The 57671-nt window shown below is 70.7% G+C and carries 51 protein-coding genes and 1 riboswitch (1 of these 52 running past the window's edge); of the genes, 25 read left to right on the forward strand and 26 right to left on the reverse strand.

Translation table 11 applies throughout. From position 1 onward, the window contains the following. Window positions 1-382: 382 nt before the first annotated feature. On the reverse strand, window positions 383-967 hold the full coding sequence (locus tag A6A25_RS04240; RefSeq protein WP_073886435.1) for an NUDIX hydrolase: 585 nt from the start codon (window positions 965-967) through the stop codon (window positions 383-385). 5 nt (window positions 968-972) lie between these two features. Next, the gene (locus A6A25_RS04245) at window positions 973-2634 is read right to left on the reverse strand and encodes an AIPR family protein (protein ID WP_083667940.1); all 1662 of its coding nucleotides are present in this window, start codon (window positions 2632-2634) and stop codon (window positions 973-975) included. Between the two features lie 518 nt (window positions 2635-3152). On the opposite strand from A6A25_RS04245, the gene A6A25_RS04250 reads away from it, so the two are divergent. Genes A6A25_RS04250 through A6A25_RS04265 form a run of 4 tightly spaced genes read left to right on the forward strand, consistent with a single transcriptional unit; the run spans window position 3153 to window position 6242 of the window. Beyond that, a complete protein-coding gene (locus A6A25_RS04250; protein ID WP_073886437.1) occupies window positions 3153-4199 on the forward strand; it encodes a sigma-70 family RNA polymerase sigma factor in 1047 nt (348 codons plus the stop codon). 37 nt (window positions 4200-4236) lie between these two features. After that, on the forward strand, window positions 4237-5667 hold the full coding sequence (locus tag A6A25_RS04255) for an MFS transporter (protein WP_241828495.1): 1431 nt from the start codon (window positions 4237-4239) through the stop codon (window positions 5665-5667). A 10-nt stretch (window positions 5668-5677) separates the two neighbouring features. Next, on the forward strand, window positions 5678-5908 hold the full coding sequence (locus tag A6A25_RS04260; protein ID WP_073886438.1) for a ribbon-helix-helix domain-containing protein: 231 nt from the start codon (window positions 5678-5680) through the stop codon (window positions 5906-5908). Further along, a complete protein-coding gene (locus A6A25_RS04265) occupies window positions 5895-6242 on the forward strand; it encodes a type II toxin-antitoxin system PemK/MazF family toxin (protein ID WP_073886621.1) in 348 nt (115 codons plus the stop codon). Before A6A25_RS04260 ends, A6A25_RS04265 begins: the two co-directional genes overlap by 14 nt. A gap of 82 nt (window positions 6243-6324) precedes the next feature. Here A6A25_RS04265 and A6A25_RS04270 read toward each other — a convergent pair whose 3' ends face one another. Further along, complete coding sequence (locus tag A6A25_RS04270) at window positions 6325-6519, reverse strand: ferredoxin (RefSeq protein WP_073886439.1); 195 nt, start codon at window positions 6517-6519, stop codon at window positions 6325-6327. Beyond that, window positions 6516-7715 (reverse strand): cytochrome P450, encoded by a 1200-nt coding sequence (locus A6A25_RS04275; RefSeq protein ID WP_073886440.1) that lies wholly within the window; start codon window positions 7713-7715, stop codon window positions 6516-6518. Before A6A25_RS04275 ends, A6A25_RS04270 begins: the two co-directional genes overlap by 4 nt. Before the next feature lie 187 nt (window positions 7716-7902). Here A6A25_RS04275 and A6A25_RS04280 point away from each other — a divergent pair, with 187 nt between their 5' ends. Genes A6A25_RS04280 through A6A25_RS04290 form a run of 3 tightly spaced genes read left to right on the forward strand, consistent with a single transcriptional unit; the run spans window position 7903 to window position 9859 of the window. Beyond that, window positions 7903-8775 carry an ABC transporter ATP-binding protein gene (locus tag A6A25_RS04280; protein ID WP_083667972.1) on the forward strand — a complete coding sequence of 291 codons (873 nt, stop codon included), beginning with the start codon at window positions 7903-7905 and terminating at the stop codon, window positions 8773-8775. Then, window positions 8772-9623, forward strand: coding sequence for an ABC transporter permease (locus A6A25_RS04285; RefSeq protein ID WP_073886441.1), 852 nt, complete (start codon window positions 8772-8774; stop codon window positions 9621-9623). The genes A6A25_RS04280 and A6A25_RS04285 overlap by 4 nt, the downstream gene beginning before the upstream one ends. Then, window positions 9620-9859 (forward strand): helix-turn-helix transcriptional regulator, encoded by a 240-nt coding sequence (locus A6A25_RS04290; RefSeq protein WP_073886442.1) that lies wholly within the window; start codon window positions 9620-9622, stop codon window positions 9857-9859. The genes A6A25_RS04285 and A6A25_RS04290 overlap by 4 nt, the downstream gene beginning before the upstream one ends. A 42-nt stretch (window positions 9860-9901) precedes the next feature. Here the strand turns inward: A6A25_RS04290 and A6A25_RS04295 are convergent, their stop codons facing one another. Together A6A25_RS04295 and A6A25_RS04300 are read right to left on the reverse strand one after the other, a co-directional pair. After that, the gene (locus tag A6A25_RS04295) at window positions 9902-11062 is read right to left on the reverse strand and encodes a macrolide family glycosyltransferase (RefSeq protein ID WP_143192951.1); all 1161 of its coding nucleotides are present in this window, start codon (window positions 11060-11062) and stop codon (window positions 9902-9904) included. Window positions 11063-11190: 128 nt separating this feature from the next. Continuing rightward, a complete protein-coding gene (locus A6A25_RS04300) occupies window positions 11191-11775 on the reverse strand; it encodes a TetR/AcrR family transcriptional regulator (protein WP_073886444.1) in 585 nt (194 codons plus the stop codon). 62 nt (window positions 11776-11837) lie between these two features. Here A6A25_RS04300 and A6A25_RS04305 point away from each other — a divergent pair, with 62 nt between their 5' ends. From A6A25_RS04305 to A6A25_RS04325, 5 genes are all read left to right on the forward strand, one after another. Next, the gene (locus A6A25_RS04305) at window positions 11838-12938 is read left to right on the forward strand and encodes an FAD-dependent monooxygenase (protein ID WP_073886445.1); all 1101 of its coding nucleotides are present in this window, start codon (window positions 11838-11840) and stop codon (window positions 12936-12938) included. A 201-nt stretch (window positions 12939-13139) separates the two neighbouring features. Next, window positions 13140-14309, forward strand: coding sequence for a nitric oxide synthase oxygenase (locus A6A25_RS04310; protein ID WP_073886446.1), 1170 nt, complete (start codon window positions 13140-13142; stop codon window positions 14307-14309). 89 nt (window positions 14310-14398) lie between these two features. Then, window positions 14399-15490, forward strand: coding sequence for an NAD(P) transhydrogenase subunit alpha (locus A6A25_RS04315; RefSeq protein ID WP_338013196.1), 1092 nt, complete (start codon window positions 14399-14401; stop codon window positions 15488-15490). Next, entirely contained in the window at window positions 15487-15810 is a 324-nt protein-coding gene (locus A6A25_RS04320; protein ID WP_338013194.1) for an NAD(P) transhydrogenase subunit alpha, read from the forward strand. Before A6A25_RS04315 ends, A6A25_RS04320 begins: the two co-directional genes overlap by 4 nt. Continuing rightward, complete coding sequence (locus tag A6A25_RS04325; protein ID WP_073886449.1) at window positions 15807-17174, forward strand: NAD(P)(+) transhydrogenase (Re/Si-specific) subunit beta; 1368 nt, start codon at window positions 15807-15809, stop codon at window positions 17172-17174. Before A6A25_RS04320 ends, A6A25_RS04325 begins: the two co-directional genes overlap by 4 nt. 9 nt (window positions 17175-17183) lie before the next feature. Here A6A25_RS04325 and A6A25_RS04330 read toward each other — a convergent pair whose 3' ends face one another. The 3 genes from A6A25_RS04330 to A6A25_RS04340 are packed head-to-tail and all read right to left on the reverse strand — an operon-like array spanning window position 17184 to window position 21379. Further along, window positions 17184-19241, reverse strand: coding sequence for an EAL domain-containing protein (locus A6A25_RS04330; protein ID WP_241828496.1), 2058 nt, complete (start codon window positions 19239-19241; stop codon window positions 17184-17186). Further along, window positions 19238-20044, reverse strand: a complete 807-nt coding sequence (locus tag A6A25_RS04335; RefSeq protein ID WP_073886450.1) for an SAM-dependent methyltransferase — start codon at window positions 20042-20044, stop codon at window positions 19238-19240. Before A6A25_RS04335 ends, A6A25_RS04330 begins: the two co-directional genes overlap by 4 nt. Window positions 20045-20098: 54 nt before the next feature. Continuing rightward, window positions 20099-21379 carry an MFS transporter gene (locus tag A6A25_RS04340; protein WP_083667942.1) on the reverse strand — a complete coding sequence of 427 codons (1281 nt, stop codon included), beginning with the start codon at window positions 21377-21379 and terminating at the stop codon, window positions 20099-20101. Window positions 21380-21432: 53 nt separating this feature from the next. On the opposite strand from A6A25_RS04340, the gene A6A25_RS04345 reads away from it, so the two are divergent. Genes A6A25_RS04345 through crcB form a run of 3 tightly spaced genes read left to right on the forward strand, consistent with a single transcriptional unit; the run spans window position 21433 to window position 22548 of the window. Then, complete coding sequence (locus tag A6A25_RS04345; protein WP_073886451.1) at window positions 21433-21870, forward strand: MarR family winged helix-turn-helix transcriptional regulator; 438 nt, start codon at window positions 21433-21435, stop codon at window positions 21868-21870. Continuing rightward, entirely contained in the window at window positions 21860-22213 is a 354-nt protein-coding gene (locus A6A25_RS04350) for a fluoride efflux transporter FluC (protein ID WP_073886452.1), read from the forward strand. Before A6A25_RS04345 ends, A6A25_RS04350 begins: the two co-directional genes overlap by 11 nt. After that, window positions 22213-22548, forward strand: a complete 336-nt coding sequence (crcB, locus tag A6A25_RS04355; RefSeq protein WP_073886453.1) for a fluoride efflux transporter CrcB — start codon at window positions 22213-22215, stop codon at window positions 22546-22548. Before A6A25_RS04350 ends, crcB begins: the two co-directional genes overlap by 1 nt. On the opposite strand, the gene A6A25_RS04360 is transcribed toward crcB, so the two are convergent. Continuing rightward, complete coding sequence (locus A6A25_RS04360; RefSeq protein WP_073886454.1) at window positions 22538-24790, reverse strand: HelD family protein; 2253 nt, start codon at window positions 24788-24790, stop codon at window positions 22538-22540. The two genes, crcB and A6A25_RS04360, sit on opposite strands and share 11 nt — an antisense overlap. Before the next feature lie 227 nt (window positions 24791-25017). Next, complete coding sequence (locus A6A25_RS04365) at window positions 25018-25857, reverse strand: SGNH/GDSL hydrolase family protein (protein WP_083667944.1); 840 nt, start codon at window positions 25855-25857, stop codon at window positions 25018-25020. 160 nt (window positions 25858-26017) lie between these two features. Between A6A25_RS04365 and A6A25_RS04370 the strand changes: the two genes are divergently transcribed. From A6A25_RS04370 to A6A25_RS04385, 4 genes are all read left to right on the forward strand, one after another. Next, window positions 26018-26746, forward strand: a complete 729-nt coding sequence (locus A6A25_RS04370; RefSeq protein ID WP_073886455.1) for a hypothetical protein — start codon at window positions 26018-26020, stop codon at window positions 26744-26746. Between the two features lie 240 nt (window positions 26747-26986). Beyond that, a complete protein-coding gene (locus tag A6A25_RS04375; protein WP_241828497.1) occupies window positions 26987-27553 on the forward strand; it encodes a TetR/AcrR family transcriptional regulator in 567 nt (188 codons plus the stop codon). Between the two features lie 54 nt (window positions 27554-27607). Next, window positions 27608-28969, forward strand: coding sequence for a dihydrolipoyl dehydrogenase family protein (locus A6A25_RS04380; RefSeq protein ID WP_198932572.1), 1362 nt, complete (start codon window positions 27608-27610; stop codon window positions 28967-28969). Between the two features lie 118 nt (window positions 28970-29087). After that, entirely contained in the window at window positions 29088-29459 is a 372-nt protein-coding gene (locus A6A25_RS04385) for a hypothetical protein (protein ID WP_073886458.1), read from the forward strand. A gap of 30 nt (window positions 29460-29489) precedes the next feature. Here the strand turns inward: A6A25_RS04385 and A6A25_RS04390 are convergent, their stop codons facing one another. Beyond that, complete coding sequence (locus A6A25_RS04390) at window positions 29490-30734, reverse strand: hypothetical protein (RefSeq protein ID WP_073886459.1); 1245 nt, start codon at window positions 30732-30734, stop codon at window positions 29490-29492. Between the two features lie 174 nt (window positions 30735-30908). On the opposite strand from A6A25_RS04390, the gene A6A25_RS04395 reads away from it, so the two are divergent. Continuing rightward, the gene (locus A6A25_RS04395; protein WP_073886460.1) at window positions 30909-32360 is read left to right on the forward strand and encodes a S8 family peptidase; all 1452 of its coding nucleotides are present in this window, start codon (window positions 30909-30911) and stop codon (window positions 32358-32360) included. Window positions 32361-32655: 295 nt separating this feature from the next. Then, the gene (locus A6A25_RS04400) at window positions 32656-33159 is read left to right on the forward strand and encodes a DUF3145 domain-containing protein (protein ID WP_106614970.1); all 504 of its coding nucleotides are present in this window, start codon (window positions 32656-32658) and stop codon (window positions 33157-33159) included. Window positions 33160-33350: 191 nt separating this feature from the next. On the opposite strand, the gene A6A25_RS04405 is transcribed toward A6A25_RS04400, so the two are convergent. From A6A25_RS04405 to lanKC, 4 genes are all read right to left on the reverse strand, one after another. Then, window positions 33351-35129: an ABC transporter ATP-binding protein gene (locus tag A6A25_RS04405; RefSeq protein ID WP_083667948.1), complete on the reverse strand. Its 1779-nt coding sequence runs from the start codon at window positions 35127-35129 to the stop codon at window positions 33351-33353. Continuing rightward, window positions 35129-36721 (reverse strand): ABC transporter ATP-binding protein, encoded by a 1593-nt coding sequence (locus A6A25_RS04410; protein WP_073886462.1) that lies wholly within the window; start codon window positions 36719-36721, stop codon window positions 35129-35131. The genes A6A25_RS04405 and A6A25_RS04410 overlap by 1 nt, the downstream gene beginning before the upstream one ends. A 136-nt stretch (window positions 36722-36857) precedes the next feature. After that, window positions 36858-37022 carry a SapB/AmfS family lanthipeptide gene (locus tag A6A25_RS42770; RefSeq protein ID WP_106614967.1) on the reverse strand — a complete coding sequence of 55 codons (165 nt, stop codon included), beginning with the start codon at window positions 37020-37022 and terminating at the stop codon, window positions 36858-36860. 34 nt (window positions 37023-37056) lie between these two features. Then, a complete protein-coding gene (lanKC, locus tag A6A25_RS04415; protein WP_073886463.1) occupies window positions 37057-39585 on the reverse strand; it encodes a class III lanthionine synthetase LanKC in 2529 nt (842 codons plus the stop codon). Between the two features lie 498 nt (window positions 39586-40083). On the opposite strand from lanKC, the gene A6A25_RS04420 reads away from it, so the two are divergent. Further along, entirely contained in the window at window positions 40084-40662 is a 579-nt protein-coding gene (locus A6A25_RS04420) for a hypothetical protein (protein ID WP_083667950.1), read from the forward strand. A gap of 159 nt (window positions 40663-40821) precedes the next feature. Here the strand turns inward: A6A25_RS04420 and A6A25_RS04425 are convergent, their stop codons facing one another. From A6A25_RS04425 to A6A25_RS04450, 6 genes are all read right to left on the reverse strand, one after another. Beyond that, window positions 40822-42249 carry an acyl-CoA carboxylase subunit beta gene (locus A6A25_RS04425; RefSeq protein WP_073886464.1) on the reverse strand — a complete coding sequence of 476 codons (1428 nt, stop codon included), beginning with the start codon at window positions 42247-42249 and terminating at the stop codon, window positions 40822-40824. A gap of 37 nt (window positions 42250-42286) precedes the next feature. Continuing rightward, window positions 42287-43522 carry a beta-ketoacyl-[acyl-carrier-protein] synthase family protein gene (locus A6A25_RS04430; protein WP_073886465.1) on the reverse strand — a complete coding sequence of 412 codons (1236 nt, stop codon included), beginning with the start codon at window positions 43520-43522 and terminating at the stop codon, window positions 42287-42289. Continuing rightward, a complete protein-coding gene (locus A6A25_RS04435; RefSeq protein WP_053720023.1) occupies window positions 43519-43758 on the reverse strand; it encodes an acyl carrier protein in 240 nt (79 codons plus the stop codon). The genes A6A25_RS04430 and A6A25_RS04435 overlap by 4 nt, the downstream gene beginning before the upstream one ends. Window positions 43759-43819: 61 nt before the next feature. Beyond that, a complete protein-coding gene (locus A6A25_RS04440; protein WP_073886466.1) occupies window positions 43820-44797 on the reverse strand; it encodes a beta-ketoacyl-ACP synthase III in 978 nt (325 codons plus the stop codon). Continuing rightward, window positions 44794-45738, reverse strand: a complete 945-nt coding sequence (locus A6A25_RS04445) for an ACP S-malonyltransferase (protein ID WP_274534290.1) — start codon at window positions 45736-45738, stop codon at window positions 44794-44796. Before A6A25_RS04445 ends, A6A25_RS04440 begins: the two co-directional genes overlap by 4 nt. Window positions 45739-45911: 173 nt before the next feature. Further along, entirely contained in the window at window positions 45912-47087 is a 1176-nt protein-coding gene (locus A6A25_RS04450) for a PucR family transcriptional regulator (protein WP_073886467.1), read from the reverse strand. Between the two features lie 117 nt (window positions 47088-47204). Between A6A25_RS04450 and A6A25_RS04455 the strand changes: the two genes are divergently transcribed. Continuing rightward, window positions 47205-48716 (forward strand): alpha/beta fold hydrolase, encoded by a 1512-nt coding sequence (locus A6A25_RS04455; protein WP_241828498.1) that lies wholly within the window; start codon window positions 47205-47207, stop codon window positions 48714-48716. 208 nt (window positions 48717-48924) lie between these two features. Further along, window positions 48925-49743, forward strand: a complete 819-nt coding sequence (locus A6A25_RS04460; RefSeq protein WP_073886469.1) for a mechanosensitive ion channel family protein — start codon at window positions 48925-48927, stop codon at window positions 49741-49743. 87 nt (window positions 49744-49830) lie between these two features. On the opposite strand, the gene A6A25_RS04465 is transcribed toward A6A25_RS04460, so the two are convergent. Beyond that, window positions 49831-51078: a phytase gene (locus A6A25_RS04465; protein WP_083667952.1), complete on the reverse strand. Its 1248-nt coding sequence runs from the start codon at window positions 51076-51078 to the stop codon at window positions 49831-49833. Window positions 51079-51221: 143 nt separating this feature from the next. Then, window positions 51222-51345, forward strand: a riboswitch (FMN riboswitch). A gap of 49 nt (window positions 51346-51394) precedes the next feature. Here A6A25_RS04465 and pnuC point away from each other — a divergent pair. Further along, window positions 51395-52027, forward strand: a complete 633-nt coding sequence (gene pnuC / locus A6A25_RS04470) for a nicotinamide riboside transporter PnuC (protein WP_073886629.1) — start codon at window positions 51395-51397, stop codon at window positions 52025-52027. Here the strand turns inward: pnuC and A6A25_RS04475 are convergent. The 3 genes from A6A25_RS04475 to aceE form a co-directional block, all read right to left on the reverse strand. Next, entirely contained in the window at window positions 52024-53244 is a 1221-nt protein-coding gene (locus A6A25_RS04475) for an extracellular solute-binding protein (RefSeq protein WP_158073679.1), read from the reverse strand. The two genes, pnuC and A6A25_RS04475, sit on opposite strands and share 4 nt — an antisense overlap. Window positions 53245-53254: 10 nt before the next feature. Further along, on the reverse strand, window positions 53255-55264 hold the full coding sequence (locus tag A6A25_RS04480; RefSeq protein WP_073886471.1) for a substrate-binding domain-containing protein: 2010 nt from the start codon (window positions 55262-55264) through the stop codon (window positions 53255-53257). A gap of 160 nt (window positions 55265-55424) precedes the next feature. Continuing rightward, window positions 55425-57671, reverse strand: partial view of a pyruvate dehydrogenase (acetyl-transferring), homodimeric type gene (aceE, locus tag A6A25_RS04485; RefSeq protein ID WP_073886472.1) — the 3' portion only. 504 nt of this gene lie beyond the right edge of the window; the window shows 2247 of its 2751 coding nt (coding positions 505-2751); its start codon lies off the right edge, out of view; it ends in the stop codon at window positions 55425-55427.

The following is a 57671-nucleotide window of genomic DNA, read 5'->3' on the forward strand; positions in this document are numbered from 1 at the left end:
GCCGCACCGGGTCCTTCGCGGTCCTGGTGACCCGCTGAAGCTTCCGGCCTTCCTCCATCGACAACGGCCTGACGAACACGCTCGGACGACGAGCCACGACCACCTCCCGCACTCGACATGCGGGACCAGCCTGACCGATCAACCCAGCCGATCGATTACCGGGTCAACCCTCCGAGACGCACCACTAGAAGCGGCAGTGCGGGAACTGGAAACGTCCCCACACTCCGCCATCCGCGCCCAACTCCACATGTACGCCGACCTAGCCTTCGCCTACGCCACCGCAGGCGACAGCAAGGGAGCACTGAACTACGCGGCTAAGGCCCGCCAACTAGCCTCCCGCATCGGCTCCGACCGCCAACGCCAGCGACTGGCCAAGCTGCAACTACCCGAGATCGGCGGACCCGGCGTTGCGTGAAGCCAAGTAGAACAACAGCGGCACAATCGCCCCCGACCCAAGCACTTCACCGCGCTTGATCAGCTCCAACATCCGATCAATCGGAATCCACTCGATCCGCGCGGCTTCCTCGGCGTCGGTCGGCTCGCCTACCTTCTCAGCGTTCCGCCAGATGTAGGCATTCACCGGAGCGTCAACCATGCCGGGCAGCGGCTGAAAAGTAGCGATGTGCTCAGGCTCACCAATCGGCCGCCAGCCAGTCTCTTCCTCGGATTCCCTCGCAGCCGTAGCGGCCGGATCCTCGCCTTCCTCAACTAGTCCACCAATAAGTTCGTAACCCCACTGGTCAACAGCAAATCGATATCGCCACAGCGTCAGTACCTCTTCGCGCTCATTGAAAAGGAGCGCAACGGCCACATGATGCAGTTTGACCACATGATGCTCAAAACGGCTACCGTCCGGCGGTTCAACGTCAACGAGGTTGAGCTTCACCCACTGATTGTCGTACAAAGTCCGCTCGCCATGGACTGTCCACCTGAGGTGCTCTGGGTACTCTGTCACGTAGTCCACCATAGACGTTAGCTGCCGAGTTTCTTAAGTAGAAGATCGCCCAAAGTCCGACATTTCGTCTGATTCTTGAATAGCGGCTGAGGGTAGGAATCCGGGTACTGTTGGTTGACGATTTCCAGTAGATGTCCAACCGCATTATTTACTGCGACCTCGACATCTTTTTGCGAAATTGGCAGTGTAAAGGATTCGTTCTTTTCCATTTCGGCGAGTTTCAGGTGTCGCATGATAGCCCAGAGAATTATGCGGTTTCCGTGTACGGCAATCAGGCGGCTGCGTCCATCGTACTGCTCGCGCGCCTTTTCCAAAGCGCGATCGGTCCATCGCATCAATTCTACGGCCATCCAGACGTGGGATGCACTTACCGACGGGTTGAACAGTGCCTTGTAAGGTGCCTTGGAGGTGTCTTCCCAAAGCCTGCTGATTTCCCGCTTGCCAAGTACTGTCTCGTTGATCCCGTATGCACATGCAAGTGCGATAGTTGCATCTGTAAGATCGCACCCCTTGGCGGGGTCCGACACCGATTCTCCTGATCGATAAGCGTATCGGAGGCCCGATACGGAAAACTCCATACGTAGACGTTCCTGCTGTGGGTCAAGTGCGACGAACTCGCGCCCACCGACCCTGTTCTGGGTATTAGTTCGTCGAGTTACGAGTCTGGCGAACTCGCCGTCTGGGTCATCAACCGTTACGAATCTTACGAACACGTCAGCTGATTCAAGTAGTTCAGGGTGGTGAATAGCGGCCTGGGCAAGCGAGCTTACGGTCTGAGCACCGTTCACCACACTGGCTCGATTGAATGTGAAATTTGCTGACTTCTGATTCACGTAGGGCGTCTGCTCGAAAGCTTCGGCGGTGACGGTAATTCCATTGTTGAAGAACCAAAACCTTGATGGATCTTCCCTTGCGGTGGTTGTGATCGACTCGTTTACATCTGTTCCAACCAGTGCGCCTCGAATATTACGTGAGAAGATCAGATCCCCGTGGTCCTGGTACCACTTAACGACCTCCTGGGCTGAAGTGGTTCCGTAGTAAGCTACGCAGCCTGCTTCCTGATAACTTCCCCAATTTCGAAGGTTTACCGCAAGGTCGATCTGAGAGTTTCGTGACGCGGCGACGCTTGCATAAATCCGCTCTTGATTCAGGTGGATGTAGCTTGCGATCTCGGTGGTGTCATTCATGCTTTCGCAGAACTCGCTCAGCGCTGCTTTCTGTGGATCGGCGAGTTCATGTGTGCCGGTCGACGCAATAACCAATTCAAGCTTTGTGCCTGTTTGGAACAGGATATCCTCGATCTCGGTACGTCGTTCTTGAAGTGGGCCGCCAAACTCTGACCAGTTGTTACCAACTAGGAGCCTGACGCCGTTGATGAACTTGAGGACGTCACCTTGATCTATGCCGCTGTTGGCTTGGCCGGTCCACTTGCTTTGTACCAAGACAAGAGTTGCGCGGTCTGCGGCGTATGCAATGCCATCAATTCCGCCGTCTAGTGGATGATCTGTGACAGACTTTCCTGCGGTGCTTTCAGGGATCCCGGCACGAGCGGCAAGAGTAAGGGCGGCTACTGCGCGTGAAAGCTTGTGGTGCTCTTGGCTGGCACCGGTCAGGTCGATGTGACCAAGGTAGTTGTCTGTCAAGTGACGCTTGATCTGTGCCAGATGCAGTTCGCCCATGCACGGAGTGTAGTAGTCAGATCGCGCGTTCTCGCTGGGCACTCGACGGATGTCTACTCTTGGTAGTTAGCCAACGAGAGGGCTGGCGCTGGTCCGTTGTCGTTGGACCCTCCTCCTCGGGCGGAGGTGCCAACGTCCAATGTGGACGCTCTTGTCCACGAGCCTGTCCATGAACGGCGGACAGTAGTGTCGACAGTGCGGCAACGTGTGCGTGTCAAGTAGCAGATAGCCGCTGGTCACGGCCGTTTGCAGTGTGACCTTGGACACTCATAATCCGTCAGGTCGTGGGTTCGAACCCCACCCGCCCCACCGTGCTGGAGGGCCCGTGACCTGCGCATGTGCGGGTCGCGGGCCCTTGTGGTGCGGTCCCGGGGGTTTGGACTTAGGTGTGTCCGACCGTGCGTCAGGTGGATGTGCGGTGGCGGTGGACTGGTGGAGCGCTTGGGCTCGACCGACCCCTTTTCGGCTCCGGCGGTGTCTACCCATCTGAGAGCTCGTCTCCCAGGAAAGGAGCCACCATGCGAGGGATCCCGCCGGTAGGCGGAACCGAGGCCTTGGCCGAACGGCTGCTCGCGCAGGCGCGAGGCGGGGATGGGGAGGCGTTCCGGCGGCTCGTGGAGCCGTATCGGCGGGAGGTGCAGGTCCACTGCTATCGGATCCTCGGCTCGGTGCAGGACGCTGAAGACCTGGTGCAGGAGACGTTGTTGGCGGCGTGGCGGGGGATCGGCGGGTACGAGGGGCGGGCGTCGGTGCGGACGTGGCTGTATCGGATCGCGACCAACCGCTGCCTCAACGCGTTGCGGGCCGGTGGTCGTCGGACGAACGAATCCGTGGCCGTCCGGACGGGGGTCCCGTTGCCCGAACCATCCCACCGGCGGTCGGAGCCGAGTTGGCTGGAGCCCTACCCCGACGCGTTGCTGGACGAGGTCGCGGACCACCTGCCCGGGCCGGAGGCGCGGTACGAGGTGCGGGAGTCGGTGTCGCTGGCGTTCCTGGCCGCGTTGCAGGTCTTGCCGCCGAAGCAGCGGGCCGTGTTGGTGCTGCGGGACGTCTTGGGCTTCCGGGCGGCGGAGGTCGCGGACATTCTCGACACGTCCGAGGACGCGGTCACCAGTGCGCTGAAGCGGGCGCGGAGTGCGTTGGACCGCGAAATGCCCGGCCGGGACAGTGCGCCGTTGCCGAACTCGCCGCTGGAACGCCGGATCGTGGACGATTTCACCCGGGCGTTCCAGGCCGGTGACGTGGACGCGGTGGTAGCCCTGCTGGCCAACGACGTACGGCTCACCATGCCGCCGCTGCCGCTGGAATACCACGGGATCGCCGACAGCCGTCGTTTCCTGACCACGGTGGCGTTTCGAGAGGGCAGGCGGTACGTGCTGATCCCGACGCGCGCCAACGGCCAGCCGGCCTTCGGTGCCTACGTGCGGGACCCCCGCACACCGATCCTGCACGCGCACGGCCTGCTGGTGCTCACCCTGACCGGGAAGCGGATCAGCGGGGTGACCCGGTTCCACGACAACTCGTTCCTGCCGGCCTTCGGGCTGCCGCGCTCGCTCCGCGCCTGACCGCCTGTCCGACGCCGACAACTCGAGCTGACGGAGAATGGTGAACACCGAAACCGGACGGATGACGGCCACCCAGGCGTGGACCTTGGGCCTGGCCTCACTGGCGTCGTTCATGATGGCCCTGGACAGCCTGGTCGTGACCACCACGCTGACCACGATCCGCGCGGATCTCACCGCGTCGATCGAACAACTGGAATGGGTCGTCAACGCGTACAACCTGAGCTTCGCGGTACTGCTGCTGACCGGCGCGGCGCTGGGTGACCGATTCGGCCGCCGCAAGGTGTTCAACACCGGTCTGGTGCTGTTCACCGCCGCGTCCGCGGCCTGTGCGCTGGCCCCGGACATCGTCTTCCTGATCGTGTCCCGGGCGCTGCAGGGCGCGGGCGCCGCGATGGTGCTGCCCCTGTCGCTCACGCTGGTCACCGCGGTCTTCCCGCCGCGGACGCGCGGCAAGGCGATGGGGCTGTACCTGGGGCTCACCGGGTTGGCCACGTTCAGCGGACCGTTCATCGGCGGCGCGATCGCCGAGGGCCTCGCCTGGCAGTGGATCTTCTGGCTGAACCTGCCGGTAGGCGTGGTCGCGGTCCTGCTCGCGGCGCGGAAGGTCGACGAGAGCACCGGCCCGAACGACAGGCTGGACCCGGTCGGCCTGGCCCTGGTGACACCGGGCGCGTTCGGCGTCATCTGGGCGCTGGTGCGCGGCAACGCGGCGGGGTGGGGCAGCGTAGAGGTCGTCGCGTCGACCGTGCTCGGCATCGCGCTGGTGATCGCGTTCGTGGTCCACGAGAGGCGCACGCCGCGCCCGATGGTCCCGATGGGCTTGTTCCGGCTGCGGGCGTTCGCGGCGGCCAACCCGGCGAACTTCCTGGTGTTCGCCTCGCTGTACGGCACGATGTTCTTCCTCGCGCAGTACTTCCAGGTCGTCCGGGGTCACGGCCCGCTGGTGGCCGGCCTGATGCTGATGCCGTGGACCGGCACGCTGATGGTGTGCGCGCCGATCGCGGGCCGGTTGGTCGACCGGGTCGGCGAGCGGAGGTTCGTGGTCGGCGGGCTGTTCCTGCAGGCGGTCGGCACGGCGTGGCTGGCGGTGGTGATCGACACCGACACGGCCTACCTGGAGGTGCTGCCCCCGCTGGTGATCGGCTCGATCGGCATCTGCGCGGCGATGCCCGCCGCGCAGAAGGCGGTCGTGAGCGCGGTCCAGCCGCCGCAGATCGGCCAGGCGTCCGGCGTGTTCATGATGTTGCGCATGTTCGGTCGCGTGTTCGGCACGTCGGTGTCGGTCGCCGTGTTCGGCGCCGTCGGCGGCTACGCGACGGCGGAGGCGTTCAGCGACGGCTTCTCGGCCTCGATGGCCGCGGTCTCCGCGCTGGCGTTCATCGGCGTGCTCATCGGCCTCGCGATGCCGGTCAAGCGGCCCGTCCCGGCCGTCCGGGCGGAGGTTCCTACCGGGTACGACCGCAGGTAGCATCGGTGGTATGAAAATCAGTGTGAGCCTCCCCGAGGAGGACGTAGAGTTCGTTGATCGCTACCTGCGGCAACACCGGAGCGCCTCGCGCTCCTCGGTGATCCACCAGGCGATCACCCTGCTGCGCGAGGCGGGTCTGGAGAACGCCTACGCGAGCGCGTGGGAAGAATGGGAAGCCGGAGGAGACGCCGACATGTGGGACGTGACCGCGCCAGACGGTGTCCACGATGCGGCGAGGTGACATCTACTGGGTGGACCTGGAGCCGGCGCTGGGCGCCGAGGCCAACAAGATCCGCCCGGCCGTGGTCGTGAGCAACGACGCGGCGAACCGGGCCGCCGGACGGGGCGGCCGGGGTGTGGTGACCATCGTGCCGATCACCTCCAACACCGCGAAGGTGTACCCGTTCCAGGTGCTGCTGCCCGCCAAGGACTGCGGGCTCGGCGCGGACTCCAAGGCCCAGGCCGAGCAGGTGCGCACGGTCGCCGCGGCCAGGCTTCGCGCCCGCATCGGCGGCTTGCCGCCCGCGGTGCTCAAGCAGCTCGACGAGGCACTGCGCGTGCACTTGTCGCTCTGAGCCGCGGTTCACCCTCCGGCGTTCGCCTCACCTCGCGAGGAACGCCGCCGGGACCGCCCGTGGACGGCCCCGGCAGCCCTCGTCACTCCAGCACGCGGATGGCTCCGGCCGGGCACAGGTGCGCCGCTTCACGCGCCGCCCGCTCGTGCTCACCCGTCGGGGACGGCTGCAGCAGCACGACCGTCCCGTCCGACTCGTCCTGGTCGAACACCGCCGGGTCGGTCAACGCGCACATGCCCGACCCCGCGCACCGGTCCGGATCGACTTCGATCTTCACGAGAACTCCACTGGCAGCTCGTGCACCCCGTAGATCGCCATATCGGTGCGCATCTTGACATCCTCCGCGGGCACCGCGAGCCGCAGGTCCGGGAACTCCCGGAACAGCGCGGTGAACCCGACCCGCATCTCGATCCGCGCCAACTGCTGCCCCAGGCACTGGTGCACGCCGTGGCCGAACCCGAGGTGCCCGACCGCGGACCGGTGGATGTCGAACTCGTCCGGCCGCTCGAACCGCGCCGGGTCCCGGTTGGCCGCGGCCACGGAGATCGAGACCGTCTCGCCCTCCCGGACCACCACGCCACCGATCTCCACGTCCTCCAGCGCCGTGCGCGCGGTGCCGAACTGGATGATCGACAGGTAGCGCATCAGCTCCTCGACCGCGTTGTCCACCAACGACGGGTCCGCTCGCAGCGCCGCCAACTGGTCGGGGTGCTGCAACAGCAACAACGTGCCGATGCCCAGCATGTTCGCCGTGGTCTCGTGGCCGGCGACGAGCAGGAGCAGCCCCATGTTGGCGACTTCCTCGTCGGTCAGCTCACCGGTGGCGACCAGCCCGGTCAGCATGTCGTCGCCCGGCTCGACGTGCTTGCGCCTGGCCAGCTGGAGCACGAACTCCTCCAGCCGCTCGAACGCCGCCATGATCTCGTCGAACGAGGAGTCCAGGCTCAGCAGCTTGGCGGTGTCCTGCTGGAACGACTCGCGCTCGTCGTAAGGCACCCCCAGCAGCTCGCAGATCACCATCGACGGCACCGGCAGCGCGAAGTCCGCCACCAGGTCCGCCGGTTGTCCGGACGCGCGCATCGCGGCCAGGTGCTCGGCCACGATCTGCTCGATCCGCGGCATCAGCTGGTTCATCCGCCGCACGGTGAACTGCCCGGTCAGCAGCTTGCGGTACCGGGTGTGGTCGGGCGCGTCCATCCCGATGAACATGCCCGGCTTGGCCGGTGGCCGTTGCCGGACCGGTTCGCCCTTGACCCGGCGCGGTGAGTGCTGCAGCTCGGCCCGGCTGCTGAACCTGCGGTCGGCGTGGACCTCGCGGGCCAGCTCGTAGCTGGTCACGAGCCACCCCACGTGGCCGTCGGGGAACTTCATCCGGCTGATCGGTTCCCGTTCGCGGAGCAACCCCAACTCCGCGGGCGGGTCGAAGGCCGTGCTGCGTTGTGAAGGCAGCTCGGCGTACAGCGTTTCGGTCATCTCGCACACCTCCCAGTGCGTTCAGGGACCTACTTCGCAACATACAGAAGATTCACGAACCCGTGAAGTAAATAAGCCGTAAGGGAACGGTTGTAGTACGGCCGATAGCAGGTGTGCTACAAAATGACCGAGAACTCCGACGAGGGGGAGGTGAGGGTTCTTGGTCATCGAGGTGCGCGATCTGCGGATGCGCTACGGCACGACGGACGTGCTGCACGGGGTCGACTTCACCGCGGGCCCGGGTGAGGTGGTGGCCCTGCTCGGGCCCAACGGCGCGGGCAAGACCACGACGATCGAGATCCTGGAGGGCTTCCGGCTGCCCTCCGACGGCCACGTCCGGGTGCTGGGCGTCGACCCGGCCACCGGCGACGAGGCCTGGCGCGCACGGCTGGGCGTGGTGCTGCAGTCGTGGCGCGACCACGGCCGCTGGAGGGTGCGCGAACTGCTGCACCACCTCGGCCGCTACTACACGCCCTACAGCACGTCGCGGCAGTCCCGGCCGTTCGACACCGACGAGCTGATCGAGACCGTCGGCCTGTCCGAGCACGCCCACAAGAAGATCAGCAGCCTCTCCGGCGGCCAGCGGCGGCGGCTGGACGTGGCGATCGGCATCGTCGGCAAGCCCGACCTGCTGTTCCTGGACGAGCCGACGGCCGGGTTCGACCCGCACGCGCGGCGCGACTTCCACGACCTGGTGCACCGGCTGTCGGACCTGGAGGGCATGACGATCCTGCTCACCACGCACGACCTCGCCGAGGCGGAGAAGCTGGCCGACCGGATCCTGGTGCTGGCGGGTGGGCGGATCATCGCCGACGGCAGCCCCGAGCAGCTCAGCCGCCAGGTCGAGGGCAGGTCCGAGGTCCGCTGGACGCACGACGGCTCGCGGCACGTGCACACGGCCGACGACGCGACGGCGTTCGTGCGCGACCTGTTCCGGCAGCACGCGACGGGCATCTCCGAGCTGGAGGTGCGCCGCAGCACGTTGGAGGACACCTACCTGGCACTCGTGCAGCGGCACGAGAGCGGCCAGGCGAGCGAGGAGGAGGTGGCGCTCCGGTGAACGCCAAGACGCAGGCCATCCGGCTCGGCGTGGACCGCGGCGTGCGCGAGTTCCGCCACTCCATGGGTAGCTCGGACCAGTGGTACAACGTGTTCACCGGCCTCGCCGCGCTGACCGTGCTGTGGTTCCAGCGCGACTCGTCCATCGACGGCTCCGGCGTCTCGCTCGCCGCGCTCACCCTGCCCAGCATGCTCGGCATGGGGATGGTGTTCGGCGCCCTGGTCGGGCCCGCGGGCCAGCTCTCGACGAACCGCGAGGACGGCACCCTGCTGCGGGCCAAGGCGGTGCCCCACGGCATGGTCGGCTACCTGGTCGGCCGGGCCGTGCAGACCTCGCTGGACTCCCTGTCCGGTCTGCTGATCGTGCTGGTGCCCGGCCTGTTCCTGGTGAACGTGCTGGCGGACGCGGGTGTGGGTGGCCTGCTCGCCCTGCTCGCCGTGTTGGCGCTCGGCATGGCGTCGATGCTGCCCTGGGGCGCGGTCGCCGGGTCGATCACCAAGAGTCCCGGCGGCGCGATGGGCATCACCATGCTGCCGATGATGGGCCTGATCGCGATCTCGGGCATCTTCTACCCGATCACCGCGATGCCCGGCTGGCTGCAGGGCGTGGCGCAGGTGTTCCCGGTGTACTGGGCGGGCCACGGCGCGCGGGCGGCGCTGCTGCCGGACGCGGCGGCGGTCGCGGAACTCGGCGGGTCGTGGCGGATCCTGGAGATGGTGGGTGTGCTCGGGGTGTGGGCGGTGGTCGGCTTCCTGCTTGCGCCTACGATCCTGCGTCGGATGGCTCGCCGTGAGTCCGGAGCGGAGATGGAGCAGCGCCGTCAGGCGGCGTTGCAGAGGGTGCGATGAGCGAAAGCGTCTACAACCGGATCGCGATGCTGCGCGCGGAACGGGGAGTGTCACGCCGGCAGCTCTCCGAGGCGTTGGGCATCCACTACCAGACCGTGGGCTACCTGGAACGGGGCGAGTACAGCCCCAGCCTGTACCTGGCGCTGCGCATCGCGCAGTACTTCGAGGTACCGGTGGAGGTCGTGTTCTCGACCGACCCGTTCCCCCGGCTGGGCAGCAACGAGCGATCCGCGTAGACGGGGTGGGGGCGGCGCCGACGGCACCGCCCCCTTTTTTCGCTACCCGAGTTCCGCCTCGATCACGTCGGCCGCCGCGGTCGTGCCGCCCGCCGCCCGGATCTCGGCCTTGATCGCCGCGAGCCGCGCGGCCACGTCCGGGTCGTCGGCCAGTTCCAGCACGGCGGAGCGGAGGTCGGCCGCGGTGACCTCGTCCCGTTCCAGGTGCCTGCCGACACCCAGGTCGACCAGGCGCATCGCGTTCATGGCCTGCTCGCCCAGCACGGGCAGACCGACCATCGGCACGCCGTGGTAGAGCCCTTCCATCGTGCCGCCCATGCCGCAGTGCGTGATGAACACCTTGGCGTGCGACAGGATCTCCAGCTGCGGCACCCACCGGTGCAGCTGCACGTTCGACGGCGGCTCGCCGAGCGAGGCCGGGTCGACGTACTTGCCGATGTTGATCACCACGTGCCAGTCGAGGTCGCCGAACGCCTCGAAGCACCGCCGGTAGATCCCCGGCTCGTTGGTGTAGGCCGACCCGAACGACACCAGCAGCACCGGCCGGTCGCCCGCGGGGCGTTCCCACGTGCCCTGGAACGACGACCGGTCGCTCAGGCACGGTCCCACGAACGTGTACTTCGGGTGCACCGACTCGTGGTTGGGCTGGAACGACCGCGCGATGCTCACCACCGCCCGGTCCGGGTGGCCGACGTACGTGCGACCGGGGATCGGGCAGTCCTCGGCGGCCAGCCACTCGTCCAGGTCGGTGAAGAACGCCTCCACCTCAGGGGCGTCGTACAGGTGCGCCATCTCCTCCTCCCAGCCCTCGTACGTGACGAAGGTGGGGGAGAACTGGATCGCGGGCACGCCCCAGCGCCGGGCGAGCAGGCGCGCGGTCCACGCGCCGATGTCGTGCACGACGAGGTCCGGCCGGTCGTCGGCGTACGCGGCCTCCAGCACCGGCAGCACGGACTTGGCCTCGTCGAGGAACAGCCGCATCGCGGGCGCCATCTCGGTCGGCCACTCGCGGTCGTCGGTCGGCAGGCCGGTCGGGTACACGACCGGCTCGGCGCCGGCCTTGTCCACGATGGACGCGAAACCGGGGTCGACCGCGTAGGTGACCCGGTGGCCCCGGTTCACCAGCTCGGTGACGACGGGCAGCGTCGGGTTGACGTGGCCGTGGCCGGGGATGTTGAAGAAAGCGATGTGTGACACGGGAATCTCCGCTTGGTCAGGGTTGGCTCGATGACCCCGTCACGCGTGGCGCGTGGGGGTTGACGGCTGCCCTGAGCTCAGAGGTAGAAGACCCGGAATGCCCACATGCGAACCACGATAGCGGCGGCTGCCACTCATTTTCCGAGCACGCCGCGCAGCGCACCGCGGACCGCGGCGGCCAGTTCGGCACGGCTTTCCGGGGTGCCGGGCGCGGGTGCCCCGAGCGCGCCCGCGCCGACCAGCCGGTCGAACACCAGGCCGTCGATGAACGCCACCAGGTCCCGGCTCTGCCGCTCCGGGTCCTCCGCGCCCAACGCCGTCAGCAACTCCCGCGCCTGCGCCCGAGGCCGTTCGCCGTGGGCCAGGATGCCCCGCAGCTCGGGGTGGTGGGTGGCCTCCAGCAAGCACGCGTACCGGGCCAGGGTGCGCTCGCGGGCGGTGGTCATCCACCGGTCGAGTACGTGCGCGATGCCCTCGGCGAGCAGGTCGGGGTCGAGCGGGACGTTCACCCGCGCCTCGACCACCTCGGCGTTGTCGAGGTCGGCGAGCCGCTGCACGACGCCCTCCACGAGCGCCTTGCGGGTGCGGAAGTAGGCCGAGGTCGAGCCGGGTGGCACGCCTGCCTGCGCGTCCACGGCGCGGTGGGTCAGGCCTCGCATGCCCTTGGTGGCCACCACGTGGATCGCCGCGTCGGCGAGGGCGGCCATGCGCTCGGTCACTTGCCTCCTCCTTCTACGCCTGTAGAGTACGGGTTCTCTACAGGTGTAGAAGGGGTGGGACGATGAAGGCGGTCGTGGTGGGCGGTGGCCTCGGCGGTGTCACGGCGGCGGTGGCCTTGCGGCGCGTCGGGTGGGAGGTCGAGGTGCTCGAACGCGCGCCGGAGTTCGGCGAGGTCGGCGCGGGTGTCGGCGTGATGCCGAACGCCATGCGGGCGTTCGAGGCGCTGGGGCTGGCCGACGACGTGCGGCGGATCGGCACGCCCCGGGTGGCCGGGACGATCCGCGACCCGAAGGGGCGGACGCTGACCCGCGTGGACCCGGCGCAGGACCGCGTGGTCGCCGTGCACCGGGCGGACCTGCACCGGGTGCTGCGGTCGGCGTTGCCGGCGGAATGCCTGGTCACGGACGCCGAGGTGACGTCGGTGGACGACCTGGACGCGGACCTGGTGGTCGCCGCGGACGGCATCCGCAGCCGCGCCCGGCAGGCGCTGTTCCCGGGGATGCCCCAGCCGGTGTACGCGGGCACCACGGCGTGGCGGAGCGTGACGACGGCCCGGTTCCCGCGCGACCTCGGCATCAGCCAGACCCTCGGTCCCGGCACGGAGTTCGGCGTGCTCCCACTGGGTGACGGCCGGGTCTGCTGGTACGCGGCGACGGTCGCGCCCGCCGGTGGCCGTTCGGCCGACGAGTGGGGCGAGGTGCGCCGCCTCGTCGGCGACTGGCACGACCCCATCCCCAGCCTGCTCGACGCCACGCCGCCCGACACCGTGCTGCGGCACGACATCCACGAACTGGCCGTGCCGCTGCCGACCTACGTGCGCGGCCGGGTGGCGCTGCTCGGCGACGCGGCCCACGCGATGACGCCCTACCTGGGCCAAGGCGCGTGCATGGCGATCGAGGACGCCGTGGTGCTGGCCGCGGCGTGCGCCCGTGCCGACGACGTGCCGAGCGCGCTCGCGGCCTACGACCGGCAACGCCGTCCGCGCACGCAGTCGATGGCGAAGGCGTCACGACTGCTCGGGCGGGTGGGGCACAGGTTGCGCAACCCGCTGGCCGTGACGCTGCGCGACGCCGCGATGCGCTCCGTGCCGGCGTCGATCGGGACGGCGCGGGTGTCGAAGTTCCTCGCCTGGACGCCGCCGGCGCTATCACCCGATAGGTGAATATGCTGCTGTGATGTAAATCACAAGCAACCGCCGCGATTCGGCCGGATAACGATCGAATATCACTCGTTTCCGCAGGGTGCGTCACTCTTCTGCGCGATCAAGCACTTACCGTGCGACACCAAGGACGTGTTGCCGCACCCCCTCCGCACCCGGTACGGCGGTGCGGCGACGGCGAAAGGCCAACTACGGTGTCCCGCCATGGCCCCCGTCCCCTCGTGTCCGGCTGAAGCCATTCCCCTGCGCGACTCCGCCACCTCCCCCGACTCCACCGTCGACCTCGCCGAGGCCGAGAAGTTCCTCCGGCTCCACCACACCGAGCACCCCGAGCTCGGCCCCGTCGAACACCGCCTCGCCGAAGTGCACGCCGAGGTCGCCGCCACCGGCACGTACCGCCACACGCCCGACGAGCTGACGTTCGGCGCACGGGTGGCGTGGCGCAACAGCGCGCGCTGCATCGGCCGGCTGTACTGGCGCAGCCTGAAGGTCCGCGACCTGCGCGACCTGCGCGACCCCAAGGAGGTCGCGGACGAGTGCGTCGAGCACCTCAAGCTCGCCGCGAACGGCGGCAAGGTCCGGCCGGTGATCAGCGTGTTCGCGCCCGACGAGCCGGGCAGACCCGCGCCGCGCATCAGCAACGAGCAGCTGATCCGCTACGCGGGCTACGTCGGCTCGGACGGCGGCGTGCTGGGCGACCGGCGCAACGCCGAGCTGACCGAGAAGGCCGTCGACCTGGGCTGGCGACCGCCCGCCCGGCGCGGTCCGTTCGACGTGCTGCCGCTGATCGTGGAGCGGGAGGACGCCGAACCGGCGCTGGTCGAGCTGCCGCGCGACGCGGTGCTGGAGGTGTCGATCGGCCACCCCGAGCTGCCGTGGCTGGCCGAGCTCGGGCTGCGCTGGCACGCCGTGCCCGCGATCAGCAACATGCGGCTGCGCATCGGCGGCATCGACTACCCGGCCGCGCCGTTCAACGGCTGGTACATGGGCACGGAGATCGGCGCGCGCAACTTCGCCGACACCGACCGGTACGACCTGCTGCCGTACCTGGGCAAGCGGATGGGGCTGGACACCTCGTCGGTGCAGACGCTGTGGAAGGACCGCGTGCTGGTCGAGCTGAACCGCGCGGTGCTGCACTCGTTCACCGAGGCGGGCGTGACCATCACCGACCACCACACCGAGTCCGACCGGTTTCTCACGCACATCAAGAAGGAGGAGGCGGCGGGTCGCTCGTGCCCGGCGGACTGGACGTGGATCGTGCCGCCGATGTCCAGCGGCATCACCAGCGTCTTCCACCGGTACTACGACAAGCGCGAGCTGGTGCCCAACTTCTTCCCCGGCGACACCAAGGGCGTGTGCCCGGTGATCCACTGAAGGTCTCAGCAAGACGTATGTACGGTTAACGTTAAAGCTCACGTGTGGCGTAGATCACCTTCGCCGGTCTAGGGTGACTCTCCGTGAGAGTGGGCATACCCGTCGAGGCGCGGCCCGCTGAGCGCCGCGTAGCCGGTCTACCGGAAACGGTGACCACGCTGATCGGTGCCGGACTCACGGTGGACGTGCAAGCCGGAGCGGGCAGACACGCCCACGCCTCCGACGCCGCCTACCGCGCAGCCGGTGCGAACGTCATCGCCGACCACCCGGCCGGGGAGTCCGACGTGATCGTCTCCGTCCAACCACCGACACCCGAGCAGGCCGCCGCGCTGCGCGAGGGCGACATCACGATCAGCTTCCTGCAGCCGAACGGCGAGCGGGAGCTGATCGACGTGCTCCTGGCCAACAAGGTCACCGCGTTCAGCCTCGACCTGCTACCCAGGGTGACCAGGGCGCAGTCCGCGGACGCCCTGTCGTCGCAGGCCCTGGTGGCGGGCTACCGCGCGGTGATGGAGGCGGCGAGCCGGCTGCCGAAGTTCCTGCCCATGTTCACCACGGCGGCGGGCACGATCCCGCCGGCCAAGGTGCTCGTGCTCGGCGCGGGCGTGGCCGGGTTGCAGGCCATCGCCACGGCACGACGCCTCGGCGCCGTGGTCGAGGCCTACGACGTGCGCGCGGCGGCGAAGGAAGAGGTGAAGAGCCTCGGCGCGCGGTTCCTGGAACTGGACCTCGAAACCCAGCAGGGCGTCTACGCCGAGGCGCAGTCCGAGACGTTCCTGGAACGCCAGCGCGAGCTGATCGCGGAGCGCGTCGCCGCCTCCGACGTGGTGATCTCCACCGCGGCCATCCCGGGTCGCAAGGCGCCCGTGCTCGTCACCAACGACATGCTCAAGGCCATGGCGCCCGGCTCGGTGGTGGTCGACCTGGCCGCCGAGTCCGGCGGCAACGTCACCGCGAGCAGCCCCGGCGAGGAGACCTGGATCGGCGAGGTGCTGGTCTACGGCGCGAAGAACATGCCGAGCAGCATGCCCGTGCACGCCAGCAGGCTCTACGCGCGCAACGTGGCCAACCTCCTGATGATGATGACCGAGGACGGCCAGGTCGTCCCGGACCTCACCGACGAGGTGCTGGCCGGCTGCTGCCTCACGCACGCGGGCGAGCTGAGGAGGGAGCTGCCGTGATCGACCTGTTGACGATCTTCGTGCTGGCCGTGTTCGTCGGCTTCGAGGTCGTGTCGAAGGTGTCCACGATCCTGCACACGCCGCTGATGTCCGGTGCGAACGCGATCCACGGCGTGATCCTGGTCGGCGCCATCCTCATCACCGGCCGCGCCGAGCACGCGCTGGAGATCACGCTCGGCCTGCTCGCGGTCTTCCTGGCCACGGTCAACGTGGTCGGCGGCTTCGTGGTGACCGACCGGATGCTGGAGATGTTCAAGGGCCACAAATCCGCCAAGCCGGTCAAGAGCGCGGCCAACGGCCACAAGGAGGTGGGGGAGTGAGCCCCACCTGGGTCCAGCTCGCGTACCTGGTCGCCGCGCTGTGCTTCGTGCTGGCGCTCAAGGGCCTGAGCACGCCGAAGTACGCCCGCGCGGGCAACCTGCTCGGCGCGGCGGGCATGGCGCTGGCCGTGGTCACCGCCTACGTCCACGGCGCGGTCTACAACGGGCTGCTGATCCTGCTCGCCGTGGCGGCGGGCGTGGTGGTGGGCATCCCGGCGGCGCGGTCGGTGAAGATGACCGCCATCCCGCAGATGGTGGCGCTGTTCAACGGCGTGGGCGGCGCGGCGGCGGCGCTGGTGGCGTTGACCGAGTTCCTGGCCGTGCCGCACGGTTCGGTGTTGTTCCAGGTCTTCACCGTGCTCACCGTGCTGATCGGCTCGGTCAGCTTCTCCGGCAGCGTGGTCACGTTCCTCAAGCTCCAGGAGATCATGACCACCCGGCCGGTGCTGCTGCCCGCGGGTCAGCTGCTCGGCATCGGCGTGGCCGCGGTGAGCGCGTTGCTCGCGCTGTCGGTCGTGCTGACCGGGAGCGGTGTCCTGCTGGTGCTGCTGGCGTTGGCCGGTCTCGCGCTGGGCGTGCTGTTCGTGCTGCCGGTGGGCGGTGCGGACGTGCCGATCGCGATCTCGCTGCTCAACGCGTTCACCGGCCTGGCCGTCGCCGCGTCGGGCTACGTGCTGGCCAACACCCTGCTGATCGTCGCGGGCACGCTCGTCGGCGCGTCCGGCACGATCCTGACCAGGCTGATGGCCCAGGCCATGGGCCGTCCGCTGACCAACATCCTGTTCGGCGCGTTCAAGGCCACCGCGGCGACCGCCGCGACCGACGAGCAGCGCACCGTGCGCGCCGGCACGGTGGACGACGTGGCCATCATGCTCGGCTACGCCCACTCCGTGTTGGTGGTCCCCGGCTACGGCCTGGCCGTGGCGCAGGGCCAGCACGCGGCGCGGGAGCTCGCGCAGGTGCTGGAGCAGCGCGGCGTCACGGTGCACTACGGCATCCACCCGGTCGCGGGCCGGATGCCCGGCCACATGAACGTGCTGCTCGCCGAGGCGGACGTGCCGTACGAGCACCTCAAGGAACTCGACGACGTCAACCCGGGCATCGGCAGCGTCGACGTGGTGCTCGTGGTCGGTGCGAACGACGTCGTCAACCCCGGCGCGCGGGACGAGCCGAGCAGCCCGATCTACGGCATGCCGATCTTCGACGTGGACCGGGCGAAGGCCGTGGTGTTCATGAAGCGCTCGATGCGGCCCGGTTTCGCGGGCGTGGACAACAGCCTGCTCTACAACCCGAAGACCACCATGCTGTTCGGCGACGCCAAGGAGTCGCTGACCAAGCTGCTCGCGGCGGTGAAGCAGGTCTAGCGGGGTGGACTAGGTGCCGGGCAGCTCGTAGGACGGCACGGCGGGCGCGAGGTGGTCGCCGAACGCGGCGTCCACCTCGACCCGCGTCCACCACGCCGCGCGCTCCTCCGTGGACAGGTCGGGCACCAGCACCGAGCACCCGGACGACCGGATCAGGGCGACCATCCGGGTGATGGCGTCGCGCAGGAACGACTCGGGCCGCTCGGCGAGCCGGCGCACCACCGACGGGTCGAGCACCAGCGCGTCCACCGGCAGCTCGTCCAGCAGCGACAGCTCGGCCTGACCGCCGTTGAACCGGGTCAGCCCGGTGGCGATCCCGTTGTCCCGCAGCACCTGCGCGTTGTCCTCGCCCTGCCCGTCGAGCATCGCGCGGGTGTCCAGGAAGATCCGCAGCCGGGACGCGGGCAGCCCGGTCTCGTCCAACGTCCGCATGACCGTGCGGACCAGGTCCTCGTCGCGGGACTGCATGGGTGACAGCTCGAAGTACAGGTGCCCGAACGACTCAGCGCCGCCGGCATCGGCGGCGGCCTCGTGCAGCGCCCACTGGCCCAGCGCCAGCGACAACCCGATCTCCTCGGCCAGCTCCACGCACTCGTCGTGCCCGAGGTCGTCCCAGCGCAGCCGCGCCACGTGCCCGAGCACCAGCCCGCGGGCGAGGTCGACCACGGGCTGGTACTCGACCTCCAGTTCTCGATCGGCCACCGCGCCGGGCATCCGCGCGGCCCGCGCATGCCGGTCGCGCAACCGCTGGTCGGCGTGCTTGTCGTAGGGCAGCCACTGCCGCTTGCCGAACTGCTTGGCCCGGCGCAGGGTCGCGTCGCCCGCGCGCAGGATCTCCGCGACGCCCCACCCGGCGGGCGGGCGGTCGACCACGCCGATGGTCGCGGACAGCGCCACGCCGTTGTCCATCGGCCGCCGCAGCGCCTCGTTGATCCGGTCGACCATGTCCGGCACGGTCGGCGTGCTCGGCGAGTTGTCCACCACGATGCCGAACTCGTCGCCGCCCAGCCGGGCGACCAGCGCGACCTCGTCCTGCACCAGGACTTCCAGCCGGTGGCCGACCTCGATGAGCAGCCGGTCGCCGACGGCGTGGCCGAGACCGTTGTTGACCAGCGAGAACGCGTCCAGGCCGAGGTGGTAGAGCGTGATGCCGGCGTGGGACTTGCCGTGCAGCGCCTCCAGTCGGGTGGCGAAGCGCTGCCGGTTGGACAGGCCGGTGAGCGAGTCGTGCAGGAGCTGGAAGTCCAGGTTCTTCTGCAGCAGGTGCAGTTCGCTGACGTCCTCGACCATGGTCACGTGGTACGCGGGCTCGCCGTCCGCGTCACGCAGCAACGACACCGCCAGGTACACCCACACCGGCTCGCCGTCCTCGCGCAGCAGCCGCCGCTGCTCGCGGATCCGCGCCACCCGACCGGAGCCGACCGCGCGGTACGTGGTGGCGAGCGCGTCGGTGTCCGCCGGGTCGAACAGCTCGACCAGCCGCCGCCCGGTCAGCTCGCCGCGCTCGCGGCCGATCATCTCGGCCAGCGCCTCGTTCGCCTCGACGCACCGGCCGTCCAGGTCGGTGATCGCGATGCCGAACGCGGAGGAGTCGAACACCTCGCGGAACCTGGCCTCGCTGACCTTGAGCACGCGCTCGGCCCGCAGCTTGGCCGTGAGCAGGGCGCGCTTGACCTCTTCCTGCTGGTCGAACGCGTCCAGCCGCATCGCGGTGGCGAAACCGGTGCTCACGCTGCCCAGGATCGCGACGACCTTCTCCGCCAGCTGCGGCACGTCCCGCAGCTCGGGGCTGAACAGCAGGGCGTGCCCGAGCACGCCCACGGTGCGCTGCAACGTCTCCGGGCCGGTGAAGTGCGCCCGCACCAGCCGGTGGCCGACCACGTCGACCGGTTCGACGGCGAACGGCTCGGCCTGCACCGCGTCGGCGATCACGTCCACCAGTCCGAGCAGGAACAGCTCGATCTCGACCGGCGACATCGGTACGTAGGCGGTCGGGTAGACCGCGCGCATCCACTCGCGCGCGATGTCCTGCCGCCGGGTCCTGCCGGGTGGCGACACGTCGGTCACTTCTTGCGACCCATCCCCCCGAAAATGCCCGCGCGCTCGGCGTCGTCCTCGATGGCGCCCTCCTCCGGCCGCCACCGCGGCAGCGGTACGACGCCCGGCTCGACCAGCTCGAAGCCGTCGAACAGCGCGGTGATCTCGGCGTGGGTGCGGGGGAACATCGGGTTCGCGCTGTCGCGCATCACCTCCACCACCCGGGCCATCTCCTCGGGTTGCAGGTCGGAGGTGAACTGCGACAGGGCCAGGTGGCTGCCCGGCGGCACGGCGTCGCGGTACGCGGCCACCACGCCCGCCGGGTCGCGCTCGGGCGGCACGAAGTGGAACACCCCCACGGCGAGCACGCCGACCGGCTCGGTGAAGTCGATCAGGCCGGTGTCCCGGACGCCCGCGAGCACCGCGTCCGGGTCGGTCAGGTCCTCTTGCAGGATGGTCGACTGGTCGTCCTCGGCGAGGATCATCCGGCTGTGCGCGACCGCGACGTCCTCGAAGTCCACGTAGACGACGCGTGACCCGGGCGCCGCCTTCTGCGCGATCTCGTGCACGTTGCCCACGGTCGGGATGCCCGAGCCGAGGTCGACGAACTGCCGCACGCCGGTGTCGACCAGGTGCAGCACGGTCCGGCGCAGGAACGCGCGGTTGAGGCGGGCGATGGTGCGGGCGTTGGGCTGGGCGAGGAGGAACCGCTCGGCGAGTTCGCGGTCGGCCGCGAAGTTGTGCCCGCCACCGAGCAGGTAGTCGTAGAGCCGCGCGGCGCTGGGCAGCCCGGTGTCGACGTCGTCGGGGACCCAGCCCAACCGATCCGCCACTGATCCTCACCCGTGTGTGTGCCATCGGCGAGGCTTCGCCCCGCCGGGGCGAGATTACTGATTTGCCTCCGGTCGGGGCAGGGGACGGGGGCGCTTGTCCCCGATCGGCGTACAGACGAGCAACAAAGTGATCACGGTCAGTACGCCGAATGCGACGCTGGGTCCCCACCGCTCGTGGACGAACAGCGGTACCGCCACGCCCAACGCGGTGCCGAGCGCCCGCGCGAGGTTCACCAGCCCGCCACCCGATCCGGCGTCACCGCGGGGGAGCGCGCCGAGCACGGCCGCGTTGTTGGCCGGGGTGAAGAGGCCGAGCCCAAGGCCCAGCGCGACCAGCGCGACCGGGTGAACCTGCCAGGCGAGCACGCCACAGGCCACTGTGGACAGTGCCGCCCCGGTCCGGGGCACCTGCCACGGCAACGCCGCGCCGAGCGCGAACCCGGCGGGCAGCGCGGTGAGCAGCAACCCCGTCGCGAACGGGCCGAGGTCGGAGGTGAACGGCACCAGGACCAGCGGCCCGAACAGCACCAGGTACCCGCCCGTCGCGCCGAGCAGCCCGCCCTTGACCCGGCGCACCAGCGGTTCGCGCCACACGTACCCGGCGCCCGCGGGCAGGGCGAGCAGCAGCAGGAACGGACTCGCGCCGGACAGCACCAGCAGCGACGCGGTGGTGGCCGTGGCCAGCAGCACCACGGCGGGACCGTCGACCGGCCCGGCACCGCGCTCGTGCGTGCGCGGCAACAGGAAGTGGCCCGCGACCAGGGCGAGGACGCCGACCGGCACGTTGACCAGGAACACCCACTGCCACCCGAACGCCTCGACCAGCAGACCGCCGACCGTGGGCCCGAGCGCCAGCCCCAACGCCTGCGCGGTGGCCTGCACGCCCAACGCCCGGCGCGCCCGGTCCCGCGGCACGGCCGCCACGACCAGTGCCACGCTGTTGGCCTGCAACATCGCCGCGCCCAACGCCTGCACCACCCGGAACGCGATCAGCACGTCCAGGTCCCGGGCCAGCGCGCACCCCACCGAAGCGCCGGTGAACACCACGAACCCGTACAGGTACACCAGTTTCCGGCCGCGCCGGTCCGACCACTTGCCGATCGGCGCGACGAACGCGGCCAGCGTCAACAGGTAGGCCAGCGACACCCACTCGGGTGAAGCGCCGAAATCGTCCCGCAATGCGGGCAGCGCGAGTGTGACGACGCTCGCGTCGAACTGGCCGAGGAACGCACCGAGGCACACCGTCGCCACGGCCAGCCATGGCGCGCCCGCCCAGGTCGCGATCCGCCGCGGCCGGGGCGACTCCACGACGAACCAGCGCAGTGAGCGATTCATCGTCCCCAGAGTATCTCGGTCTCCGACATAACGCGACCCAGTACCATTCCCGCATGTCAGACGAGGCACGCTCGCTCACCGACGTGGTCACGAGGCTCCGCCGGGCACTGCGCACGAGCATCCGGTCGGAATGGCCGTGGGACTCGCTGCCGATGGCGCAGGTCGAGTTGCTCCAGACGCTCGCCGAGCGGCCGCCGATGCGCGTGGGCGAACTCGCGGCCGAGCTGCGGCTGGCGCCGAACACGGTCAGCGGGCTCGTCGGCCAGCTGATCGAGAACGGCTTGGTCGAACGGGGCGGTGACCCCAGCGACCGCCGTGTGGCCCGGCTCTCCGTGACGCCGCAGGGGCACGAGCAGCTGGCCGTCTGGCAAGCGGCGCACGAGAAGCGCATCGGGTCGGCGCTGGACAAGCTCGACCCCGCCGAGCGCGCCGACGTGGTCCGCGCCCTGGCCGCCCTGGACCACCTGGTCGACCACCTGCGTGCGCACTGAGGCCCGGACCGTCGCGGCCGTCGCCCTCGGTGGCGGCATCGGCGGCGTCGCGCGGTACGGCTTGTCGGCGTTGGTGCCCGGTGCCTGGGGCACGCTGGTGGTCAACGTCGTGGGCTGTGCGCTGATCGGCGTGCTGATGGTCCTCGTACCGCGCCTGCACCCGTTGGCCGGGCCGTTCCTCGGCGTCGGCGTGCTGGGCGGCTTCACCACGTTCTCGGGTTACGCCCTGGACGCGGTGCGGCTGGGCGGTGTCACGGCGTTCGCGTACCTGTTCGGCACGCTGGTCCTGGCGCTGGGCGCGACCTTCGCCGCGATGGCCGTGACCCGCCGGGTGGCGCCGTGATGGTGGCCCTGGTCTTCGTCGGCGCGGCGGTGGGCGCGGTGCTGCGCTACCTGACCGCGCGGCTGGTCCGGCGGACGTTCCCGTTCCCCTGGGCCACCTTCGCGGTGAACGTCGTCGGCTCGTTCGTGCTCGGCTGCGTGGCCGGAGCGTCACCGGAGCTGCGCGCGCTGGTCGGCGCGGGCCTGTGCGGCGGCCTCACCACCTACAGCACGTTCAGCTTCGAGACGCTCCGGCTGACCGAGGTCGGCCGCTACGGGCAGGCGTTCGCCAACGTCGCCGCCAGCCTCACCGCCGGCCTGGCCGCCGCCGCCCTCGGTTACGCCCTCAGTCGTTAGCCGCCAACCTGCCCAGCACCTCGGGCAGGTCGCCGGGGTGCACGACGCCGAGCCGTTGCGTGGCCCGGGTCAGCGCCACGTACAGGTCGCTCGCCCCGCGCGGCGACTCGGCCAGGATGCCCGCCGGGTCGACCACCAGCACCGAGTCGAACTCCAGGCCCTTCGCGTCCGTCACGCCCAGCACCACCACCTGCGCGTCGAGGTCGTCGGAAGCACCCGGCACGGTGGCGCGCAGCGACGCGACCGACGCCGCGGGCACGATCACCGCCAGCTTGCCGTCCCCGATCGCCGAGACCTCCTTGTCCACCACGGAGGGCAGCGCCTCGGCCAGCGACGGCACCCGCAGGCTCCACGGCTCGAAACCGCTGTCCCGCACCGAGGTCGGCGGCACCAGGTCCGGGTCGACCGACGCCAACACGTCCGCCGCGACCGCCATGATCTCCGACGGAGTCCGGTAGTTGACCGTCAGCTCGGTGAGCTTCCAGCGGTCCATCACGTACGGCGACAGCACCTCGTGCCAGGACGACGCGCCCGCGATGTCGCCGGTCTGCGCGATGTCGCCGACCACGGTCATCGACTTCGACGGGCACCGGCGCATCAGCGTCCGCCACGCCATCGGCGACAGCTCCTGCGCCTCGTCCACGATCACGTGCCCGAACGTCCACGTCCGGTCCGCCGCCGCGCGCTCGGCCGCCGTCTCGTAGCGCTCCGCGCCGTGCCGCTCGGCCAGCCGGTAGGCGTCCACCAGGTCGGTCGCCATCAGGATGTCCGGGTCGGCGTCGTCCTCCAGGTCGAGGATGTCCAGCACGCCCTGGGCGTAGTCGATCGCCTGCCGCCGCTGCCGCTCGGCCCGCGCCTTGGCCTCGGTGTCGTCCTCGCCCAGCAGTTCCGCCGCCTCGTCCAGCAGCGGCACGTCGGCGGGCGTCCACTCGGTGCCGCGCGGACGGGCCAGCAGTTCACGTTCGGCGGGGGAGAACTTCGGCGTGGCCTTGGCGATCAGCTTCGGCGACGCGTACAGGTCCTCCAGCAGCCGCTGCGGCGACAGCGTCGGCCACAGCTTCTCGATCGCGGCCTGCACGGCGGGGTCCTCGCGCAGCTCGCGCCGGATGTCGTCGATGTCGGCCTGGTCCAGCAGGTGGCGGCCCAGGCGGGACACCGCCTGCGAGGCCAGCGTGGAGATGATCTCCCGCTGGAACGTCCGCCGCGCCTCGTTGTGCGGGCGCCTGGTGCGCCGCGCCCGGCCGCGGGCGTCGCTGATCGCGCGCCGGTCCAGCCGCAGCACGTCACCGTCGAACGGCACCTCGACCAGGCTCGGCGCCTCCTGCCGGTCCCGGATCGCGTGCGCCACCACGTCGGCCATCTCGATGCGGCCCTTGAGCGCGGCCACCTCGGCGGGTTCGCGGCCGACCGCGGTGAGACCGGGGAACAGCTCGCCCACGGTGGACAGCAGCACGCCCGTCTCGCCCAGCGACGGCAGCACCTGCCCGATGTAGCGCAGGAACGTGGCGTTCGGCCCGACCACCAGCACGCCGCGCTTGGCCAGCTGCCGCCGGTGCGTGTAGAGCAGGTAGGCGGCGCGGTGCAGCGCGACCGCCGTCTTGCCCGTGCCCGGACCGCCCTGCACGACGACCACGCCGTTCAGCTCGGTGCGGATGATCTTGTCCTGCTCGGCCTGGATGGTCGCGACGATGTCGCCCATCTGGCCGGTGCGGCTCGCGTTGACCGCGGCCAGCAGGGTCGCCTCACCGGTCAGGCCCTCGGACGGGCGGGCCGGGTCGACCGAGTTGATGTCCAGCACCTCGTCGTCGAAGCCGACGACCTTGCGCTGCTTGGTCCGCAGGTGCCTGCGCCGGCGCACGCCCTCCGGCGCGGCGGCGGTGGCCAGGTAGAACGGGCGGGCGGCGGGCGCGCGCCAGTCCATGAGCAGCGGCTCGTACTCCTTGTCCTCGTCGAACAAGCCGATCCGGCCGATGTAGAACCGGTCGTCGGTGTCGAAGTCGAGCCGGCCGAAGCACAGCCCGTTCTCCACCGCGCTGTACTGCGCCAACTGGTCGGAGTACATGGCCACCGAGGTGTCCCGCTCGGAGCGCATCTGGTGCGTTCCACCGGTTTGCCGCAGCGCCCCGGCCAGGCGCTTCGAGCTCTGTTCGCGGAGGTCGTCCAGCCTGCCGTACAGCATCGACACGTATTCCTGCTCCGACTCGGTTTCCGCGAGCCGGAGGTCATCGGAGGGGCTTGACAACGTGCCTCATTTCTGGATAGCGTGTTTTATCAGCCTGTGTCGCATTGCGGCTGACGGTTTCTAGCGGGCAGAGTTCTGCGCCCGTCCCGCGCAGAACGTCTAATCTACTACACGTACTCGGCCCCCGTGCGTGAACAATCGCCCCGCCCGCTGTCCCACCCCGTGACGTGCGAAGGCCGCCGCCGAGCGGGTGCTCGACGACGGCCTGGTCGGTCCGCGGTGCCCGGCTACAACCGGTCGGCGACGATGCCGCCGATCGCCTCCATGCCGTCCGCGTTCGGGTGCAGCGGCGCGGTCGGCCCCTTCGCCGACACGCCCTCGAACCACCTGGTCCGCGCCGACGCGCACGCGTCCCGGCCCACGCTCGGCGGCGCGATGTCCACGAACTCGGCGCCGTGCGCGGCCGCTTCCCGCTCGAACAGCGCGTTGAGCCGGTGGATGGTGCCTTGGAGGTAGTCGGCGTCCCGCGCCCAGATCGGCTGGTCGGGGTAGCAGCCGCCGGGCCGGATGTAGGTGCCGTAGCCGACGACCACGATCCGCGCCCCGGGCGCGCGGGCCGAGATCAGGTCGAGGGCGGCGGCGAACTCGGCGGCGTAGGCGTCGACGCGTTCGGCGAGCACGTCGCGGCCGTTGGCGGTGAGCCGGTCGCGGCACGACGTGCCCGCCGGTTCGGGCAGCAGGTTGACGCAGCTCAGGGCCGTGTCGACCAGGTCGATGTCGTTGCCGCCGAAGGTGAGCGTGACCAGGTCGGTCTCCGGGCTCAACGCGTCGGCCTGGGGCTCGTGCGCGTCCTTGATGGTCTCCTGGGGCGTGACCAGGTTCTCGGTGACCGCGCCGGAGCACGTCATGTCCACCAACCGCGCCCCGATCCGCTCGGCCAGCACGGACGGCCAGTTGCGCGTCGAGCGCAGGCAACCCGGGTCCTCCGGGTCCTGCTGCGGGATGAGCGGACCTGCGGCGGCGGAGTCGCCGAGCGCGACGTACTCCACGTCCGGCTCGGCGGTCGCCGCGCCGGTGGTCCAGGTGATCGACAACGCCGCCAGCAACGCCGGTAGCAGCCTGCGCACGAGCGCCTCCTCTACGTGATCGGTCGGGTTCGCTGGACATCATGTGGGCTGCGCCACCACGAAGTGCCGGTGAGCCGCGCAGATCACCCGGGAGAGTGGTCGGCACGCGGGGTGAGGACCCGACCACCCGATGAGCGGCTCTACGAAGGCACGCGGGTGAATGGGGATCACGGGGCCGGACCGCTCCGGCACGCTGGAAGCCGTGAAGGAGAAGCGCCGGGAGCTGGCGAGGCTGTGCCGCATCGCGGTGGACCGGCCGAAGTGGCAGCTCGGGTTCGCGGCGGTCGTCTCGACGTGGTCCCTGGCGTGGGTGGTCGGCCAGGCGTTCGGCGCGCCGAGCCCGCTGGACGTGCTGCCGGTGCGCTGGGCGGGCCTGCCGACGGGGTGGCTGGAGGCGACGGGCGCGTGGTTCGACGGGCGCACCGGCTTCCTCGCCGTCGCGGGCGGTCTGCTGTGGGCCATGACGAGCCCGGGTCGGCAAGCGTCGGCGTTGGTCGGGTGGCTCGCGGTGATGGCGGCGGCCGAGGACGTCGGCTACGTCGCGGTGCGGTGGGCGCTGCTCGCGCTCGCGGTGTTCCTCGCGGTGATGGGGCTGGTGTCGCTCATCGGGCGGCGGGCGTTCGTGGTGGACCGGGTCGCGGTCATCCCGCGGGACGTGGCCCGCGCGGGCGCGATGGCGGTGGCGTTGTCGGCGGTGGTGCCGCTGGTCGCGCCGGGGCTGGTGCTGGCCCGGCTGGTCGGCCCCTACGTGACTCGGCCACCGCGCCGCCGACCGGGGCCGCCGATCGTCGGGGCGACTTCCGCCGAACGGTCGTCGTCCGGGGGCGTGGTGAGCGGAACACCCGGTGAACTGCCGAAACCGGTCCCGGCGCAGCGCGGATCGCGTTGACGGGGTCGGATTTCGTGATCGGCGGGGTGTCGGCGGATCAGTGAGGGTAGCCAAATAGTTTTGCACCCCAACAATCCGAACACCGAAAGCTGAGCGGACCTCACATCACATTCCGGAATCGCCTGTTTGGGCTTACCGGTCCGTATCCATCAAGATGTGCCCGTGCCAGAAAATCCCGCCGAAAACCGCTTAGCCAAGGTGATGCGTCGTCAGCCCGTTCAGCAGCGCGGGGCCGCGACGGTGACCGCGATTGTCGACGCCTGTGCGACGCTGCTCAACGACTACGACTACGACGACATCACCACCGCCCGGATCGTCGAGCTCGCCGGCGTGCCAATTGGATCGTTCTACCAATACTTTCCGGACAAGCGTTCCGTCGTGCACGCGTTGGCGTTGCGCGGTATGGAGGAGTACCTGGGTCGAGTGGAAACGCTGTTCACCGAGGGTCGGCTCGCCGCCGACTGGCGGGAGGCGGTGCAGCAGGTCGTCGGCGTCTACCTGCGGATGCTGGTCGAGTTCCCGGGCTTCGGGCGGGTGCGGTTCAGCGACCTGCTCGACGGCCACCGACTCGACGCCTCCGTCGACCAGTACGAGCTGATGGCCGAACGGCTGCGCGACCTGTTCCTGGGTCGCTTCGCGGTGCGCGGCGACGCACCGGTCACGTTGACGTTCCGGATGGCCGCCCAGACCGCCGACGCGATGTTCAAACTGGCCGAACGGGTCGAGCCCGACGAGCGCCCGGTGGTACTCCGCACCGCCGACGGCGTGATCTTGAAGATGCTGGCCGGGGTGTTCGACCCCGCGTGACTTGCCGCGCCGGTCCGGGTGGTGTGGGGTGGACCGGTGAGCGACGACTTCGACGTGATCGTGATCGGCGGCGGCCCGGTGGGCGAGAACGCCGCCGCCCGGACCGCCGCCGGTGGGCTGCGGACGGTGTTGGTGGAAGCCGAACGCGTCGGCGGTGAGTGCTCGTACTGGGCGTGCATGCCGAGCAAGGCGTTGCTGCGCCCCGGCCACGCGCTCGCCGCCGCCCGTCGGGTGCCGGGCGTGCCGGTCGGGGCGCGCCTGGACCCGGTGGAGGTGTTGAAGCGCCGCAACAGCTTCACCTCCGACTGGGATGACGCGGGCCAGGTCGAGTGGGCCGAGGGCGCCGGGTTGACCGTGGTGCGCGGGCGTGGGCGGCTGGTGGGTGAACGCCGGGTCGACGTGGACGGGCGCGTGCTGACCGCGACCAAGGCGGTCGTGGTGTGCACGGGCAGCGTGCCGCGCATCCCTTCGTTGCCTGGCCTGTCGGACGTGCCGTACTGGACGTCCCGCGAGGCGACCTCCGCGCAGGAGGTGCCCGAGTCGCTGGTGGTGCTCGGCGGTGGCGTGGTCGGCGTCGAGATGGCGCAGGCGTGGGCCCGGTTGGGTTCGCGGGTCACGCTGGTCGTGTCGGGCGAGCGGCCGCTGCCGAAGTTCGAGGCGTTCGCGGGTGAGCTGGTCGCCGAGGGGTTGCGCGAGGACGGCGTCCGGTTGGTCACCGGCGCCAAGGCGGTCGGTGTGTCCACTTCGGATGGTGAGGTGTCGCTGACGCTGTCCGACGGCGGTGCGGTGTCGGGCAAGCACTTGCTGATCGCGACCGGTCGGCAGCCCGCGACGTTCGACCTCGGCGTGGAGCAGTTCGGCTTCACGGCGGGCAAGGCGCTGGAAGTGGACGACACCGGTCGGGTGTCCGGAGTGGACTGGCTGTACGCGGCGGGCGACGTCACGGGCCGCGCGTTGCTGACGCACCAGGGCAAGTACGCCGCGCGGGCGGTCGGCACGGCGATCGTCACCGGCGCCACCGACCCGGAGCCGTGGACCGCACCCGTCGCCACGGCCGACCACACGGCCGTGCCGCAGGTGGTGTTCACCGATCCCGAGGTGGCGTCGGTGGGGTGGACCGAGGCGCAGGCCCGCGAGGCGGGGCTGGAGATCCGGGTGGTCGACCTCGACATCGCGGTGGCCGGGTCGTCCCTGCACGCCGACGGGTACCGGGGCAAGGCGCGGATGATCGTGGACGAGCGCAAGCGCACGCTCGTCGGCGTCACGTTCGCGGGTCCCGATGTCGCCGAGCTGATCCACGCGGCCACGATCGCGATCGTGGGCGAGGTGACGGTGGACCGGTTGTGGCACGCCGTTCCGGCGTACCCCACCATCAGTGAGGTGTGGTTGAGGCTCCTTGAGGCCTATGGTCTCTGACGCTCCGTACACCGTGGGTCAGCACATCGTGCACACTTTCCGCCGACTGCCGTACCTACCGTGGGGCCAGAGGGACTCTTAACCTCAAAATGCGGCTTCAGCTCATTACACTGCGGATGTGACCAGGGGAACTGTGGCTCTCGCGATCGGCGCGGTGTTGTGGTGCGCCTTCGTCATCGCGTCCACGTTCCTGCCCGGAGGTCCTTCCTGGCCGCCGGTCGCGGTGTACCTGCCGGGGTTCCTGATCGTGCCGGTCGTGCTGCACACGTTGTTCCGCGCGCGTTCCAACGTGTTGCTGTGCTTGGCCCACGTGCCGAAATCGGTGTTGCTCACCGGATTCACGATCGCGGTCGGCGGGTGGCTGTTCTCGTTCGGCGCGATCGCGGGCAAACCCGGCACCGAGACGCTGTGCGCGGTGGCCGGGCTGGTGATCGTGCTGCACGTGGCGTTCGGGTTGATCGGTGTCGGCATGGTGCGCACCGGGCGTTGAGGTCCGCGGCTGTCGAGGCCGGTCTCGTCGCTACTGCGTGGCGGGTAGGCGCAGAGCCTGGTCGACCAGCTGCGCCAGCTTCGGGTCGGCCGGGTCCTGGTCGCCCTCGACCCACACCACCTGGGTGATGCGCAGCTGCGCGCCCTTGACCGACACCTTGCCGGCGGACCGGTCGAACGACGCCGGACCGCCCTCCCAGCCCCGGCCCTCCTTCACCAGCGGCGTCACGCCACCCGCGCCCGCCACCGACGCGATCGCCTGCAGCTCTCCCGCCCTGGTGGCGTCGGGCAGGCTCAGCTCGGCGATCGCGACGCCGGCCCGGCGGCCGTCCACTGTGGTCTCGTACTGGGCGCGCCGCAGCTGCATGCACACGTGCTCGGACAGCCACGCCTGGACGTCGCCGAACGCGTGCCCGGCGCAGTCGTCGGTCCGGTCGGCGCCGCGCGGCGAGAAGTTCCGGCCGTCGACCACGACGGTGGTGGGCTGCGGTGTCGGCGAGGAGGAGGTGGAGCTGTCCGCCCGGTCGCCCGCCGACAGCGAGATGATCAGCGCGACGACCAGCAGCACGGCGAGGAGCGCACCGCCCACGTAGGGCAGCACCTTGCGGCTGGTCGGCACGGGCGTGACCTTCGGCAGCAGCATCGTGCTCGCCGACGCCAGGTCTGCCGCCGTGTCGGAGAACCCCTCGGCGACCAGGTGCTGGCGGGTGGGCGGCACGCCGGTCGGCGCGAGCACGGCGACCAGCTTGGCCGCGTGCTCCGCGGAACAGGGCCGGTCGCTGGTGGCCAGCTCCCGTGCGGCGGCCAGCAGCGTGGTCGGCTTCGGGTGCAGGACGCGCACGCCCCGGTTGAGGTCCACGGTCGGTTGCACGACCTGGCCGACGTACGGGCCGACCGCCACGACGGTGGTCACCGGCAGCGGCTCGCCGCGCATGTCCTGGATCCGCCGGGCCACGGCGGTGGTGGCCTCCAGCGCCTCGGCGGCGGGGCTCATCGCGCCGTCCGGGCGGGTCAGCGGCCAGCCGTCGATCTTCCACGGCCCGTTCAGCGGCGCCTCCAGCCGCATGGCCGGGTCCGGCAGGTCGACGCCGACGACCACGAGCACGCCGCGCGGCAGCACGATCACCGCGTCCAGGTCGCGGGGGCTGTCCGGCGGTCGCACCCCGAGCAGCGCGATACCGCCGAGCACGGCGTCACCGTTGCCCCACGTGCTCAACGCGGCGCGCACGTCGGCGCCCACCGCGGAGGGCTCGGTCCCGAGTCGGATCAGCCGCACAAGATCACCACAAGGTCGCACCGTTCGGCGTTCCACACGGTCGGACACGGTAGCGCCGCCGGGGCCCGCTCCGCCGCGCGCATCGCGGGAGATGACGTTGCGTGACGACCATCACCTGAACGGGCGTGACTCGTTAGTCGGTTTGCTCATCCCTGCATTGGAGGTTTGTCCGTGATGCGCAAAGCCGCCCTGCTCGCGGCGGGCACGCTGGCACTGTCCGTAGCGGTTGCCCCGTCCGCCTCCGCCGGTTTGCTCGCACCCGTGTCGACCCTGTTGGCCAGTCAGTTGTCCGGTGGTGGTGGTCTGCTGTCCGGTGGTCAGGCCGGGACGGTGTTCGTCCACGGCGCTGACCTCGCTTCCGCCGAGCGGGCGGTGCGGGAGTCCGGGCTGAACCGGATCACCAGCTTCGACCGGATCGCGGTGGTGGCCGCGCGTGGCACGGCCGCGCAGATCACCGCGGTGCGGGCGGCGGCGGGGGTGACGTACGTGGAGGCGAACCGGCCGATCGAGTTCACCGGGGCCACCTCGCACACGGCGACCCGCGGCTACGCGGCGCGCCAGACCCTGACCGGCGCGAACGGGCTGGCGCTGGACGGCAGCGGCGTCAGCGTCGCGGTGATCGACTCGGGGGTGGACCCGACGCACCCGATGTTCAAGCAACCGAACGGCCAGACCAAGGTCGTGCGGAACCTGAAGAGCGTGTGCTTGGACGAGGCGAGCACGGGGACGGGCTGCATCCTGGACGTGCCGACCTCGGTGGACACCGACCTGCTGTCGGTCGGCGGGCACGGCACGCACGTCACGGGTATCGCGGTCGGCAGTGACACGACGTTGAGCGACGGCACGGTGGTGCGCGGCGCGGCACCGGGCGCGAAGGCCGTGGTGATCTCCACCGGTGCGGTGCTGTTCATCATCGGGGCCGACGCGGCGCTGAACTGGGTGCTGGAGAACCACCGGGCGCCGTGCGGCGCGGGCGTCCCGGCGTCGGTGTGCCCGCCGATCAAGGTGGTCAACAACTCGTACGGGCCGTCCGGCGGCGGCGCGTTCGACCCGAACTCCACGACGGTCAAGCTCCAGCGGGCGCTGGCCGCCGAGGGCGTCGTGACGGTGTGGGCGAACGGCAACGACGGCGGCGACGGCAGCGCGAACCTGTCCAACCCGGCCGGTCAGGACCCGACGCCCGGTGTGCTGTCCGTGGCGTCGTACCACGACCTCGGCACCGGGACGCGGGACGGCGTGGTGTCGGAGTACTCGTCGCGGGGGCTGGTCACGGATCCCTCGACGTGGCCGGACATCTCCGCGCCGGGTGAGGACATCACCTCGGCGTGCCGTCCCTACCTGGTGATCTGCGCGACCGGGTTGCAGCCGGCGAACGGGCCGGGGTTGCTGGACGTCGGGACGTTCAACACGATCAGCGGCACGTCGATGGCGGCGCCGCACATCGCCGGCATCGTGGCGCAGCTGGTTCAGGCCAGGCCGGGTGCGACGGCGGGGGAGATCGAGGCGGCGTTGAAGTCGACGGCGTACCGGTACGGGTCGGGGTACCAGGTCGTCGGGCCGTACCCGACCAGCCACGACAAGGGAACGGGGCTGGTGGACGTGGTGGCGGCGGTCGGGGCGTTGTGATGGCAAGGGCGTTGTGATGGCGGGGGCGCTGTGATCGGCAGGTGGTAGCTCCGTGATCGCTGGGTCGCAAGGTGATCGCGGAAAGTGACCTCGCGGTCTGGTACCGGGCCGCGAGGTCGCTGGTTTTCGGGTCGAAAGTCCTGTATCTGACCCGCCTGGGTGAGGAACGGGCTGGTTCTTATGGCGGACTGCTGCTGTAGCGGGCAGAATGACCAAGTCGGGAATTCACAAGATCGTCCGCGTCATCGAGAGGTCGTAGGGGAAGACGTCCCTCGTCGAGTAGCGGAGGTCAGCTGTGAGCACCCGTGGCAGCAGCAGTGGCGTGGTCTACGTCCACTCGTCGCCGTCTGCGGTCTGTCCGCACGTCGAGTGGGCGATCTCGGGCACCCTCGGTGAGCGAGCGGACCTCAAGTGGGCGGCGCAACCCGCGGCGCCAGGTCAGTTGCGCGCCGAATGCAACTGGACCGGCGACGCCGGCACCGGTGCCCGACTCGTGTCCGCGCTCAGGGCGTGGCCGATGCTCAGGTTCGAGGTGACGGAAGACCCGAGTCCGGGTGTGGACGGCGTGCGGTACTGCTTCGCGCCCGTGTTGGGGTTGTGGCACGCGCGGACGAGCGCGAACGGCGACATAGTTGTTTCGGAGGACCAACTCCGGTCGTTGGCGGCGCGCAGTAGGGGTGGTGAGTCGTTCGCGCACGGGGTGGACGAGATCCTCGGTGCGGCGTGGGATGACGCCTTGGAGCCGTTCCGGCGTGCTGGTGACGGTGCGCCGGTGACGTGGTTGCACCGGGTGGGGTGAGATCGCGAGTGCTCGAGTCCGGCTCGATGTCCTGAAGCCGGCGTCGGTGGTTACTTCCGGCTCGATTTGACATGGGGCCCTTACGGGCACTCCAGGCAGGCCAAAGCCGGCAGGCCCGGCGGGGAAAAGCGTCCCGCCAGGCCTGCCGGCTTCGACCAGCCTAAAGCACCCGAACCCATGTCAAATCGAGCCTAGGCGGTGGCGCTGCGGGTCCGATGTGGCGCGGCAGGGGCCGGTGGGGGACTGAGAGTTTGCGAGCCTCGGTGGGCTGGCTGCGGGTCCGTTGTGGGCTCGTGCCAGGCGGCCATCAGGTCCCGGTAGAGCGGGGAGGTGGCGAGGAGGTCCTGGTGGTTGCCCATTAGGGGTTGGCCGCCGTCCATGAGGAGGACCAGGTCTGCTCTCAGTGCGGAGGAGAGGCGGTGGGCGATGACGATCAGGGTGCCGTTGCGGGTGGCGAAGGCTTGTTCCACCAGGGCTTCGGCGGCGGGGTCGAGGGCGGAGGTTGCCTCGTCGAGGATGACGACGTCGGCGGGGGAGGCGTAGACGCGGGTGGCGGCGAGGAGTTGGGCTTCGCCGGCGGAGAGGCCGTTGCCGGAGTGGCCCAGGGTGGAGGAGAGGCCGCCGAGGCGGGTGATCAGGTCGGTGGCGCCGACGGCGGCTGCGGCCTCCAGTAGTGCGGTGTCGGAGGCTTTGGGGGCGAGTAGTGCGAGGTTCTCCCGGATTGTGCCGGTGAACAGGTAGGTCTCTTGGGGGACCAGGGCGATGCGTTGGTGGCGGAGTTCCGGGGTCACCGATCGGATTGGCACGTGGCCGAAGCGGACGTGGCCGGATTGTGGTTCGACCAGGCCTGTGATCAGGCCGGCCAGGGTGGACTTGCCGATGCCGCTCGGGCCCACCACGGCGAGGTGGGAGCCTTCCGGTAGGACGAGGTCAAGGGAACGCACGACTGGTTCGGCGGTGGGGCTCCAGCCGAAGGTCACGTGGTTCAGTTCGACTTCGAAGCCGTCGGGTGTGGCGTCGCCGGTCGGTGGCTGGATGGGTGGGGCGGCTTCGGCCAGGCGGCGCAGTGCCACGACGAGGCGCAGGACGATGGTGCTGGTCGTGTCCGCCAGGCGGCGCAGGGCGGGTTGGACGCTGGTGCTCAGGTAGACCACGGCGCCGAGCACCTCGCCGACCGTCAACGTGCCCGCGCGCACCATTCCCGGGGCCATGAGCAGCAACAGCACCAGTGGTGCGAAGCCGCCCAGAGCGATCACGACGCCGCGCAGCGCGGTGGCGAAGGCCATCCGAACGGTCGCTGATGCTTGTCGGTCGACCTGGGTCATCACGTCGTGCAGGGCGTGCCCGGTGCCGTTGACGGCGGTCACGTCGCGGATGCCGAGGAACACGGTGCCGGCTACCGAAGCGGCTTGTTCGTCGGCCATCACGAGGCGTCGTTGGCCGCGGGCCAGGGAGGGCAGGAGCAGGCCGAACAGCACCAGTGCGGCGACCACCGGCAAAATCACCAGCCATGCCAGCGAAGACACCGTGGCGGCCAGGCCGATCAGGGCGGCGACGGTGGTGACGAGCAGGGCTCGGGCCTGGACCAGGACGCCGGCGGTGGCGTCGCGGACCACTTCGACGTGACGGGTGATGCGGGCGACGGCACTGGCGTCCGGTTGGCGGGTCTGCGAGCCGGCGTGCAGCACGCCGCGCACGACTTGGCGCACCAACGCGTCCCGCAGCGGCTCGACCACGGCGCCCAGTCGTCGGAACACCTGGCGCAGGCCGAAGCCGCCGAGGACGGCGACGGCGGCGAACACGAGCAGCCAGCCGACGCCGACCCACGGGCGGCCGGTGGCGAAGCCCTGGTCCACGGCCAGGCCGACCAGTCGGCCGGACAGGAGCGCGGGCACGCCTTCCAGCACCGACCAGCCGAGCAGGACCACGATGCCGCGCCGCTGGTCGCGCAACGCCCGCAGGTAGGTCATCAGCCGAACACCGCCCGGTAGTCGTCGTCGTGCCAGAGGTCGGCGTGCGGTCCCACCGCCCGGATTCGACCGTCGTCCAGCCAGACGACGACGTCGGCACGGCGGGCGGTCGCGGCGCGGTGGGTGACGACCACCCTGGTCCGGCCGGGCAGCGCCGACTCGACCGCACGCTCCACAGTGGACTCGGTGACCATGTCGAGGCTGGCCGTGGCGTCGTCCAGCACGAGGACGGCCGGGTCGCGGACGAACGCCCTGGCCAGGCCGAGTCGTTGGGCCTCGCCGCCGGACATCGGCGCGGTGGCCATCGGTGTGTCGTAGCCCTCGGGCAGGCGCACCACCACGTCGTGCACCTGGGCGGCGCGGCAGGCGGCTTCGACGTCGGTTCGGTGCGGGTCGGTGCCGTAGCGGACGGCGTCGGCGACGGTGGTGCCGACCAGCGCGGGCCGTTCGAACGCGTAACCGACGGATCCGCCGCGCCGAACCTCACCCGAGGTCGGCCTGGTCAGGCCGCCGATCACCGAGGCGAGCGCGGACTTGCCCGAGCCGGACCGGCCGACCACGGCGACGAAGGTGCCGGCGGGGATGGCGAGGTCGACGTCGTGCAGCGCGTCGGGCACGATCACGCCGGTCAGCACGACCTCGCCGGTGCCGGCGGAGGCGGGAGGTTCGCGCTGGGGCAGGGGCGCTTCCAGTACTTCCTGCAGCCTTCGTGCGGAGGCGCGGGCCCGTTGCAAGGCGGTGAGCAGGGCGGTTTGGCCGACCACGGTCATGCCCAGGGCGACGTAGCCGAGGGCGGCGAGCACGTCGCCGACGCTGAGGCGGCCCGCGACCACGCCGAAGCCCGCGGCGGTCAGGACGGCCAGTTCCACGGCGGGCAGCAGGAGGCCGGCGCGCCAGATCATCCGGGCTTGCGTGCGCCACATGCCGACACCGGCGGCGGTCAGGCGGGGGAGCGGGCGCAGGACGCGTTCGGCTTCCTGGTCGGCACGGCCGGAGGCGGCGATGGTGCGCAGACCGCCGACGGCGTCCACCAGTCGTGCGGACAACTCGCCGGAGACCTCTTGGTAGGTGGCGACGTCGGCGGCGGTCAGGCGCAGGTGCGAGCGCACCAGGAGCGCGGCCAGCGGGACGCTCAGCAGGAACACCACGGCGAGTCGCCAGTCCAGCAGTGCCAGCGCGATGATCGCGCCCGCCGCCGTGAGCACGGAGATGCCGAGGTTCACCGCGAGCACCGCGACGCCGCCCGCGATCGCGCTGTCGCCGGTCAACCTGCTCACCGCGTCACCGGCCTCAAACCGCGCCGGGTGGCCCAGCGCCAGCAAGTGCGCGGTCAGCCGGTGGCGTAGCCACGCCGCTCCCCGTGCGGTGATCGCCGCCGCCAGCACCACGCCGATCGCGTCGCCGAGCACCTCCACGCCCGCGAGCCCGACCAGCCACCACACGGTGCCCGCGTCCAGCCGCCCGGCCAGCGCCATGTCCACGGCGGAAGCGAGGGCGGTGGGCAGGAGCAGCCCGGCGGCGGTGGCGGGCAGGGCGTTCAACGCCAGCAGCAGCCACCGGAGATCACGCCGGATGACGCCGGACAGCACCACGGTCTCCGAACTCCTAGGTCGATCGCCGGGGGCGGGCGCATGATGGGTCCGCGACGCCGGAGGCGGCGCACCGCGAGAAGCCGGGTGAGCGGCGCACTTCCACTGCGCCGCTCACCCGGACCCGCGAGGGGATTCGTCAGCAGAGGATCAGGCTGACGGTGGAGTGGCTGCACGGGAGCAGCAGGGACGCGTTGGAGGCGGTCGTGCTGCCGCCGCCACCGCCGCTGCTGCCACCGGTCGCCATCGCGTTCGACTGGGCCTCGGGGGTCTCGAGGTCCTGCAGGTCGAGGATGAAGTCCATCGTGACTCCTCAATATCGGGGGAAAGGGGTACTGCTACCGGTCCGCGAGGGCCGGGGCTGAGAGGAACGGCAACACGGGTGTGCCGTCCAGGGCGGTGCCGAGCGCCAGCAGCACGCCCGCGCCGCCGGTGTCGACGTCCATCGAGAGCCGCCGCAACTGGATGCCGGGGAACGCCAGGCCCTCCTGGTAGGGCACGGCGTGCCAGGACAGTGCGGCCAGGTGCCGGTCGATCGCCTGCCGCGGGCCGTTCGCGTGGGCGAGGGTGGCCAGCAGACCGGCCCGGCCGAGCATCAGCGCCGGTTGGATCACGAACTCGCCGGTCGTGCCGCCGATCAGCTCCGGGAGCCGTTCGACGACCGGGAGGTCGGGCGCGGCCAGGCGGAACTCGTTGAGCACGAGGGCGATGCCCGCGCTGCCGACACCGACGTACGGCAGGGTGCGGAAGTTGCCGTCGCGGACCTGCGTCGAGCCGTCCAACGCGGTCATCGTCTCGGCCAGGTCCCGTTCCAGGGCGCGCACGCCGGCGTCGAGCCAGCGGCGCTCGGCGGTGTGCTGGAACAGCCGCAGGAACAGCAGCGCCGGGCCCGACCAGCCGTGCTCGAAACCCGCACGCGCCTTCGGGCCGGGCGGCTCGGCGTCCGCGAGCGCGGTGACGAGCCGTTCGCCCAGTTCCAGCGCCTGGACGGCGTAGGTGTCGTCGTCACGCGTGCCGGCGAAGTGCAGCAGGTTCAGCCCGATGCCCGCCAGGCCCGTGCTCAGGCCGTGGTCACGGGTGTCCGGCACCACCTGCGCGTAGGAGCGGACCAGTTCCTCGGCCAGGTCGTGGTGGCCGAAGTTCTCCAGCACGTGCGCGATGCCGTGCGCGCCGGTGAAGAACCCGGGTTCCTTGGGCGGGTCGCGGCGCACCGCGTCCAGCAGCCACTGCTCGTGCTCGGGGTAGCGGCCCATGCCGGTCACGTCCAACGCGTGCAGCACACCCGCCGCGCCGTAGCCGAACCCCGCGCCACCGACCTCGAACTGCTCGACGTCGCCGGGGAACAACCGGTCCGCGCGGTGGGGCGTGGCGCTGGCCAGGATGCCCGCCGCGATGGACTTGCGGACCACCTGCCAGTCCGGTTCGGGCACGTCCAGCGCGGTGGCCGTGTAAGCCGGTGCGTCACGCCGCGTCAGGACTTCCAGGATCTTCGCGCAGTACTCGTCGGACAGGCCGAACCGCCGTTGGATGAAGTCCACGTGCGAGCGCAGCTTCGACGGCGCCAGGTCGATCACGGCGTTGAGCGGCAGGAAGACGTAGAGGCGCACGGCGGCCAGCGCGTGCTCGTCGATCTCGAAGCCGGTGCGGTCGGGCGGCGCCTGGAAGCCCGGCGAGCCGAGCGTGGGCTTGCCGTTCTCCTCGACGGCGAACGCCAGCTCGAAGTCGATCAGCGACACCGCGTCCTCGTCGTCCACCAGGATGTTGAGCGGGTGCAGGTCGCAGAACACCACACCGCGCTCGTGCACCGCGTGCACGATCCGCTCGACCTCGGCGACCAGCCGCAACGCCCGCTCGGTGTAAGCGGTGATCGCCTCGTCGGTGACCTCGTGGTGGGTCAGCGGGTAGTTGTTGCCCAGCCACTGGCCGAGCGGGCGGCCCGACACCCGGGACATGGCCACGAACTCGTGCTCCCACGCGGTGAAGTGCTCGAAGACCTCGGGTACGCCGGGCACACCGGCCACCTTGCTCAGCATCGCGTGCTCGCGGCGCAGCCGGGCCACCGCGTCGACGTTCTCGCGGTCCAGCCCGGCGTGCGGTCTGGCCTCCTTGAGCACGACCGGTCTGTCGTCGGCCTTGCGGACCGCCTCGTACACGCCGCCGCCGTTGGAGAAGTGCAGCGACTGCACCACCCGGTACGGGAACGCGTCGGCGTCACCGGCGCGGCGGGCGGCCAGGTGCTGCTCCAGGCACGCGGGCAGCTTCACCCAGTCCGGCACCCAGAACGTCGGCTTGCGCTGGTCGGGCACGAGCGCGCCGTCCGGGCCCTCGATGGCCAGCACGCGCTTGCCGTCCTGTTCCAGCCACTGCTCGATGAACCCGCCATAGCGGACGAACAGCGGGCCGGCGCCGTAGCGGAGGTCGCTGAGGATGTACGCGCCCGACTGGCCTTTGAGGATCTCGGACAACTCGACGAGGGTCGATTCCAGTTCCGCCTCGTCGGCCGGGTAGATCGTGATGAGTTTGCCGCTGCCCTCGCGTGGCGCGTACTTCGAGTTGCGGGCCAGCACGATCGACTGCGTGCGCAGGTATTTGAACGGGATCCGGCGCGCGATCAGGTACTCGTAGGAGTTCAGCAGCACCTCGCCCGCGTTCAGCACGGTGGCCGAGACGTGCACCTTCCAGCCCTGCTTGGGCAGCACCACGCCGTCCGGGTGGACGTGTCGCCAGATGTTGCGGTCGCCCTGCGTCCAGCCTTCCGGCAACGCGGGCAGCACCTGCGAGAAATCGTCTTCGGCGGTTTCCGCGTGGCTTTGCACGTCGTAGAACAGACGGTCCGCGAAGCAGTAGGCCTCATAGCGGAGGTCCACGGGTTTTCGCCTCCTTGCGACTTTTCCGACCGGCATATTCCCGCACGGCAAGGCCAGGTGAGCCAATCCACCATTTCGGGGGTGTTGACGTCCATTCGTGGGTATGAGCGTTCCTCGGATCTGTACTGAAGGTGGCTATTAGGTGTTCAGGAATCACCCGATCGCGAGGTTTAGCTGCACGGAAGAGCGGAGAGGGCTGGCCTGGCGGCACTAAACGAAACGCGATCGTTCTTCGCGTTCGGCCGTCATCACCTGCGGTTTCAGGATGTTTCCGCTGAATTGCGGGCTTGGTCACGGAACGTGTTCCGGGAGTCGTCCGGGGCGTCGGGTGCGCTTTTCATCGTGGTGAACCCCGAAATCTCGGGAAAGTGTGTCCCGGTAGGTGGGGGAGCCATTGTGGGTAGCTATATCGGTTCGGTTAAACCGCACTGAGCGGGTTGCCGGCTCGGCCGTCCGGGTGATTACCCGCGCGTACGGGCGCTGTGGCACGCTCCTGGGGTGTCCGCACGTCTGCTGCTGCCCGCCGTGCTCCTGGTCGCCGCCGCCACCGCGGGCGTCGGCGTGCTGGCGCGTGAGGTCTACCAGCGGCCCGCCGTGGCCCAGGGCGACCAGGTCGCCGCTCCCGGCTCGGGGCCGTCGAGTTCGGTCCCGCGCAGCGCGCAGCCGGGCAGCGGCACCGTGCAGCTGAGCGTCGACGCGGCACAGCACCCCGACGGCCAACGCGTGCGGGAGGTGCTGCAGCAGTTCTTCGACGCGATCAACGGCCACGACTACGAGCAGTGGGCCAAGACCGTGACCGCGCACCGGGTCGGCCAGACGCCGAGGTCGAGGTGGGTGTCGGACTACGAGAGCTCGCGGGACGGGTCGATCCTGGTGCACCGGATCGAGTCGGTCTCCCAGACCAGGCTGCGGGTGCTGATGACGTTCACCAGCACGCAGGACGTCGCCAAGGCACCGGCCGAGCTCCAGGCCGACTGCATCCACTGGCGCGTGGTCTACCCGCTGCAGGAGGAACGGGGCGCGCTCCGCGTCGACCTGGGCACCGAGGGCTCGACCTCCCAGTTCACCGCCTGCTGACCGCGCCGAACGCAGGACTCTCGCGCGAGTCCTACGTTCAGGTCGCGTGTGTCCTACGTTCAGGACCGGTGAGTTCAACGCTCGGAACACGGCGGTGGGGTCGCCCCCCGACGGAACGACCCCACCCATGACGCCCGCCCCCCTGCGGCGGGATGTTCCCTACAGCGGGATGTTGCCGTGCGCGCCCCGACCCGCCGGCGCCGCCGCGAGGGCCTCCGCCAGCTTGCGCCGCGTCTTCGTCGGCTCGACCACCTCGTCCACCACGCCGATCGCGATGGCCCGCTCCACACCACCCGCGATGCGCTCGTGCTCCTCGACGAGCTTGGCGTGCAACGCCTCCCGCTCCTCGTCCGGCACGGCCGCCAGCTTCTTGCGGTGCAGGATGCCGACCGCGGCCTTGGCGCCCATCACGGCCACCTCGGCGATCGGCCACGCGAACACCGCCGTGGCGCCCAGCGAACGCGAGTTCATCGCGATGTACGCACCGCCGTACGACTTGCGCGTCACCAACGTCACCCGCGGCACGACGGCTTCACCGAACGCGTGCAGCAGCTTCGCGCCGCGCCGCACCACGCCGTCCCACTCCTGGCCGACACCCGGCAGGTACCCCGGCACGTCCACCAGCACCAGCAGCGGCACGCCGAACGCGTCGCACATCCGCACGAACCGCGCCGCCTTCTCCGCCGACAGCGAGTCCAGGCACCCGCCCTTGCGGATCGGGTTGTTCGCGATCACGCCGACCGTGCGCCCACCGAGCCGACCGAGCCCGACCACGACGTTCGGCGCCCACTTGGCCTGCAACTCCTCGAACGACTCGTCGTCCAGGATCGCCCGCACCAGAGGCTTCACGTCGTAGGCCCGCTGCGGCTGCTCCGGCAGCAACGCCCGCAGGTCGTCGCCGTCGGGCACCGAGTGCAGGTCGAACACACCCGGCTGGGCGAACAGCCCGGTGATCCGCCGCGCGCGCTGGTAGGCGTCCGGCTCGTCGTCCGCGATCACGTGCACCACACCGGACTTGCGCCCGTGCGCCTCCGCACCGCCGAGGCCGTCCATGTCGATCTGCTCGCCGGTCACCGACCGGACCACGTCCGGCCCGGTCACGAAGACCTTGCCGGCCGGGGCCATGATCACCACGTCGGTCAGCGCCGGGCCGTACGCGCCACCGCCCGCCGCCGGACCGACCACCACGGAGATCTGCGGCACCCGGCCGGACGCCCGGATCATCGCGGCGAACATCTGGCCCATGCCGTCCAGCGACTCCACGCCCTCCGGCAGCCGCGCGCCGCCGGAGTGCCAGACGCCGATCACCGGCGTGCGCTCGCGCACGGCGGTGTCGATCGCCTCCACGATGTGCCTGCACCCCTCGGAACCCAGCGCGCCGCCCATGCGCGTGGCGTCGCTGCAGTAGGCGACGACCTTCGCGCCGTTGATCCGGCCGCGCACGGCGAACATGCCGCTGCCGTCACGGGGCCGCAGCGGCGCGACGGACCCGGGGTCGAGCAGTTGCGCGAGCCGGACCTCCGGGTCACGCGGATCGGTTTCGCCGTCCGCACCCGGGTTCGCCGGTCGGGACGCAAGGGCAGTCATCGAGAAGCTCCTCGTGAGACGGTCTGGCCCAAGGCGATCAGGCTGAGGTGAAGACGAGCGAGACGTTGTGCCCGCCGAACCCGAACGAGTTGTTGACCGCGGCGATCAGGTCGATCTTGCGCGGTTCGCCGGTGACGACCTCCAGCTGCACCTTCGGGTCCTGGTTCGCCAGGTTCAGCGTCGGCGGCACGACGCCGTCGCGCACCGACAGCAGCGTGGTGATCGCTTCCACCGCGCCCGAGGCGCCGAGCAGGTGGCCGTGGTTGCCCTTGGGCGCGGTCAGCACCGGGTGGTCGCCGATCGCCCGGCGCACGGCCTGCGGCTCGATCACGTCGCCCACCGGGGTGGACGTCGCGTGGCAGTTGACGTGGCCGATGTCGGCCGGGTCGATGCCCGCCATCCGGACCGCCTTGGCGATGGCCCGGGACTGGCCGATGCCCTCCGGGTCGGCCGCGGTGATGTGGTGGCCGTCGGAGCTGGTGCCGATGCCCGCGAGCTTGCCGTAGATCCGGGCGCCGCGGGCGCGGGCGAAGTCCCCGCGTTCCAGCACCATGACCCCGGCGCCCTCGCCGAGCACGAACCCGTCCCGGTCGACGTCGAACGGGCGCGAGGCGCGTTCGGGGTCGTCGTTGCGGGTGCTCATGGTCCGGGCCTGGATGAAGCCCGCCATGGTGATGGTGGTGATGCACGCTTCCGCGCCACCGGCCACGACCACGTCCGCCTCGCCGGCCTTCAGCATCCGGTACGCCCAGGCCAGCGCCTCGGCGCCGGACGCGCAGGCCGACACCGGCGCGTGCACGCCCGCGCGTGCCTTCAGGTCGAGGCCGACGTGCGCGGCGGGGCCGTTGGGCATGAGCATCGGCACGGTCAGCGGCGAGACCTTGCGCAGGCCGGACGCCTCGATCAGGTCGTCCTGGTCCAGCAGCGTCATCGCGCCGCCGATGCCGGTGCCGATCACGACGCCGAGCATCTCGGGGTCGACGTCGTCGGCGCTCAACCCGGCGTCCGCCCACGCCTGGCGGGCGGCGACCACCGCGACCTGCTCGCAGCGGTCCAGCCGGCGGGCCTCGACGCGCGGCAGCACCTCGGTCGGCTCGACCGCGAGCGGCGCGCCGATCTTCACCGGCAGCTCGAAGCGCTCCACGAAGTCGGCCGTCAGCGTCCGAACACCGCTGCGGCCGGCCAGGAGGGCGTCCCAGGTGGAGGCGACATCGCCACCGAGCGGGGTGGTGGCACCCAGCCCGGTGACGACGACGTCGTTGCTACTGGTCATGCGTTGCTGGCGATGTAGTTGACCGCATCGCCCACGGTCTTGAGGTTGGCCAGCTCGTCGTCCGGGATCTTCACGCCGAACTTGTCCTCGGCCTGCACGGCGATCTCCACCATGGACAGCGAGTCGATGTCCAGGTCGTCCACAAAGGACTTGTCAGCCGTCACGTCGGCCGCCTCGACACCGGCGACCTCCTCGACGATCTCGGCGAGCCCCTTCTGGATGTCCTCGTTGCTCACTGAAAATCCCTTCCTTCTTGCTTCGCCGGCTGGTTGGTCCCACCGGAGTCTCGAATTGCGGTCACGGCAGCCGGACGACCTGTCCCGCGTAGGACAGGCCGGCTCCGAAGCCGACGAGCAGCGCCACGTCACCGCTGCGCACCTCTCCCGCCGCGCGCATGTGGTCCAGCGCGAGGGGGATCGAAGCGGACGAGGTGTTGCCGGAGTCCACGATGTCACGTGCGATCACGAGGTCTTCACGCGCACCCTTGGCGCGCAAGCGCTTCGCGATGGCCTCGACGATGCGCAGGTTCGCCTGGTGCGGCACGAAGACGTCCACATCGGACACCTCCAGGCCGGCGAGCTCGATCGCCTTGAGCGCGATCGGCGCGATCTGCGTGGTCGCCCAGCGGAAGACCGACTGACCCTCCTGGAAGATGAACGACTCCCGGTCCCTGACGTGGATCATGTCCACCAGGTCGCCCGCGCTGCCCCACGCCACCGGGCCGATGCCCGGCTCGTCGGCCGGACCGACCACCGCGGCGCCCGCGCCGTCGGCGAAGATGATCGCGGTGGAGCGGTCGTCGGCGTCGACCCAGTCGGTCAGCTTCTCCGCGCCGATGACCAGCACGTACTTCGCCGTGCCCGCGCGGACCAGGTCCGAGGCGGTGCCGAGGGCGTAGCAGAAGCCCGCGCACGCGGCGTTCAGGTCGAACGCGGGCGCGCCCTTGACCCCGATCCGGTCGGCGACCTGCGCCGCCGCGTTGGGGATCTGGGACGGCATGGTGCAGGTGGCCACCAGGACCGCGCCGATGTCCGTCGGCGCGAGCCCGGCGTCGGCCACGGCCTTCGCGCCCGCCTCGATCGCCATGTCCACCAGCAGCTCGTCCGGCTTGGCCACGCGGCGGTTGACGATGCCGACCCGGTCGCGGATCCACTCGTCGGAGGTGTCCATGCGCAGGCTCAGGTCGTGGTTGCTGACGATCGTCTCGGGCTGGTAGCTGCCCAGGCCGAGGACGCGGGTGCCGGCGGGGCCCGCGGGCAGGGAGAAGGCGCTCACTCGGCCACCTCCGCGGCGTTGATCATCTCGACGACCTGGTCGAGCTGGTCGGGGGTCTTGAGGCCCAAGGTGGGTGTGCCCTTCAGTTCGCGCTTGGCCAGGCCGGTCAGCGCGCCCGCGGGCGGCAGTTCGACCACCGCGGTCACGCCGTGCGCGGCCAGGGTTGCCTGGCAGGCGTCCCACCGCACGGGGCGGGTCACCTGGGAGATCAGTCGGCTCAGCACCTCGTCGCCCGCGGACACGACCGCGCCGTCGGCGTTGGACAGCAGCGGCAGCGCGGCGTCCTTCACCACGATCCCGGCGGCACGGGCGCGCAGCGCGTCCTCGGCGGGCGCCATGAACCGGGTGTGGAACGCGCCCGCGACCTTCAGCGTGCGGATCTTCGCCCGCTCGGGCGGCGCCTCGACCAGTGCGGCCAGCGCGTCCAGCGGGCCCGCGGCCACGATCTGGCCCGCGCCGTTGCGGTTCGCGCCGACCAGGCCGAGCTCGTCCAGCCGGGCCAGCACCACGTCCTCCTCGCCGCCGAGCACCGCGGCCATGCCGGTCGGCGTCAACGCGCACGCGTCGGCCATCTCGGCGCCGCGCACGGCGGCCAGCGCCACGGCGTCGTCGGTGCTCAGCACGCCCGCGATCGCGGCGGCGGCCAGTTCGCCGACGGAGTGACCGCCGACGATCGTGTCGGCGGGCAGCTCGATCCGGCGGCGCAGCTCCTCGTAGGCCAGCAGGGCGAGTGCGACCACCAGCGGCTGGGTGACGGCGGTGTCCTTGATCTCGTCCGCGTCCGCGGTGGTGCCCAGCCGGGCCAGGTCGAGACCGGTCGCCTCGGACCACGCGGCGACGCGCTCGGCGGCCCCCTCGACGTCGAGCCAGGGGGTCAGCATGCCGGGTGTCTGGGACCCCTGTCCGGGGGCTAGGAGCGCGATCACCCGCTCACTGAACACGGTCGCGGCGGGTTCCGGTGATGTCGCCACAGACGAAACCCGAGACGTTGCGTTGTAGGGTCTCTACAAATGTGACTCGGAGATGAACGTAGAACGACGTCGCGTGTTGTCGATCCCGGCCCAAATCGGACATGCGTCGTGCGTCACACCCAGGCGGGCGTCCTCCGAGCGGGTCACCACAGGCCGCGGGCGCGGGCCAGTCTCCCCACGGAGAGCGCCACCCGCAGCACCAGAGCGTCACGGGGGTCGTTCGCGTTGCGCCCGGTGAGCTCGGTGGCGCGCTTGAGCCGGTAGCGGACCGTGTTGGGGTGCACGAACAGCTTTCGCGCGCACGCCTCCAGCACGCCGCCCACTTCCAGGAACGCGTCCACGGTCTCCAGCAGCGAGCCGCCCGCGTCCTCCAGCGGCCTGGCCACCCGGTCCACCAGCTGCCACTCGGCCTCCGGGTCACCGGCCAGCGCCCGCTCCGGCAGCAGGTCCAGCGACCGCACCGGCCGGGGCGCGGCGGGCCACCCCACCACCGCGCGCAACCCCGACAGCGCGTCGCTCGCGCTGCGGTGCGCCTCGGCCAGGCTCGTCACGGTCGGACCGGCCACCACCGCGCCCGGCCCGAACGCGTCGGACATCCGGACCAGCGACTCGCCCCGTTCCGTCTCACCGCCCAGCACCACGACCAGCCGCGAGCCCTGCACGCTCAGCAGCACCGGCCGGCCGACCCTGGCCGCCCGGCTGCGCACCTCGAACACCACCGCGGGCGGGTCGTCCGACGGCGGGTTGCCCACCAGCACGGTGGCCTCCGCCGCCGGGTCCCAGCCCAGCGCCGTGGCCCGCGACAGCAACGACTCCTCCGCGTCGCCACGCACGATGCCGTCCACGACGAGCGCCTCCAGCCGGGCGTCCCACGCGCCGCGCGCCTCGGCCGCCGCCGCGTACGACGTGGCCGCGGAGAACGCGATCTCCCGCCCGTACCGCAGCACACCTTCGGTCAGCAGCGCGCGCTCGGCCTCGTTCTCGGCCAGCTTCGGCAGCAGTTGCTCGAACAGCTCCAGCGCGATCCGCACCAGCTCCACGGTCTGCCGCAGGCTCACCCAGCGCGAGATGTCCTTGGGCGCGGACCGGAACGCCTCGGCGGTCAGCCGGATGGCCTGCTGCGGGTCGTGCAGCCAGGACACGAACCCGGCCACGCCGTTCTGGATCAGCAGCAACACGCCCGCCCGCTGGTCGGCGGGCATCCGCCGGAACCACGGCAGCCGCTCCTCCATCTCGGCCACGCTCGCCGCGGCCAGGTCGCCCGACGCCCGTTGCAGCGTTCGCAAGGTGGCCCGCGACAACGCGGTTGAGCTGGTCATACCCCACACGATCGCACGGGCCGCCCAGGGCGACACCAACGAGTGACTAGCCCTGACGCTCCGCGCCGATCGCCCTACGGTCGGTGGCGTTCTGACCGGCTCGCCTGGGAGGGTCTCGTGCGCAGGTACATGTCAGTCGGCCTGGCGGTCACCGCCGTGCTGGCGACGGCGGTCGCGCCGTCGTTCGGAGCGGCGAGCGGTGATCCGCTGGCCGAGTTCCACACGCAGCAGCTCACCTGGACGCCGTGCAAGCAGTCGCTGGAGTGCGCGGAACTGGTGCTGCCACTGGACTACGCACGTCCCACCGCCGACCGGATATCGCTGGTCATCAGCCGCAAGAAGGCCACCGAACCGGAGCGCAGGCGCGGCATCCTGGTGCTCAACCCCGGCGGGCCGGGCGGTTCGGGCCTCGGCATGCCGTCGTTCCTGGCGAACAGCGAGGTGGCGAAGGTCTACGACCTGATCGGGTTCGACCCGCGCGGCGTCGGCGGTTCGACCGCGCTGACCTGCCGCACGGTCCCGGAACTGGCCACGGCCGACACCCGACCGGCTGATTCCGAGTTCCCGAAGTGGGCCGCCGAGGCGCAGGCCGCCGAGGACGCGTGCCACTCCGCGGCGGGCGGCATCCGGCCGTTCATCAACACCGCCAACACCGCGCGCGACCTCGACGTGGTGCGGGCCGTGCTGCGCGAGGAGAAGCTCAACTACCTGGGCTACTCCTACGGCACGTACCTGGGCGCGGTGTACGGCAGCCTGTTCCCGACCCGGTTGGACCGCAGCGTGCTCGACTCGGCCGTGCACCCGGAGTGGATCTGGCGCGAGCAGTTCCGGGCGCAGGCGGTGGCCTACCGGCGCAACGTCGAGGCGTGGTCGGTGTGGGTCGCCGAGCGCCACGACCGGTTCCAGCTCGGCGCGACCCCCGAAGCGGTGATGGCCACCGTGGAGTCGGTCGCCACGGCGTTGGCCGTGAAACCGGTGGGCGACGCGACCCGCACCCGCTTCGACGCCGCCGTCGGCGTCGGCGCCCGTTACCGTCCACTGTGGTCGGACCTCGCGGTGGCGGTGGCGCGGCTGCAGGCGGGCTCGCCGTCCGACGCGGGCGCGCTGATGTCCGGCGAGGCGGAGGACGAGCTGGTCTCGGGCGTGTTCAACACGGTGACGTGCGAGGTCGACTGGCCGACCGACCTGGAGACCTACTACGAGGACATGCGGGTCTTCCGCGACCGCTACCCGTACGGCTTCGGCGTCCTGCGCGCGGCGCCGACGACGTGCGCGTTCCGCAGCTTCGACCTGCCCGAGGCCGCGGTGGCGCTCAAGCGCGACGGTTACCCCGTGGGGGTGATCGTGCAGGCCGAGGGCGACACCCAGACCCAGTACGAGAGCGGCCCGGCCATGGCGGAACGGCTCGGGCACAACCTGGTCTCGGTGCGGGACGAGGGCAAGCACGGCCTCTACGGCAGCGGCAACGAGTGCGTGGACCGGGCCGTCAACCGGTACCTGGTCAACGGCGTGCTGCCGCCCAGCAGTTCGAACTGCCCCGGCGACCCGAGGCCCGAGGTGGACCAGGAGACCTCGGCCGAGCACGTGCGGGCCTACCTGGCGAGCCGGGGCCTGTCCGCCCAGTTCTGACCGGTGTCGAAGACCCCCGACGCGAAAACGCCCGGCGCGAGAACCTCGCGCCGGGCGTTTCCCTCTCCCCGGTCCCCACCGGTGATTCCACTCTGGACTGCCGACGCGAGAACCGCCACGTCAGTCACCCTTTCGTGCCACCACTTCAGGTTGCCGGGTGATGCGGGCCGAGAAACGATCTCGGCAAGCGAAACGAAGGAGGGTCGTCGTGGGTACCCAGATCACAGAAGGACTCGGGCAGGCGTGGACCATGGTGGCCACGTTCCTGCCGAAGCTCCTCGGCTTCCTGGTCGTCCTGCTCATCGGCTGGATCATCGCCAAGGCGCTGAGCAAGGCCGTCGGGTTCCTGCTCAAGCGGGTGGGCTTCGACCGGCTGGTCGAGCGCTCCGGCCTGGGCGGCGCGATGTCGAAGTCCCCGGTCGACGCCTCCAACCTGATCGTGAAGCTCGTCTACTACTTCGTGCTGCTGATCGCGCTGCAGCTCGCGTTCGGCGTGTTCGGCACCGGCAACGCGGTGAGCGTCCTGCTCAACGACGTCATCGCGTACCTGCCGCGCATCGTCGTGGCGATCATCCTGGTGCTGGTGGCCGCCGCGATCGGCAAGGCGCTCAGCGGCCTGGTCACCGGCGCGCTGGGCAACCGGCCGTACACGCGGATCCTCGGCGGCATCACGTACGGCTTCATCGTCGCGCTCGGTGTCATCGCCGCGCTCAACCAGCTCGGCATCGCCGTCGCGGTCACCATGCCGGTCCTGATCACCGTGCTGGCCACGATCGCCGGCGTGATCGTGATCGGCGTCGGCGGCGGCCTGGTCCGCCCGATGCAGCAGCGCTGGGAGGGCTGGCTCAACCGCATCCAGGAGGAGTCGGCGCACATCACGCCCGCGCCGCGCCAGTCCCAGGACACCATGATCAGCCGGGCGCAGGAGCCGGTGTCGGCGGCGACCCGGGCGACCAGGCAGGCGCAGGTGGACCCGCCGACCCCGCCCGCCGGCATGCAGATGCCCCCGCGCACCGACGGGCCCTGACAACGTCCCGACGACTCCCTCCGCAGCACGCCGACAGGCCCCCGACCCGTGCTCACGGGGTCGGGGGCCTGTCGGCGTGCTCACCGGTCAGTCCAGCTCGTCCAGCACGTCTTCCCAGCTCACGTACGCGAAGCCGGTGGTGTCCAGGTCGCCGACGGCGGGGGTGCGCTCGCCGTCGTGCACGACCAGCAGGCCCTCCGGGTAGTTCCGGCCGAGGTCGGCGGTCACCAGGTGCGCGCCGTCGGAGTGCTCGACCGAGTCGTTGCCCCGGCCCGCGGCCACCACGAACTCGCCGACGTGGGCGTTGCGGCCGGTGCGCTCGTAGGCCACGAACCGCGAGTCGCCCTGGCTGGACGCGATCAGGTACCCGTCACCGACGGCCAGGCCCTCGGCGTCGGCGGTCAGGTGCCTGCCGCCGAAACCGGGGTCGGCGCCCGACACCGAGCACTCCTCGGTCTCCGGGTCGTAGCTCTGCGGTACCCCGAACGAGCGAACCTTGTCGATCAGCACGGGCGTGCCGAACCCGGTCGCGCGCAGCGGCACGCGCCAGATGCCGACGTCCTCCTGCGCCGCGTACAGCACGCCGTGCTCGGAGTCGACGACCATGCCCTCCAGCTGCGGGCGTTCGCCCGGCTCACCGCACGGCGTCCAGGTCGTGCCGTCCGGCAGCGGGAACGACGACGGCAGGTCCAGCGTGCCTACGACCGCCGTGCCGACCGAACCGGCCGGACCGGGCGTCACGCGCAGCAGCGCCACCCTGGTCTCGTTGCGCCGGTTCGTCACGACCACCGGCGTGCGGCCGACGTACCCGGCCGCCAGTCCGTAGGCCGTGTGCTGGTCGTCCACCTCCTCCTCCGACGAGGAGAACACCGGCCGCGCGCCGGGGTCGGTCACGTCCCGCACGACCGCCGCGCCCGCCGCCGCACCGCGCCCGTCGAGCTCGTAGACCCGGATCCGGTCCCGGCCCCGGTCGCTGACGAACGCGAGGTCGCGCGACCGCCCGCCGACCCGCACCCTGCTGAGCACGTCGACGTTGTTGAACCGGCCCGGCTTGGCCTCGGGCGTCGGCGGCGCGGGCGCCGGGTAGGTGCCCAGGGTCCGGCCGGCCAGGTCGAACGCGGCCAGCCCGCCCTCCTTCAGCGTGCCGAGCACCACGCTCTGCCGCGCCGACCGCGGGTGCACCCAGATCGCCGGGTCGTCGGCGTCGGCGTTGGCCGGTGACCCGGACGCGTCGTCGACGAACGCCCGGGTCTGGGTGACCGGCACGACCTCGTCCGGCCCGGGGGAGGAGGCGATGAGCAGCGGCACCACCGCGGCCATGAGCAGGATTCGCATTCGGCGGAAGCTACCGACCGCCGGTGTACCGGGGCTGAAGTCGAGATGACCACGAGGGCGCGGGTTCTCGGATCGTGCGGACTGTGGCGTCGATCACCTCAGGAACAGTTCCGCGCGCGATGATGTTCCGACGCGATGAGAGACATGCGCTCCGGGGCTCGGTGGAAATCCGAACCGGCGGTGACAGCCCGCGACCCGCCCACCAGGGCGGTTGACCCGGTGGGATTCCGGGGCCGACGGTGAAAGTCCGGATGGGAGGCGCGCGTGCCGTTGTCCTGCGCTGCCCCGGAAACGCCTGTCGGGGATGGAGGACGCGGTGCACGTCTTGATGGAGCAGGGCTTCACGGTGTTCGGGCAGAAGGTGTCCTGGGCGGAGTTCATCGGCCAGGTCTTCGCGCTCGTGGTGGTGTACCTGGCGCAGAAGCGCTCGCTGTGGACCTGGCCCGTGCAGTTGGTCTCGGTCGCGCTGCTGTTCGTGGTGTACGTGTCCGCGCAGCTCGGCGGCACGGCCGCGCGCCAGGTGGTGATCGCGCTGATCACGCTCTACGGCTGGTGGGCGTGGACGCGTCGGCGTGACCCGGTGTTCGGCGTGGTCGTCCGCAAGGGCACCGCGAAGGAACGCCTCGCCGTGGTGACGGCGTTCGTCCTCGGCACGGTCGGGTTCGCGCTGCTGCTGGACGCGCTGGACGCCTCGTGGGCGCCGTGGCCCGACGCCGCGATCTTCGTCGGCACCGTGCTCGCCTTCACCCTCCAGGGCTTCGGCCTGGTCGAGTTCTGGCTGGTGTGGCTCGTGGTGGACGCGATCGGCGTGCCGCTGCAGATCCAGTCGGGGCTGTGGTTCAGCGCGGCCGTCTACACCGTCTTCGCCGTCCTGGTGATCCGCGGCTGGATCGACTGGAACCGCGCCGCCAAGGCCACCACCACCCGGGTCGAGGCGGCCACCGCCTAACGGCCGTCCTCCGCCTCCCGCACCCGGTCCGCGAGCGTCCGCATCATCGTCTCGACGGAATCCGGGTTGGCCAGCGCGTGGCGCAGCAGCACCCGCATCACGCTGGCCAACTCGTCGTAGTAGGCCGACGTGGGCCGGGTCCGGGCGGTGAGCACGGCCTCACCCAGCAGCTCCAGCTCCGGTTCCCGGTACAGCGCCTTCAGGCTCGGTGCCCACCCGGCCAGCCGGAACAGCGCGAGCTGCGTGTCCGCCCCGGTGAGGAAGCGGATGAACTCCCGCGCGGTTTGCTGGTGCACCGAGCACCGCGACACGGCCAGGTTCCAGCCGCCGAGCGCGCTGGGACCCGGCAGCGGGACGGCACCCCACTTGCTCCCGCGGACGTTCGACTCCGGCCGGTCCAGCCACGGCCGCACGTACGGCCAGTTCCGCATGAACACCGCGTTGCCGTCCTGGAACGCCCTGCGGCTCTCCTCCTCGCGGTACTCGAAGGCCGCCTGCGGGATCCAGCCGTCCGCGAAACCATCGGCCAGCGCGCGCACGCCCGCCTCCGCGTCCGGCGTGTCCGGGTGCAGGGGGTCGCCGTTGTGGGCCCAGATCGCCTCCATCGCGTTCACCACCACGCCCTCGTGGTTGGCGAACTGGCCCACGTAGCCCGCGATCCCGTACTTCGGGCCGAGCTCGGAGGCGAGCCTTTCCAGGTCGGGCCACGTGCGCGGTGGCTGCTCGTCCTCGGCGGCGAGCAGGTCCGCCCGGTAGTAGAGCAACCCGGCGTCCACGCGCCACGGGACCGCCCACAGCCGGCCGTCGTACCGCGCGGTGCGCACGGCCTCGTCGTGCATGGAGTCCACGTCGAACTCGGCCGGGTCCAGCGGCTCCAGGTAGCCGCCCGCGGCGAAGGCGGCCGTCCACACCACGTCCATGTTCATCACGTCGTAGCACTGCGCGGCGTGCGCGGACGGGTCCGGCACGCCCGCGAGGTCCTGCGACCGGGCCATCAGCTGGGCCCGGTGGATGTCGGTGGCGGGCGACATCTCCTTGAACGTCACCTCCTGCAGCAGGCTGTGCCGCGCGTTCCACTCCGCGACCACCCGCTCGACCTGCCGGTCGGACGACGTGTCGACGCCGTCCACGAACGTGATCGGTCCGACCCCCTCGGTCGCCTCGTCCTCCACCGGACTCGTGCAGGCCGTCAGGAGCAGCACCACGGCTGCGAGCACCCGAACCACGTCACCTACCCCAAATCGACTTCGCGACGCCCTCCAAGGCCCGCTGAGGGCCTTCTGGGCCGTCTGTCTCGTAGCACGCACCCCCACGGGCGTCCGCGGCCTTGAACAGCGCCGTGGACGTCGCGCAGGCGCCGTCGGCGAATCCGACGCCGACTGCCCGGACCGGCCCGCCCGCGTCCGGGTCGACCGGGCCGATCGCCCCGGCGGCCAGCAGCACGACCACATCGGCCTTCCGCCGCACGGCCTCTTGGAGGACGTCACCGGTCAGCGGTACCCGGGTGACCCCGTCGTGCGGGCCGAGCAGGCCCCGCAGGTCGGCGGCCAACTGCTCCGCGCCCGCCGAGCCGTCCGAGGCCAACGCGATCGTCCTCGGTCCCGCCGCCGCGTCCCACGCGGCGCGGACGGCGGTCGCGTCGTCCACGACCACCGGGTCCGCCGGCAGTCCCGCCCTCGGCTTGCCCCGCGAGCCCAGGCCGCCGTTCAGGTCGCGGAAGCCCGCACGCCGGAACGCCGACTGCGCCGGGTCCGCCCGCAGGTGGGCCTCGAACAGGTCCACGACCCGTTGGCGCCGCTCGTTCGGCGGCAGCGAGGTCCACTCCACCGCGACGAACGGGTGGTCCAGGACCACCGAAGGGCCCTGCGGGTACAGCAGGACGCAGTCTTTCTCGCGCTGGACCACGGTCTTCTCCGACGCGACCAGCGCGACGTCACCCGCGCACGGCGTGGCGGTCGTCATCTTCACGGCGGCTTTGTGCAGGCGCAGCGGCGCGTCCGGCGCGTCCACCGCGAGGCCTTTCAAGGCTTCCCTCGCCAGTGCGATCGCGGCGCCGAGCCCTGCGCCGGACGAGGTGTCCACCGCGGCCACCTGCCCGACCTCGCGCCAGTTGAACTCGCGGTCGGGTTGGTCGATGCGCTCGGCGAGCGCCGGTGAGGCGCCCAGCACGATCGGGGACCGGGCGAGCGAGTGCCGGTGATCCAGTCGCACGGCCACGTTCGGGTTCCGGGACAGGGCGTCGGTCACCGCGTCGACCTCGAAGGAGGCGTCCGGCAGCCATACGTGCGGCTCGGTCCCCTGTCCGGTGAAGTCCTCGTCGGCCGCCCAACCGCGCGCCAGCGCCTCGGCGGCGTCCTTGGCCGACGTCCCCCTGGTGACCAGCACGCTGACCCCCTTGCAGCCGTGCGGGTTGAACCGGCGGGAGGCCCGTTCGAAGTCCACCGCCTGCCGGTTGACGACCTCCTCCTTCTCGGCCGAGGTGAGCACGTTGAGCTGCACCGGGGCCGGGCAGGGCGGTACGGCGAGCGGTGTGGCGGCGAACGCGTTCGCCGCACCCGACAGGAGCAGCAGCACGGCCAGCCCGAGCCGCGCCCAGGGCGGCTGCCAGGGTGGCCGCGGCGGGCGGGGTCGCGCGGGCTCCGGTTCCGGGAGCGGGGTCGCGCCGTTCGGCACGTGCAGCCAGGCGTGCCCGTGCACCTCCTTGACGTCCACCCGCACCGAGCGGAACGAGTCCGGGTCCAGCGCCGGGTCGGGCCGCACCACGTCGGTGTAGATCCGGTCGGAGACGATCAGCGCGAACACCGCCGTCGAGCGGTCCAGCGCGTCGCGCAGCGGCGTGGAGTCGAGCAGCCGGAACGCCAGCGTGACGTCGTCGCCGATCACGCCCTCCGGGTCGTACTGCACCTCACCCGCCGTGATCGCCACCCGCAGCCGGATCCGGGCGTCCTCGTTGCGGGTGGCGTTGTACCGGCGCAACTGGCCCAGCAGGGTGTGCGGCACGCCGTCGACCACCCGGCTCTTGGGCACGTCGGGCGGCACGAGCACCAGCACGCCGTCGCCGCGGTCCTCGTGGTCGACCGCGGACCAGTCCAGGCCGTTGTCCACGAACGCCCTCTCCAGCGCCGCGTAGAGGCCGCGCCGGATCTCCTCCTGCGGGACGCGCGGCCGGCCGCTGTACGCGGACACGTCCACGACCAGCACCGTGCGGTGCACCGCGTGCAGCGGTTGCGTCCCCATCCGACCCCTCGTTGGAACGCCGGGTTTGTGGGGCAAGTCTATGGGGTGGATCACATCCGGCAGCGACAAAGCGGAGGATTCCGCTGGTCGGCCGCATTAGTGCGGAAAACGCCTCGGGGGCGGTCGCGACAGTCGCGACCGCCCCCGAGCCGGTTGACGATCAGGCGAGGCCGGCGTCCGAGGTGGACGGGCCCGCCGCGCCCACGTCGTCGATCTTGTACTTGCGGGCGGCCTGCACGACCAGCGACTGCTGGATCTCGCCGCGCTTGGCCAGCGCCGCCAGCGTGGCCACCACGACCGACTCGGCGTCGACCAGGAAGTGCCGCCGCGCCGCCGGGCGGGTGTCGGAGAAGCCGAACCCGTCGGTGCCCAGTGTGGTCATGTCCGTCGGCACGTACGGGCGGATCAGGTCCGGCACCGCGCGCATCCAGTCCGACACCGCCACGACCGGGCCCGCCACGTCCGCCAGCGCCTGCGTGACGTACGGCACGCGCGGCTCCTGGTCGGGGTGCAGCAGGTTGTGCCGGTCGACCTCGACCGCCTCGCGGCGCAGCTCCGAGTACGACGTCGCCGACCACACGTCGACCTGCACGCCCCACTCCTCGGCCAGCATCTGCTGCGCCTTGATCGCCCACGGCATCGCCACGCCCGAGGCGAGCAGCTGGGCCCGCGGCCCGGCCTGCGCCGGCGCCGGCTGGTACCGGTACAGGCCCTTGAGCAGGCCCTCGACGTCCAGGCCCTCCGGCTCGGCCGGCTGCTGGTACGGCTCGTTGTAGACGGTCATGTAGTAGAAGATGTTCTCGGCGTTCTCGCCGTACATCCGCCGCAGGCCGTCCTTGACGATGTGCGCCACCTCGAACGACCACGCCGGGTCGTACGCCACCACGGCCGGGTTGGTGTGCGCCAGCAGCAGCGAGTGCCCGTCCGCGTGCTGCAGGCCCTCACCGGTCAGCGTGGTGCGGCCGGCCGTGGCGCCCAGCACGAAACCGCGCGCCATCTGGTCCGCCGCCGCCCACAGGCCGTCGCCGGTGCGCTGGAACCCGAACATCGAGTAGAAGATGTAGATCGGGATCATCGGCTCGCCGTGCGTTGCGTAGGACGTGCCCGCCGCGGTGAACGACGCCGTCGAACCGGCCTCGTTGATGCCCTCGTGCAGGATCTGGCCCTGCTCGCTCTCCTTGTACGCCAGCATCAGCTGCGCGTCCACGGAGGTGTACAGCTGCCCGTTCGGGTTGTAGATCTTCTGCGCCGGGAACATCGAGTCCATGCCGAACGTGCGCGCCTCGTCCGGGATGATCGGCACGATCCGCGCGCCGATCTCCGGGTCCTTGGCCAGGTCGCGGACCAGCCGGACGAACGCCATCGTGGTGGCGACCTCCTGCTTGCCCGAGCCCTTGCGCACCACGTCGTAGACCTTGTCGCCGGGCAGCACCAGCGCCTTGGACTTCGCCCGCCGCTCGGGCACGAACCCGCCGAGCTGGCGGCGCCGCTCCAGCAGGTACTGGATCTCCGGGGAGTCCTTGCCGGGGTGGTAGTACGGCGGCAGGTACGGGTCCAGGTCCTTGTCCTCGATCGGGATGCGCAGGCTGTCCCGGAAGAGCTTCAGGTCCTCGTGGGTCATCTTCTTCATCTGGTGCGTGGCGTTGCGCGCCGCGAAGTGCGGGCCCAGGCCGTAGCCCTTGATGGTCTTGGCGAGGATGACCGTCGGCTGGCCGACGTGCTCGGACGCCGCCTTGTACGCCGCGTAAACCTTGCGGTAGTCGTGGCCGCCGCGCTTGAGGTTCCACACCTCGTCGTCGGTCATCGGCGTGACCAGCTCCTTGGTGCGCGGGTCGCGCCCGAAGAAGTGCTCCTTGACGTACGCGCCGTCATTGGCCTTGTACGTCTGGTAGTCGCCGTCCGGCGTGGTGTTCATCAGGTTGACCAGCGCGCCGTCGCGGTCGGCGTGCAGCAGGGAGTCCCACTCACGGCCCCAGATGACCTTGATGACGTTCCAGCCCGCGCCGCGGAAGAACGCCTCCAGCTCCTGGATGATCTTGCCGTTGCCGCGCACCGGGCCGTCGAGGCGCTGCAGGTTGCAGTTCACCACGAAGGTCAGGTTGTCCAGCTGCTCGTTCGCCGCGACCTGCAGCAGGCCCCGCGACTCCGGCTCGTCCATCTCGCCGTCGCCGAGGAACGCCCAGACGTGCTGGTCGGAGGTGTCCTTGATACCGCGGTCGTGCAGGTAGCGGTTGAACCGCGCCTGGTAGATCGCGTTCATCGGGCCCAGGCCCATGGACACCGTGGGGAACTCCCAGAAGTCCGGCATCAGCCGCGGGTGCGGGTACGACGGCAGGCCGCCGCCCGGTCCGGCGTGCGAGAACTCCTGGCGGAAGCCGTCGAGCTGCTCGGCGGACAGCCGGCCCTC

Source organism: Saccharothrix sp. CB00851 (genome assembly GCF_001905065.1).
Lineage (GTDB): Bacteria > Actinomycetota > Actinomycetes > Mycobacteriales > Pseudonocardiaceae > Actinosynnema.

Excerpts from the sequence above, each read along its gene's own strand:
- A6A25_RS04255 (WP_241828495.1), top strand. The coding sequence starts at position 4,237 with ATGGTGAACACCGAAACCGGACGGATGACGGCCACCCAGGCGTGGACC.
- A6A25_RS04305 (WP_073886445.1), top strand. The coding sequence starts at position 11,838 with ATGAAGGCGGTCGTGGTGGGCGGTGGCCTCGGCGGTGTCACGGCGGCG.
- A6A25_RS04275 (WP_073886440.1), bottom strand. The coding sequence starts at position 7,715 with ATGACCGAAACGCTGTACGCCGAGCTGCCTTCACAACGCAGCACGGCC.
- A6A25_RS04240 (WP_073886435.1), bottom strand. The coding sequence starts at position 967 with ATGGTGGACTACGTGACAGAGTACCCAGAGCACCTCAGGTGGACAGTC.
- A6A25_RS04450 (WP_073886467.1), bottom strand. The coding sequence starts at position 47,087 with ATGACCAGCTCAACCGCGTTGTCGCGGGCCACCTTGCGAACGCTGCAA.
- A6A25_RS04430 (WP_073886465.1), bottom strand. The coding sequence starts at position 43,522 with ATGACCAGTAGCAACGACGTCGTCGTCACCGGGCTGGGTGCCACCACC.
- crcB (WP_073886453.1), top strand. The coding sequence starts at position 22,213 with ATGGTGGCCCTGGTCTTCGTCGGCGCGGCGGTGGGCGCGGTGCTGCGC.
- A6A25_RS04405 (WP_083667948.1), bottom strand. The coding sequence starts at position 35,129 with ATGACCTACCTGCGGGCGTTGCGCGACCAGCGGCGCGGCATCGTGGTC.
- A6A25_RS04345 (WP_073886451.1), top strand. The coding sequence starts at position 21,433 with ATGTCAGACGAGGCACGCTCGCTCACCGACGTGGTCACGAGGCTCCGC.
- A6A25_RS42770 (WP_106614967.1), bottom strand. The coding sequence starts at position 37,022 with ATGGACTTCATCCTCGACCTGCAGGACCTCGAGACCCCCGAGGCCCAG.
- A6A25_RS04310 (WP_073886446.1), top strand. The coding sequence starts at position 13,140 with ATGGCCCCCGTCCCCTCGTGTCCGGCTGAAGCCATTCCCCTGCGCGAC.
- A6A25_RS04250 (WP_073886437.1), top strand. The coding sequence starts at position 3,153 with ATGCGAGGGATCCCGCCGGTAGGCGGAACCGAGGCCTTGGCCGAACGG.
- A6A25_RS04340 (WP_083667942.1), bottom strand. The coding sequence starts at position 21,379 with ATGAATCGCTCACTGCGCTGGTTCGTCGTGGAGTCGCCCCGGCCGCGG.
- A6A25_RS04395 (WP_073886460.1), top strand. The coding sequence starts at position 30,909 with ATGCGCAAAGCCGCCCTGCTCGCGGCGGGCACGCTGGCACTGTCCGTA.
- A6A25_RS04480 (WP_073886471.1), bottom strand. The coding sequence starts at position 55,264 with ATGGGGACGCAACCGCTGCACGCGGTGCACCGCACGGTGCTGGTCGTG.
- A6A25_RS04245 (WP_083667940.1), bottom strand. The coding sequence starts at position 2,634 with ATGGGCGAACTGCATCTGGCACAGATCAAGCGTCACTTGACAGACAAC.
- A6A25_RS04280 (WP_083667972.1), top strand. The coding sequence starts at position 7,903 with ATGCGCTACGGCACGACGGACGTGCTGCACGGGGTCGACTTCACCGCG.
- A6A25_RS04425 (WP_073886464.1), bottom strand. The coding sequence starts at position 42,249 with ATGACTGCCCTTGCGTCCCGACCGGCGAACCCGGGTGCGGACGGCGAA.
- A6A25_RS04290 (WP_073886442.1), top strand. The coding sequence starts at position 9,620 with ATGAGCGAAAGCGTCTACAACCGGATCGCGATGCTGCGCGCGGAACGG.
- A6A25_RS04370 (WP_073886455.1), top strand. The coding sequence starts at position 26,018 with ATGGGGATCACGGGGCCGGACCGCTCCGGCACGCTGGAAGCCGTGAAG.
- A6A25_RS04465 (WP_083667952.1), bottom strand. The coding sequence starts at position 51,078 with ATGCGAATCCTGCTCATGGCCGCGGTGGTGCCGCTGCTCATCGCCTCC.
- A6A25_RS04265 (WP_073886621.1), top strand. The coding sequence starts at position 5,895 with ATGCGGCGAGGTGACATCTACTGGGTGGACCTGGAGCCGGCGCTGGGC.
- A6A25_RS04260 (WP_073886438.1), top strand. The coding sequence starts at position 5,678 with ATGAAAATCAGTGTGAGCCTCCCCGAGGAGGACGTAGAGTTCGTTGAT.